Below are 55337 nucleotides of genomic sequence, written 5' to 3'. Positions count from 1 at the left end.
CGCCGGGCCGGGAAGCGTGGCCGCTCCGGACCCCGCCGGGCCGGAGCGGCCACCGGCCGTTTCACTCGGATGGCGGACGCCTGTCGAACCGGATCCTGATCGTTCCTTCAGTACCGTGCGGGTCCGTACCCCCGGCAGCTACCCGAACGAGGCCCCATGGCTCGCCCCCGGCCGTCCCGTCGCTCGCTCCTGCGCTCGGGGACGGCGCTCGCCGCACTGGCCCTCACCGACGCCTGCTCCTCCGGCGGTGGGGACGAACCGTCCGGCCCGGCGCCGTCCGGCGGCCCGTCGGGCGCCCCGGCCTTCGGTCCCGCGAGCGGTCCGGCGGCGTCGGGCGGCCGGGCGATGCCGGCCGAGTCGGGTCCGCACACCCGTACCCTCATGGCCTGGCCGGCCCTGGAGGAGGTGTGGGGCGACCAGCTCCCGGGCGTTCGCCAGGACATCGCCGGGCTGGCCCAGGCCGTCTCGGGCTTCGAACCGGTGGTGCTGATGGCCCGTCCCGACCAGGCCGACCAGGCCCGGCAGGCGTGCGGCTCCTCGGTCGAGGTGATCGAGCTGATGGTCGACGACCTGTGGGCCCGGGACACCGGTCCGACCTTCGTCACCGGCCCGCAGGGCCTGACCGGGGTCGACCTCGGCTTCAACGGCTGGGGCGACAAGCAGACGCACGCCAACGACGGCCAGGTCGCCCGCAACCTCCTCGCCCACTACGGCGTCACCCGCGTCCAGGCGCCGATCACGGGGGAGGGCGGCGCCATCGAGGTGGACGGCGAGGGCACGCTGATGGCCACCGAGAGCTCGTGGGTCAACGACAACCGCAACCCCGGCAAGACCCGCGACCAGATCGAGGCGGGTTTCAAGGACCTGCTCGGCGTGCAGAAGGTGCTGTGGTTCGAGGGCGTCGCGGGCCAGGACATCACCGACTGCCACGTCGACGCCCTCGCCCGCTTCGCCGAGCCCGGTACGGTCGTCCTCCACCGCCCGGCCGCCGACACCCCGCCGGACATCTGGAGCACGGCCTCCGACCAGGCCCTTCAGGTGCTCAAGTCCTCGACCGACGCCAGGGGCCGGAGCCTCAAGGTGGTCGAACTCCCCGAGCCCGACTTCGACCTGGTCCAGGGCGCGGGCAAGAACTTCCTCGCCTCCTACATCAACTACTACGTGTGCAACGGCGGCGTGATCGTGCCGCGCTTCGGCGACCGGACCGCCGACGACAACGCGGCCCGGATCATCGGCGACCTCCACCCGGGGCGCAAGGTCACCCAGGTCTCCGTCAACCACATCGCGGGCGGTGGCGGGGGCATCCACTGCGCCACCCAGCAGCAGCCCGCCACCGCCGGAGCCTCCCCGTCGTGAGGACCCCGGCCCGGCTGCGCGGCAACCGCTTCGCCCTCGTCCTGCTGATCCTCGCCGTCCTGTGCTCGGCCGGCATCGTCCTCTACCTCAACGAGCGCAACACCCGTCAGCAGACCCACGAACTCGCCCTGCCCACCGCGGGCGACTGGGTCGAACTCGACGTCACCTCCCAGGACATCGATCCCGCCACCGGCCAACTCACCCTCTACGTCTCGCCCGTCCCGCACGGCGGCCTCGCCCAGGGGCCGGAGTCGTCCGCCTTCACCCGCCAGGTCGACATCACCGTCCGCTCAACAACCAGGACCGACCTGCGGGCCACCCCCGGCGAGGAGGCGCCGCCCCAGCCCGTTCAGGCCAACCTGTACGACGGGACCGAGAGCGACTACCCGTTCGACCGGTACCACTTCTCCCTGGCCTTCTCGGCCTCCGACGGCACCGGCGCCGTGCCGGTCGGCGTGGTGTTCGTGGACGCCGACCCGTTCTTCTTCGTCCGCCCCACCAGCACCCCGTTCGGTGCCGGGGCGGTCGAGCTTGCGGGCCGGGTCAGCCGGGCGCGCAGCACCTTCATCCTCGCCTGGTTCATGATCGCCGCGATGTGGGCCCTCGCCCTGGCCGTCATGGCCGGGGCCGAGGTGCTCTACCGCAGCCGGCAGGGCCTGGTCTGGCCCTCGCTCGGCTGGATGGCCGCGACCCTCTTCGCCCTGATCGGCATGCGCAACGCCGCTCCCGGCTCCCCGCCGATCGGCTCGCTCATCGACTACGTCGCCTTCTTCTGGGCCGAGGGGATCATCGCGGCGAGCCTCACCGTCACCGTCGTCGCGGGCACCCGGGTCGAGCACCGCAAGCGCGCGGAGGCCGGGAGTACCGAGCCCGCCCCCGGGACGTGAGGGCGGCCTCCGGCGCTGTGCACGGCGACGGCGTCACCGGCGGGCCGCCGGCAGGGTGAGGACGAGGACCAGGCCGCCGGCGGGATCGTCCTCGCAGGTGAGCCGACCGCCGTCGGCGGCCGGCAGCCGCGCGGCCAGCCGGTGCGTCGCCTCGCCGGCCACCGTCGGCCCCCGGTCCGCCACCGTCACGCGCACCGCGTCCGAGCCGCCGCGGCCGGGGACGACGTCCGCACGCACCAGCACGCGTGCCCCCGGCGGCGTGCGGACGAGAGCCGCCCGCAGCAGCGCTGTCAGCAGCTCGTCCAGCGGGCCCCGGGCGGCGGCGACCGGTGGCAGCCGCCCGGGCAGCCGGACGGCGGGGGCGACGTCCGCGCGCGCGTGCGTGTGCGCGGCGCCGGCCCGCGGTCGGCGATCGGTCGGCGAGGTCACCGGTGGGGTCAGCCGACGGCGGGGATGTCGTGCGTGGCGCAGTGGATGCCGCCGCCGCCCGCGGCGATCGCGTCGATCTTCACGGGGACGATCTCGCGGCCGGGGAAGTACTGCTTCATGATCTGCTGGGCGCGGTCGTCGGCCCGGCCGTCGCCGAACCTGGGCAGGTAGACGCCCTTCGAGCCGACGTAGAAGTTCATGTACGAGGAGACGAAGGCATCGCCGCGCCCGGTGATCCTGTCCGGGTCGGGCTGCTGGAGCTCCACGACGGTGAGCTTACTGCCGGTCGCGTCGGTCGCCTGGGCGAGGACCGTCCGTGCCTGGTCGGCCGAGCGGGACCACACGTCCGGCGGGCCGCCGGGGAAGGCCTGGTCGAGCAGGACCACGCCCGGGGCGACGAACCGGGCCAGGCAGTCGACGTGGGCGTCGGTGATGTCCTTGCCCTTGACGCCGGCCAGCCAGATCACCTTCGTCACGCCGAGGACCTTCTTGAGCTCCGCCTCGACCTGGTCGCGGCTCATGCCCGGGTTGCGGTTGTCGTTGACGACGGAGCTCTCGGTGACGAGCAGGGTGCCCTGCCCGTCGGTCTCGAACGAGCCGCCCTCGGCCACCAGCCGGGTCTCGATCCGCTCGACGCCGTACTTGGCGAGCACGGTGCGGGCGACCTTGGAGTCGTTGCCGCGCTGCTGCTTGCCGCCCCAGCCGTTGAAGTTGAAGTCGACGCCCTTGACCTTGCCGCCCTCCTCGACGAACACCGGCAGGGTGTCGCGGGCCCACAGGTCGTCCACGGGGATCGGCACGACCTCGACCGCCGGGCCGCACGCCTTCTGAGCGGCGTCCTGCTGCTCGGGACGGGCCATCAGGACGACCGGCTCGCGGGCCGCGATCGCCTGGGCGAGGCCGGCGACGTCCCGCCGGACGTCCGGGAGCTGGTCGCCCCACACGTTCTCGGACGCGGGCCAGGACATCACCGTGCGGACGTGCTTGTCCCACTCGGCGCCGAAGCGGCGGGCGCCGGTGCCGCCGCCCGGCTGCCGGGTGGGGGAGGAGCCGTCCCCGGGGTTGGCGCCGCCGCCACCGGTGCCACCGGCGCCGTCGGGGTCGTCGAGGTCCGAACAGGCGGTGAGGCCGAGGGCGAGGACGCCCGCACCGGCGAGGGAACGCAGGAGGATGCGGCGGGACAGGTCGGTGGGCATGCGTGATCTCCGGCTGGGGGTCGGTCTCTGCGTGCGGGTGTGCGGGTGTGCGGGTTCGTGAGGCTGCAGGTGTGCAGGTGTGCGGGGGCGACCGCTACGGCAGGGGCTCCTGCATGGTCGAGCAGTGGATGCCGCCGCCGCCGGTCATCAGGCGGTCGACGTCGATCTGCACCACCTCGCGGCCGGGGAAGGCCGCGGCGAGCGCCTCCCGCGCGGCGGCGTCCTTGTGGGCGTCGCCGAACCGGGCCGTGATGACTCCGCCGTTGACGACGTGGAAGTTGAGGTAGGAGTCGACGAAGTTCGAGCTGCGCGAGCGGACGGTGTCCGGCCCGTGCACGGGGATCACCTGGAGGCGGCGGCCCCGGGCGTCGGTGGCGGAGGAGAGGATCGCGAACTGCTCGCGCGCGTCCTTGGCCCAGGCGTCGTTGCGGTCCGCGGGCGGCAGTTGCACCATGACGACGCCGGGGCGCACGAAGCGCGAGGTGACGTCCACGTGGTCGTCGGTGATGTCCTTGCCCCTGATCCCGGGCAGCCAGATCATCGTGTCCGCGCCGTAGGCGTCCAGGACGGCGTCCTCGATCTCGTCCCGGCTCATGCCGCGGTTGCGGTTCTTGTTGACCAGGCTGCTCTCGGTCGCCATCACCGTGCCGTCGCCGTCCGTCTCCACGGCGCCGCCCTCGCCGACGAAGTCCGCGTAGGAGTGCCGCAGGCCGCGGCGCATGGCGATGCGCTCGGCGGCGAGGGCGTCGTCGTCGTGGATCTGCTTGTCGCCCCAGCCGTTGAAGTTGAGCACGACGGCGTCCAGGCCGCCGTGGCCGTCCCGGCGGAACACCGGGGCGATGTCGCGCATCCACAGGTCGTCGGTGGGGACGGCGGTGGTCACCTCGACGGCGGGGCCGCACTTCGCGCGGGCCTTGCCGGCCGTGTAGTCGTCGGGGGCGCACATGACCACGGGCTCGAACTCGGCGATCGTGCGGGCGATCAGCGCGATGTCGTCCTGCACCCCGCCCAGGCGCAGGCCCCACACGCCCCGGCGGGACGGCCAGGACATCCAGGTCCGCGCGTGCGGCACGTCGTCCGCGGGCACCCAGGGGAAGTGCCCGGTGGAACGGTCATCACGGTAGTGGCTCATGAGGGTCTCCAGATCGTGCGACGGCGCCAGGGAGGGTGCGGGGCCGCCGGGTCCACTCTTCGCGCCGCGACGCACCGGCGCACCACGGGCGGGGCCCGGCGGCAGCACCCCGCCTGCGACCTCAGGCTGCGGGTTCAGGTTGGCACTGACTGAAAAATCAGTCAAATCTCTGGGCGCATCCTGACGCAAAGGGGCCCGGAGGTGCACGGAGTGCGACGCCGGGCCCGTCGATCGACCTCTCGGCTCCGTCAGGAACCGAGCCGCGCCACCTCGGCGTCGATCGCGTCGACCATGAGCGTACGGGCGTGTGCCAGCGGAAGGCTCCCGCTGAGCCAGCGCACGCTCAGGCCCTCCAGCAGTGCGGTCAGCCGCTCGGCGGCGCCGGCCAGCGCCACCGCCGACGACATCGGCCGCACGGCGCCCAGCAGTTCGGCGATCTCCTGCACCCAGATCCGGGTGGCCCGCGCCAGGTCCTCGCGGAGCGTCCCGTCGAACACCGCGCTCGCCCGCAGCTCACCCCACGCAGTGCTGTTCTCGCGCACCTCGACGGAGTCCTGGAGCTCCAGCAGCAGCGTCTGCTCCAGCTCCTCGCGCGGCGTCAGTGGCGGCGCGTCCGCGGCCCGCTCGGTCGTGTAGCGCTCGGCCCGGTCGTTGATGAACTCCAGGGTCTGACGCAGGATCCCGGTGCGGTCCTTGAAGTGGTAGTAGATCAGCGCCGTGGACACCCCCGCCTCCGCGGCGAGCTCCTCCACGCGCAGTCCGCGCACCCCGCGCCGCGCGATCACCCGCGCGGCTGCTTCCATGATCGACGTTTTACGACTGGCCACGATCCACCACCCTACCCGGGCGTGGCCGGGCGGGGTCCACCCCCTGAAAAGCGCGTCAGTCGGGGTGGCTGCCGAGCGTCCGGCCCAGGGTCCAGCAGCAGCGGCGCGCGATCCGGCACCACGTCCGGGCCAGACCCCCGGCGACGCAGTACCACCCGGTCCCGAAGGGGAGCGCGATGGCGAACCACGACGGCGGCGCCAGCTCGCCCGGCCGCTGCGCTCCCTCCCTGGCCCACGCGCGGCACCGCTCCACACCCCGGGCCGTCCAGGCGGCGCGGCGTTCGACCCGGTCGGCCCAGCGGGCGGAGGCGAGCAGGAGCCGGGCGTACAGGTCGTCGCGGCGGCCGGTCATGCGGGCGGCTCCGGGCGGAGCGCGGCCGTCGTTCCGGTGCGGGGTCGGGCTTCTGGCGGGATCCTGGTGGGCATCGCTCGGACCATGGCTCGGGTGCGGCTCGGGGGTCTTCCTCGGGGGGCTTTTTCGGGGGTCTTCTTCGTGGCCTTGTTTCGGGGCGCTCTCCGGGGCGCTGGTTCCAGCCTGCCACTGCCCCGGCCGCCGTTCCCTGCGGGTCCGGCCGCCGCGTGGGACTCTGGGGGGAGTGACGACGGACGGGCGGTGACGGCTCGGCGCGGTGGTCGGTGGTCCGTGAAGGAGGACCTGATGTCGGACGAAGCGTTGATGGGCGACCAGGTGTACCAGCCCGACGGCTCGGAGGTGCAGGACGACGTCGGCCCCCTGGAGCCGGAGGACACCCTGATCGACCGCGGCCTCGAATCGGCGCTCGACGAAGGCTACGCGCCCCCCGAGCGCCCGCTCGCCGTGGAACGCCACGGCGTCACGGCGGCGGAGCAGCGCACCCGCGAGAGCCTGGCGCAGCGCCTGGCGGAGGAGCTGCCGGACGTCACCGCGCCCGACTGGGACGGTATCGGTGACGCTCACGGCACCGACGGAGAGCCGATCGACACGGAGGCGGGCGAGGTCCGCTCCGGCCGGCTGATCGCCTCCTCCGGCTCGCGCAGTGACATGATCGCCGAGGACGTGGGCATCTCCGGCGGCGCCGCGAGCGCCGAGGAGGCGGCCATGCACACCACCGACGACCCCGAGGCGCTCATCGACTGACCGTGAGGGGTGCAGGTGGCACCAGCCCGGCGACCGCCCCTGCGATTGACTGCGGCCCCGGCCGTCGTGCGGTCGAACCGTCGGGTACCTGAGCGGTGCCGTGGTGCAGTCCGCTCCTTGGGTGCCGCACGACGGTGACAGCAGGTCCTCCCGGAGAGCTCGTCGGTGCGGGCGCCCTCCGAGCTGCCGGGAGTCCCTGCTGTCGTGGGCGGCTGTCACCACCGGAGCCCGATCGGGACTCCCGGGCGGACCGACACCGCAGTGGACAGGAACGGCATCGGTCGCCTACTTCTTCGGCGTGAAGACGAGCAGTCGGTCCAGGAGGAGGGACGAGAGGGCGGGGCGGGTGAGGGTTTCGGGTTGCATGTAGGCGCGGGCCACGACGCGGATCGTGCTCGTGTCGACCGGCCGGTCGGTGCCGTACTGGGCACAGAAGGGGGCGCCGGTGGGCGGGAGCGTGGTCACGTGCGGTCCGGAGGGGCCGTTGCCGCCGGCGCGGCTGAAGGACCAGGCGTAGAGCTTGTCGGCGTCCGGTCGGTCGGGAATGAAGTCGCTCGCGCTGCCCTGGAGATCGCGGTTGCCCTGCGCGGCCACGGCCACCGCGGCGTGGGCGTCGGCGTTGATCGTGACGCTGGAGTAGCTCGCCTGCCCGGTGGCCACGTGGTTCGTGCCGTAGGCGACCACGAACGAGCCGTCCGGCAGCGAGAAGTCGTGGCTGATCGGGTCGTCGGCGTCATTGGACAGGCCGTCCACACCCGTGGTCGGGGGATCGGTGAGCAGGTTGTCCTGCAGCCCCGGGTTCGACTCCTCGAAGCCGCGCTCGACGACCTCGTCGTGCGCGTCGAAGCCCGGGTGGGTGTCGATGATCCGCTGGCGCAGCAGTTGCAGGTCGGGGTTGAGGTCGAGCTCGGTGGCCCCGGTTCCGGAGACGCGCAGCGGGGGGACGGGCAGTGGATCGGGTGCGTACACCGGTGCGGTCTCGTCCCCGGAGCCGCTCTGGGGCCTCACCCGGAAGACCTGGAGCGGGGGCGCGGCGCGGTAGTCGTCGAGCGCCTTCTCGGAGCCGGGCTCGGCCACGATCGTGCGCGTGCCGAGCAGGAACTGGTCGGCGTCCTGGTCGAGGCCGAGCCGGTACATGGCCGGCGGGATCGTCATGTCGTTCGTCGCACCCCCGAGCCCGGAGTTGTGGAGCATCCTGTCCACCTCCGACCGGGTGCGCCCGTTGCCGGTGATCACCAGGGCGAACGGCCGGTCGTACGGCTCGGGGCCGGCCGTGCGCACGGTCTTGTTGTTGACCGGGTCGCCCACGGACGTCCACACGACCGGGCCGGTGTGCAGGGAGCCCTTCACGTTGGTGAGGTCGAAGGAGAAGTACTCCTCCGGGGGCGGCGTCGTGCCGATCATGACGATGGCCTCGTCCTGCCGCAGCCGCCACGTCACGGGCGGGTTGGTGTTGGGCACCTGACCGGGCACTTCCGGCAGGTTGGTGACGATGTAGGGCGACTGGGGGTTGGGCCACATGCCGCTGAAGAGGGCGCCTTCGCAGTACCTGCGGTTCAGGTCGAAGACGCCCGCGCTTCCCGACTGCGAGACGTAGCCGGACTTGGCCAGTTGGTGCTTGAAGCGCTCCACCTGCCGGCCGGTGTCGCCCGGTGGAGAGGGATGCCCGTGGGCGGGGTCGTGGGACACCGGGAGGGTGTCCGGAGTACGGGCCGGTGACGTGGCCGCCATCGCGTTCGGTGCGACCAGGAGCACGGTTGCGGCCAAGGCGAGCAGCGCGGGACATCGCCGCAGGGGAAATGAGGTCATGTCAGACCCCTATCCGGTCCGCCCTTCGGGCCCGTCTCACCACGCCGCGACCACAGGACCGGCCTCACTCGGGCGGAACACTCGCCGGTCCTCTCGGACTGGCCGCCTGCCGCCCCGGGTCGGGGTCCGCCCCGTCCCCCGTTCCGATGACAGCGTCGGGGTCCGTGCGCGAGCATGGGGCGATGCCCGAGACGTCGGCATTCCCCCCGTCGGATCGCCGACGACCACGTCGCGGCCTCTCCCGGCGCGGAAGCGGATCAGCCGAGCGTGCCGACGACCGCCTTCGTCGCCTGGGCGATCAGGGCGTCGTCGGAGGCGGCGCCGGGCTTGCCGCGGTCGGAGAGGACGACGATGACGATCGGGCTGCGCCCGCTGGCCGGCCACGCGACGGCGACGTCGTTGCGGGTGCCGTAGCCCGCGTTGCCGGTCTTGTCGCCGATCTTCCAGTCGGCGGGCACGCCCGCGCGGATGTACGGCGCGCCGGTCGTGTTACCGACCAGCCAGTCGGTCAGGAGCCGGCGCCGGTCCTCGGCGAGGGTGTCGCCGAGTGTGTAGCGGCGCAGGTCGGCGGCGAGGACGCGGGGCGTGCTGGTGTCGCGGGTGTCGCCGGGGGTGGCCTCGTTGAGGGTGGGCTCGGTGCGGTCGACGCTGGTGGTCGTGTCGCCGAGCTCGCGCAGGGACTGCTGGACGGCCGCGGGGCCGCCGAGTTCGGCAATGACGAGGTTCGCCGCGGTGTTGTCGCTGTACTGGATGGCGGCGGCGGCCAGGTCGCGCACCTTCATGCCGGTGGCGACGTGCTGCGAGGTGATCGGGGCCCAGGACAGCACGTCCTCCTGGCGGTACGCGACCACCTTGTCCAGTTGTTCGTCGGAGGCCCTGCGCAGCAGGGCCCCGGCAGCGAGCGACTTGATCGTGGACGCGAACGCGAACCGCTCGTCGGCGCGGTAGGAGACTTCCCGGCCGCTGCCGGTGTCCACGGCGTACACGCCGAGGCGGGCGCCGAACTGCTGCTCGAGTCCCTTGAAGGAAGCGGTGGTCGTGTCGGCCGAGGTCGTTGCGCCGGCTGCGGGTGCGGACGCGGTGGTGGCCGCGTGGCCACAGCCGCTCAGCAGGGCGACCGCGAGCAGGGCCACGGCGGGCAGGGCGGTGCGGGGGCGCCGGAGGGCAGGGGTCATGGGTGATCTCCCGGGTCGGTCGTCTGGCCGTCGCCCACAGCCAATCAGCCCGTCAGGCCTCCAGTCCAAGACCATGATGATGAACGGATCGATACGAAAATGCCTATGATGACTGGCCATGGACCTGCTGGGGCACCTCCGCCACTTCCGCGCCGTCGCCGAGGAACGGCACTTCGGCCGCGCCGCCGAGCTCCTGCGGATCGCCCAGCCCTCGCTCTCCCAGCGGATCCAGCGCCTCGAACGCGAACTCGGCGTGACGCTGTTCGACCGCGGTCCGCGCGGGGTCGAGCTCACCCCGGCGGGCCGGCTGCTCCTCGCGGAGGCGGAGGAGGTGCTGGAGAGCTCCGCCCGGCTGCTCGCCGTCGCCGCCGACCTGCGCAGCGGCCGGGCGGGCACCCTGCGCGCGGCCGTGCCGCCCGAGCTCGGGCCGGCCGCCCTGGCCGCGCTGCTGACCGGTTTCGAGAGCGCATCCCCGGGCACCCGGCTCGAACTGCGGGAACTGCCGGTCGCGGCCGTCGTGCGCGAACTCGCCCAGCACACGGTGGACGTCGCCGTCGTCCGTCACCCCTGCCCGGCCGACGGACTGGCCTTCGGGCCGGTCCTGCACCAGCCGCTCGGCGTCCTGGTCGCCGCCGGGAGCCCGTACGCCGACCGCCCCGAGCTCGCGGTGGCCGAACTGACCGGCCGACGCCTGGTGCTCTTCCCCCGTGCCACGGCCCCGGCGCTGTACGACGAGGTGCTCACCACCCTGTCCCGGCACGGCTGCACCCCGGAGGCCGTCGTCGACCCGCCGGGACCGGACGTCGCCGGCGCGCTCGTGCTCACCGGCAGCGCCGTCGCCCTGGTGCCGCGCACCGCGCCGCCGGCGGGTACAGTCTGGCGTCCGCTGACCGGTACCCCACTGGCCTGGCGCACCTCCACGGCCTGGCCGGCCGGGCGCGGCGGGCCCGCCGTCCGGCTGTTCGCCGAGGCCGCCCACGCGGCGCTGACGGGAGCCGGCGGCCTCCTGCCCCAGCCGCCCAACCGTCCGCTCTACCCCCGGCCCGCAATGGAGTTCCCGCTGTGACCAGCGACCGCGCACCCGGCGACCGCACGAGCACCGACCGCACGAGCACCGACCGCACGGCGCGCGCCCGCATCGCCGCCGCCTTCGCCGACGCCGGCGTCAGCGGCCTGCTGCACGCGCGCGACCTCGACACCGGCGCCGAGATCGCGCTGGGCGCCGACACGGCCGTCAGTACCGCGAGCGTCCACAAGCTCTGCCTCCTGGTCACGCTGTTCCGCGAGGCCGCCGAAGGCAGGATCGACCTCACCCGTCAGGTGGACGTCCCCGCCGCCGACCGGACCCCGGGGCGGACGGGCCTCGCGGCCATGCTCGACGCCGCCCGCCTCTCCCTGCGCGACCTCGCCTACCTGACCGCTGCCGTCAGCGACAACGCCGCCGCCGACGTGCTGTGGGCCGAGGTCGGCCTGGACACCGTCAACCGCACCATGGCCGACCTGGGCCTCACCCGGACGGTGGCCGTCCACACGCTCGGCGCCATGACCGCCGCCCTCGTCGAGGACACCGGCCCCGACTCCCCGGTCGACCCGGCGGTGGTCGCCCGGCTCCGGGTCCTCGACCCCGCCTTCACCAACCACAGCACCCCGCGTGACATGACCGCCCTCCTCGCCGCCCTCTGGCACGGCGAGGCCTGCCCCGGTGACCACGGCGCAGCCCTGCGTCGCCTCCTCGGCCTCCAGGTCTGGCCGCACCGCCTCGCCTCCGGCTTCCCCTTCGACGACGTCCGCGTCCACGGCAAGACCGGCACCCTCCCGACCCTGCGCCACGAGGTCGGCGTCGTCGAGTACCCCGACGGCGGCCGGTACGCCCTGGCGGTCTTCACCCGCGCCGCCGCCACCGCCATCACCCTCCCCGCCGCCGACGCCGCCATCGGCACCACGGCCCGGCTGGCCGTCGACGCGCTGCGGGCGAGGGCGGCCGAGCGGGGTTGACGCGCCCGGCCTACCGGATCGCGCGGGCCGCGGTCAGGGCTGCCGCCACGCTCCCCGCGACATCGGTGACCGGGTAGAGAACCTCGCGGATGGTGCGGGTCCGGTCGACGACCAGGGTGAGGCGCTTCAGGCGGGTGGTGCCGGCGGCGCGGAGGGTGGGGAGGCGGAGGGCGCCGGTGAGGTCGAGGGCGAGGTCGGAGAGGAGGGGGAAGGTCAGGCCTTCGGCCTCGGCGAACGCGCGCTGCTCGTCCGGGCGTTGGGTGGAGATGCCGCGCACGGTCGCGCCGGCGGCGGTGAAGTCGGCGAGGTGGTCGCGGTAGCTCCGTGACTCCAGGGTGCAGCCGGACGCCCCGGGCACCGTCGACCAGCCGGGCGGGTAGGACTCGGCGCGGACGAAGGCGCCGGGGAAGCAGTACAGGACGGTGGTGGAGTCCGGGGCGACGGGATCGAGCGCCCGGCCGTCCGCGCCCGGGAGCAGGAGGTCGGGGATCCGGGTGCCGCGCAGCGCGTGGACGCGTTCCGCCTCCCGGGAGTGCTCGGCGGCGGTGGCCGTGGGCATGCCGTCGCCCAGGACCCAGCTGTCGCCCCAGTCCTGGAGGGCGACCAGGACGGGCAGCAGGGCGCGCCCGCGCGGGGTGAGGCGGTACTCGTGCCGCGGCGGGCGGTCCTGGTACTGCTCACGGGCGAGCACGCCGGAGTCGACCAGCAGGCGCAGGCGTTCGGCGAGCACCTTGCGGGAGAGGCCGAGCTCCTGCTGGAGCTGCTCGAAGCGGTGCAGCCCGCGGGCCGTGTCACGGACGATCAGCAGGGTCCAGGTGTCCCCGACCACGTCGAGGGCCTGGGCGATCGCGCAGTTGTCGTCCGCCGGGCCGCCGCGCCGGACCATCGTGGCCTCCTTTCCGGGGGTGATCACCAGCGTTGACCTTAGCCCCGTCAGCCTGACATAGTCCGTTCCTAAAAGGAACTGACTACGGGGGTGGCCGGATGGCCGAGCGGAACGGGACCGGGGACGGCGCGGGGAGCACGGGCGCGCTGAGGGCACTGCCGAGGACCGTCTGGCTGCTGGCGGCCGGCGGCTTCGCCAACATGGTGGTGTCCTTCACGTTCGTCTACCTCTTCGTCTACCTGACCGGCCCGCGCGGGCTGAGCGCGGCCGCCGCCGGCACCATCGCCGGCGCCGGCGGCCTCGGTCTGGTGGCGGGCAACTTCACCGGCGGCTGGTTCGGGGACCGCTTCGGCCACCGCCGGACGCTGCTCACCGGGTCCGCCGTCTCCGGCGCCGGACTGCTCGCCCTGCCGGTGCTGCCGACGTCCGTGCTGCTCCTGGTGCTGCCCGTCCTCCAGTACGCCGCCGGCACCGTGCGCGCCTCCAACTCGGCGCTCGTCGCGGTGGCCGTGCCGCCCGGCGACCGGCGGCAGGGCTTCGCGGTGATGCGCTTCGCGGGCAACGCGGGCTTCACCATCGGCCCGGTGCTCGGCGCGTTCATCGCGACCCACTGGTCGTACGCGTGGCTGTTCCGCATCGACGGCCTCGGGTCGCTGCTGTTCGCCGCGTACGCCGCCAAGGTGCTGACCGCCGACGGGCCGCGCAGCAGCCGGACCGTCGCCCGCGGCGGCCTGTGGGCGGCGCTGCGGGAGCGGCCCGCGGTGCTGGTGCTGCTGCCCGCGATCGTCGTCGTGGACACCGTCTACCGGCAGCAGTACTCGGTCCTGCCGGTGTTCCTCGCCGACCACGGCATCGGCACCGGTGTGTACGGCGCGGTGCTGGCGATCAACGGCGGTCTGATCCTCGCGCTGGAAGTGGTCGTCACCATGGCGCTGCGCGACCGGGCGCCGCTGCGGATCATCGGCACCGGCCTGCTGCTGGTCGGCGCGGGCTTCGCGGCACTGGTGGCGGGCGCGTCGGTCGTCACCACCGTGGTGATGATGACCGTGGTCACCGCGGGCGAGATCCTCTACAAGACCCCGGCGACGGCCTTCGTCGCGGACAGCGCACCGCCCGAGTACCAGGGCCGCTTCCAGAGCCTCTACGCCGGGGCCTCCACCAGCGGAACCGTCCTCGCACCCCCGCTGGGCGGCGCCCTCTACCAGTCCGCCCCGGGCCTGCTCTGGCCCGTCTGCGCCTGCCTGGCGGTCCTCGCCGGACTGGCCGCCCTCGCCGCCGGCCCGCTGACCGCCCCGCGCGCGGAGAAGAGCTCACCCGTACCGGAGGCGGTCGGGGGCTGAGGGGCGGGTGGCCACGCAGGCCTCGACCGGCCCGGGCCCGGGTGTGGCGGCACGGACACGGAAACGACGATGTCCGTCATCGCGAGGGGAGGGAGGGGGGTTGTCCCCAGGCGAGGTCGGAGGCCAGCCCCAGGGTGTGGTGGACGGATCGTGGGCGATCATCAACGGCGGGAACTGGAAGCCGATTCGGGGATGGGTGATCGCGCATGGGTGGGCTGATCGGGCGGCGTTCGCTGCTGCGGGCGGCGGCAGCGGCCGGGGCGGGGGCGATGGCGATGGCGGTGCCGGCCACGGCCACGGCCGCGCGTGCGGGGGAGGAGCAGGAGCCGGTCCGGGCCGCGCTGTTACGAGCCTCCCGGCCGCTCCGCTCCACCGTGCCGGGGACGGACCCGTCCGACCTCCGGGCGTTCGGGGCGATGGTGGGGGACGCCCGGGTGGTCGGACTGGGGGAGGCGACGCACGGGTCGCACGAGTTCTTCGCGATGAAGGAGCGCGTCTTCCGGTACCTCGTCGAGGAGAAGGGCTTCACCGCCTTCGCCCTGGAGATGAGCTGGCCGGCCGGGCTGCTCATCGACGAGTTCGTCCAGGGCGGACCCGGCGACGCCCGCCAGGTCGTGCGGGCCGCGCTGGGCGGATCGCCGTGGGAGCGCGAGGAGTTCCTGCACCTCGTCGAGTGGATGCGGGACCACAACCGGCGCAACCCCCGGTGCCGCGTCCACTTCATGGGCGACGACATCGGCGCCCCGCGCGTCGGGGACGCGTTCTTCGAGCGGGTGACGGGCTACGTCCGGCGCCGGCACCCGGAGTTGCTGCCGCGCTTCACCGAGCTCTACACCGGCCTGCGCCCCCTCGACGACAGCTTCGCCTACCTGCGCGGCCCGCTCGCGGAGCGGCGGCGCCTCGCGACCAACGCGGAAGCGGCGTTCAGGCTGCTGGAGGGCCAACAGGGACAGGACGGCCAGGAGTTCGAGTGGGCCGTGCAGCACGCCCGCTCCATCGCGCAGACCGCGGTGTTCCTCGGGGTCGACCTCCAGGACGAAGGGGCGCTGCGCGCCGCGATGCTCCAGCGCGACCGGGTGATGGCCGACAACATCCTCTGGTGGCACCGGCGAACCGGTCAGCGGATGCTCGTGTCGGCGCACAACGGGCACGTGGCGTACGTGCCCGACGACCCCGGCACGCACCCGAAGTCGCAGGGCGGGTTCCTGCGCGAAGCACTCGGCGCCGGCTACCTGCCCGTCGGACTGACCTTCGGGCAGGGATCGTTCCTCTCCCAGGACGAGCAGGGCCCGTCAGGGATCCCCGACCGCGCGTGGACGAGGTTCACGGTTGGCCCGCCCGCGCCCGGTACCACCGAGGAGACGCTCGACCGGGTCCGCCACGGGGACTTCTACCTCGACGTCCGCAGCGCCCCGCCCGCGGCCCGCGCCTGGCTCGACACCGCCCGCCCACTGCGGAGCATCGGCACCGGGTACCCCGTGCCGCTCAACACCGTGCGGATCGCCGAGTCCTTCGACGTGCTCGTCCACCTCCACCGGGTGCGGGAGGCGGACGCACTGGGCTGATCGGAACCCGGTCGGCAGCCGAGGCGAGTACGGCCGCTCCAGGGCGGCCGCCTCGTCCTCCGTCAGCCGCACGCCGAGCGCCGCGACCGCGTCGTCGAGGTGGCCCGGGCGGGTCGCCCCGACGACGGGTGCGGCGACGACGGGGTTGCCCGGCACCCAGGCGAGCGCCACCCGGGCCATCGGGATGCCGCGCGCCTCCGCGACGCCCTGCACGGCGTCGACGATCGGCCGGTCGGAGTCCCCGAAGAACCGCCGGGCCACCGGATCCCCGGCCGTACGGGCAGGCGTGCACCGGCAGGCCCGCCTTGGTCGCGAGGACGACGTCGTCACGGCGGGTGTAGCGGCGCACGGCACGCCCGACGACTTCCTCGGAGGCGCCGCCGCCGTACACGTTGGCGGTGTCCCAGAGGGTGATGCCGAGTTCGACGGCCCGCCGGAAGACCGGCGCCGCGGAACGCTCGTCCAGGGCCCACGGGTTGTGCCCGCCGCCCGTGCCGCCGAAGCCCGTGCAGCCGAGGGCGATGCGGCTGACGGTCGGGCCGCTGCCTCCGAGGCTGACGTACTCCAGGTCGGCCGCCCCTTTCACGCCGGGTACGGGGCGGCGGCGCGCGCTGCCTTCAACGCGCCTGCCCACCATGCGAGTCGGTCGAGCAGGACCTTGGCGTGACCCGGGGCCTGCGGGTCGTCCGGGCGGCCGCCGGCCCAGGCGGTGAAGTCGTTCGGGAAGCGAACTCCGGCTCGTGCGCGAGACCCTGGACCTCACCGCCGACGCACAGCAGCTCCTCGTGCTGCTCCCGGCCGACGCGGAGACCGCCGCGCACGTCGACCGGTCGACGCGGCGGGCTCCGGCGCGGCTGCACGTGGTGTAGTGACGTCCGGGCCGGGCCCGGATTCCCGTGCCGCGTCGCAGAACCGGGGCGCGGGAATTCCGGAACGGAAACCCGAATTCCTTGCCGGCCGAGCGCCGCCCGCCCGTGCGTGGCCGATGCCACCGACCACCTGGAGGGCGCCTACGACCCGGTCGCGCTGGCCGACGTCCGCAACGCGCTCGACCCGGTGCATCCCGTCCCCGTGCCGTGCAAGCCGGTGCTGCCCGTCCTCGGCCCGTTGCTCTGAGGTGGCGGCCGTCCGGAACATCGCTCGTCCGGGGCGTTCGCCCGTCCGGTACACCGCCCGGCGCGCCGCCCTTGACGGCCGCGCGCCGGGCGACAGGCGCTACGTCAGCTGTGCTTCCAGGTCACCGAGAAGGCACTGCCCCCGCTGAGCCCGGAGGTGGTGGCCTTGGTGGTGCCGCCGGAAGCCATCGTGATGCTCGACGCGCCCGCGGCGCTGAGGCTCTGGCCGTTGGCGGTCGCCCCGCTGAAGCCGACGGTGCCGAAGTTCGAGAGCGGCAGGACGCCGGTGGAGCTGGACGGCGCCTCCGCGATGACCTCGGCGGAGGCGAGGGCCGCGCTGCGCAGCGTCTTGTTGACGCTGCGCTTCCAGCCCTGGGTGGTGTCGGAGAGCGTGAGCGTGAACGAACCGGAGCCGTTGGTGGTGACACTCGCGGTGAAGTGGTCGCCGGGCCGCACGGAGTTGGTGAAGTTCACCGGGTACGCCGGGTACATCTCGTACCAGGACGAGTACACCGGCGAACCGCCCGAGCAGTCCGCCTCGGTGCCGAGCTGCTCGACCGAGTTGCTGCCGTCCCCGTCGATTCCGACCCAGAAGCTGGACCAGGTGTCGGAGCCCGAGCAGGACACGGACGGCTGCACCCAACTGGCGCTGACGCTGGTGAACCTGCCGCCGGTCGCGGCGTACCCGGCCCAGTTGCTGCTCGTGCTGTGCAGCACGCCGCCGCCGTGGTGGCCGAGCGGGGCGTGGACGACGGCGGGGGTGGTGGCGGCGAGGGCCGGTGCCGCGCCGCCGAGGACGGTCAGCAGGGCGGCGGAGGCGGCGACGAGGGCGCGTCGAGGCGTGCGTCGACGGGCTATGGACATGGCTACTCCTGTGTGAGGGGGTGGAGTTGACCAAGCGTCGACAACGGTAAGGCCGGCGGTTCGCGGTGATGAGTCACCGGGCGGTAAAGAAATCCTGGGGATTCCTGGGACGTCCCTGGGGTCCGTGGTGGCGGTCGCGTGGCTCACCCGGTCGCATCGTGACCGTGAGCTGCGCCCGGTCAGGTCATCGGAGATCAAGTTCGGCTGGTTTCAAGCGGTTTCGGACATCGGAGATGCCACGGTGGGCGAAGACGGGAAGATCGCGGGCGGGTCCGGGTGTCATGGCCTGGCCACCTGCCGGTGACTGCGTGGGGGTGCCCGCTTGAGTGTGGACAACGACTTCGACGACCTTGACGGGACCGGTGACTTCGAGGAACTGGACGAGCTCGCCGACTTCGACGAGTTCCTCCGCGTCTGCGCCGGGCTGACCGGCTTCGACGAGCCGGAACTGCGGGCCACCGGGATGGCGCACGAGCACCACCGGACCGTGCTGGCGCACCGGGTGCGGGACGAGCACGCGCTCGTCCACCTCTGGTACGTCGGCGCCTGGCCGGGGGAGCCGCCCGGGTCCGCGCCGCCGGCGGCGGCCCGCCCACCTCGCCGTACTCGCCCAACCCCGACGCGCCCTCACCCGACGTCGGCGACCTCGCCGGGCCCGGCGGCCACCTCGTCCAGCACGGCCCCCTGCCCTACGCCAGCGGCTACCTGCGCGCCAACGGCGGCACCGGGCTGCTCTGCGCCGGCAGCGCCAGCTGTGTCCCGGCCTGCCCGACCGGCGCCAAGTACACGCCGCGGCGCACCCAGGCGCGCTGGTCCGCGAGCGTCGGTGGTCCGTCTCCTGCCGCCGGGCCACCGTCGTCGACGGTGGGCTCCAGCGTCACGAGGAGGAACTGTGTCGCTGGAGGCGGACTTGGCCGGCCTCGCGTCCGAGCCGGTCACCAACACGCCGATCACCGGCTACGGCACCGACGACGAGGGGCGGTTGCTCGCCGGGCCGCTCAACGTCTACCAGCCGTACCGCTTCTACGCCCTGGACGACCGCGCGGCCGACCGCATCCGCCTCGACGTGGGCAACCCGGCCGAGGAGCCCGCCCGCGACCTCGCGCACCTCATCGCCGACGCACCGGCAGCGGGCGTGTGGACCTACCAGTCCGCACCGGTGGCAGCCCACAACCGGCCGTACTACATCCGCTGACCTGCCCCTGCGAGGTCGGCGAGGTCCGGGTGGGCGACGTGCACCTCAGCCCCGTGCCGCTGACGTGGTCGACTCCGGGACGCGGGGCGCCGGTGCCTGCACCGGGGCGCGGGACCACCGGCCCGCCAGGATCGTGCCGACCACCAATTGGAGCTGGTGGTAGAGCATCAGCGGCAGCACCATCAGCCCGGCCTCGGAGCCGAACAGCACCGTGGCCATCGGGAGACCGTTGGCTAGGCTCTTCTGCGAGCCGCAGAGCATGGCCGCGACGACGGCCGGGCGGCCGAGCCCCACGGCACGGGCGCCGAGCCGGGCGGCGGCCAAGGAGGCGGCGAGCAGGGCGAGCAGCACTGCGGCCAGGCCGAGCAGGGCACCGGGCGTGGCGAGGTGCCAGATGCCCTGGGCCGTCGCCGCGCTGAAGGCCGTGTAGACGACGAGCAGGATCGAGCCGCGGTCGACCGGCGTCAGCAGGCGCTTGTGCCGCCCGAGGAACCCGCCGATCCACGGCCGCAGCACCTGCCCCAGTACGAAGGGCGCGAGCAACTGGGCCGCGATGCGCAGCAGTCCGTCGGCCGAGAGCTCGGCGTGCGAGCCCAGCAGCCAGGCGGAGAGCAGCGGCGTCAGCACCAATCCGGCCAGGCTGGAGTACGTGCCCGCGCAGATCGCCGCCGGCACGTCGCCCCCGGCCGCGCCGGTGAGCGCGACCGAGGACTGGACCGTCGACGGCACCAGGCACAGGAACAGCACGCCGGTGCGCAGTTGGTCGGTGAGCGGGACGGGCGTCAGCAGGGCCGTGACCAGTCCGAGCAGCGGGAACAGGACGAAGGTGCAGGCGAGCACCAGCCCGTGCAGCCGCACGTGGCGCAGCCCGGCCAGCGTCTCGCGGGTGGACAGCCGCGCGCCGTACAGGAAGAACAGCAGCGCCACCGCGACGTCACAGGCCGCCGCGGCCGCGCGGGCCGCGGTGCCGGTCGCCGGGAACAGGGCGGCCAGCCCGACGGTGCCGGCCAGTGCCGCCATGTAGGGATCCACACCGCGCCGCCGCAGCCACCGCAGGCTCATCGATCACCTCCCTTCGTCCCGGGCGCCAACAGCGCGCCCGCACCGCCTTCCAGTACCCCGCCGACCACCGAGCCGGCGCCGTCGTGGTCGCTGCCGGCCGAGCCGCCGCCCTGCTGGACGTTGGCCGTGCGGTCGACCTCCACCCAGGAGTCGGCGTGCGAGTTGTCGATGACCGTGATCAGCCCGCCCGCCGCCGCGGGCGGCGCACCCCCCGCGAGCAGCGCGCACGCCCCGGCAATTCCGGCGGCGCCGGCCCGCCACCGGGCGGATGCCCGACGGCGGACCGGACCGGGTGATCCGAACGTCACGCCGTGACCTCCGCGAGGCCCCGGGCGCGGGCGATGTTCCGCTCCAGCAGCTCGGTGGACTCCCGCACGCCCACCGGCTGGCTGTTCGCCGGAGCGGCCGGGAGCCGGCCGTCGTTGACCTTCAGCCCCGCGAGCGCCTCGTCCATCGCCCGGTGCGCGGCGAAGAGGCAGGGCGTGCTGTAGATCGCGACGTCCACCCCGAGGTCGCCGAGCTCCGACAGCGACAGCCGGGGCGACTTGCCGCCCGCGATCTGGTTGAACAGCAGCGGCTTGTCACCGACGACGCGCCGGATCCGCCGGATCCACTCCTCGCTGCGCACCCCGTCGACGAGGACGACGTCGGCGTCCGTCTCGGCCAGGGCACGGGCGCGGCGCAGGATGTCCTGTTCCTCCGTGGCGTCGGTGCGGGCGACGACCACGAGGTCGGTGCGGTTCTCCAGGACGAGGTTCAGCTTCTCCAGGTACTCGTCGAGCGGCAGGACGAGCTTGCCGTCCGCGTGGCCGCAGCGGCGCGGGCGCTTCTGGTCCTCCAGGATCACGCCGGAGGCGCCGGTGCGTTCGAGCCGGCGCACGACATGGCAGGCGACCTCGGGATCGACGTAGCCGTCGTCGATGTCGACCAGGAGGTGGTGCTGCGGGAAGGCACCGCGCAGCCGTTCGACGAAGGAGAGCATGTCCGGCCAGGCGATGAAGCCGATGTCGGGCAGGCCGTAGTAGGAGGCGGCGAACCCGAAACCGGAGACGAACATTCCGTCGTAGTGTTCGGCCGCGATCGACGCCGAGTACATGTCGTACACCCCGATGAGCGGCGTGGTGCCCGTCCGCGCGATGTCCTCGCGCAGGCGCTGACCGTACCCAGCCGCCGTGATTCCGTGGAACAAGGCCTTCTCCTCACTCACGATTCACTCACGATCCACCCGAGATTTTGCCTGGATTTGGTGATTGCTAGACCAAATCCAGGCGCCCTCACTATGTGCTCTTTAATGTTCCTTGGGCAAATCTTTTAAGGCGATTCACTCGTGTGGGTGATGCAGAATCAGCCAGTGCGAAAAGATGGCAAAGTAAGTGGGCGTACGCCAACGGGGCCGGACGCGGCTGCGTCCGGCCCCGTTGGGCGCTTTCCCGCCCGCCCTCAGGCGGGGCGCACCGGCTGGACGGCGCGGCGTTCGCGCAGCGTCCGGAGCACGCGCCGGGTCGCGCGGGTGGCGACCGGGGGCAGGAGGTCCAGGGCGAGCCGGCGCGGCGTGGAGCGCTGGACCGGGGCCTTGACCTGGTAGTTGAGCCGAAGGACGCGCGACCCGGCGATGGTGTCCTCGTCCACGGTGTACCCCTCGGCCCGCCAGTCGCGGCCGAGCAGGACCTCGCGCGCGGCCGCCGCGTCGCCCCACGTGCCGTAGAACTTCATCGGGGTCAGCAGCACCGGCCGGAGGCCGCCCGTGAACACCGCCTCCCAGACCGCCGCGGAGACGCCGGGGGTGTGCTCGGAGCGGTAGTCGTCGAGGGCGACGAGGCCGTCGGCGGCGAGCGCCGCGCGGGCGACGGCGATGTCCCCGGCGACGTGTTCGTACAGGTGGGAGGCGTCGACGTGGGCGAACCGGCAGCTGCCCGCCGGGATCCGGCCGTCGGCCAGCGCGGACGTGGGGGCCTGGACGATCTCTGGCAGGGCGTCGTGGAAGGCGAGGTAGTTGGCCTCGAACGCGCTGCGGGTGAGGGTCCTGCGGTAGGACATCGCCATCTCGGCGGCGTTGTCGGCGTCGCCCGCGTCGGAGTCGAACAGGTCGCAGACGGTGAGCCGTTCGCCGGGCCGGAGGTGGTCGCCGAGCAGGACGGCGCTGCGGCCGAGGTAGCTGCCGAGTTCGAGGATGTCGCCGGTGACCCCGGCCGCGCTCTGGGAGGCGAGCAGGTGGCCGAAGGCCGCCCGGTCGAGACTGAAGAACCAGCCGGGGATGTCGTCCCGCTTCATCGGGGCGGGTTGGACGGCAGCGGTCTCGCAGGTGGTCACGGCGGCCTCCAGGGGAGCGGGCGGGGCCCGGTGGCGGGTTCACGCCGCACCGGCGCCCCGCGGGCCCGTCGGACGTGAGGCGGATCATCATAGCGACGGCGGGGCCCGGTGGGACCAGGTGACGATCGGGGTAATTCCGCTTGCCCACCCTGCCGTTCGGTCCCGTTCGGTCCGGTTTCGGTGCCGTTTCTGTGCTGTTCGGCAGGGGCGCGGGGCAGCGCGGTCTACGCCCCCGAAGTTCCTGCGCCCCCCGAAGTCCCCGTGCCCCCCGAAGTCCCCGTGCCCCCCGCCTCCCCGGCGCCCGTGGCGCCCGCCCCCGTCAGCTGCTCGATCGTCTCCGCGAGCCACGCCCGCTCGGCCGCCCCGGAGGCCCGGGCGACCAGCAGCATGCCCCGGCGGAACGGGTTCGGCTCGCGCTCGGCGGTGACCGGCCGGCCCTGTCCGTCGTAGAAGAAGCTGCTCGGTGCCTCCAGGAAGTCGAGCCTGCGGCGCAGCACGGCGGCCTGGCGGGCCGGGTCGGCGAGGTGGTGGAGGAAGGCGGCCAGGGCGAAGAAGCGGATCTGGTCGGTGATCTCCGCCTGCTCCGGGTCGCCGAGCCGGCGCCGGAGTTCGGCCCGGCCGGCGGCGGTCGGCTCCAGCGTCTGGCGGGGGACGGCGCCGCTGCCCGGCTCGGTCCTGCGGCGCAGCAGGCCGGCCTTCTCCAGCCGCGTGATGGCGGGGTAGAGCGCGCCGTCGCTGACCGGCCGGACGTGTCCGGTGAGGCCGGTGATCCGGGACTTGAGCTCGTAGCCGTGCAGCGGCTGGTCGTAGAGGAACCCCAGGATCGCGAGCGTCAGCACGATGAAGCCCTTTCGTCGGAGTGCGCCCGGTGCGCGCGCCACTTTACCTCTTGTCGATGTGCCTCGATCCGATGTATCTCTATTCGAGGCAGGCGGGGGTGGCTCAGAGGGAGCGGCCGTGGGGCTGCCGGGAGAGGGAACATGCGCACACACCTGGCACGACTGGCCGCACTGGCCGGACCGGTCTACGCCGAACTCCTGTCCGGCGTCGTGGCCTCCGTCATCGGCGCCTACTGGGTGGCCGGGCTCGGCGGCGCGGCCGTCGCCGCGGTGACCCTCGCCGGCACCGTCGAGAACCTGCTGCTCGGTCTCGTCCTCGTGGTCGCCTCCGGTACGAGCCTGCGCCTCTCGCGCGCCCTCGGGGCCGGGGACGCCGCCGGGGCCGCCCGCACCACGCGCGCGGCGTGGCGGCTCTGCGCGCTCGTGACCGCCGCCCTCGCCGTGCCCGGCTTCCTGCTGCGCGAGCGCCTCGCGGCAGGGTTCCTCGACGGCCCCGCGGCCGGGCTCGCCGCGGGCTACTTCGCCGTCGCGTTCCCGGCGTTCGGGCTGTTCTCCGGCCAGCGCGTCGCCGACGAACTGTTCAAGGGAACCGGCGACACCCGCACGCCGATGCGGATCGCGCTGCTGTCCAACGCGCTGCTCCTCGCGCTCGACCCGCTGCTCGTCCTCGGCGCCGGACCCGTCCCGGGCCTCGGCGTGACGGGCGCCGCGCTCGCGCTCACCGCCTCCCGGGCGGTCGCGCTGGCCGTCACGCTGCGGCTGCTGGCCGAGCGCCGGACGGGCGGGCCTTCCGGAGGAGTCGGCCCGGAGCTGAGGCGGATCGTCCGCGCCGGGGCACCGTTCGGCCTCGACTTCACGGCCCGGATGGCCGTCGGGACGGCCCAACTCGCGCTCGTCGCGGGTTTCGGCGTCGCCGCCGTGGCCGGGTACGGCGTCGGCTACCGCGTGCTGCTCGTCGTCACCATGGCGTTCTACGCTTTGCGCCAGGCCGCCGCGATCGGGGCCGCCCGTCTCGCCGGGGCGGGGGAGGACGCCGAGCTCCGTCGATTCGCCCGCGCCACCGGCTGGTTCGCCGCCCTCCTGGGAGCGGTCGCGGCCGTGCTGTGCGCGGCGCTCGGCGGACCGGTGAGCGGGCTGTTCACCGACGACCCGGCCGTGGCCGGGCAGTCCGCCGGCTTCCTGCACCTGGCGGCGCCCTACCTGCTGCCGTACGCGTTCGTCGTCGCGGTCGGCGGCGTGCACCAGGCCGTGGGCGCGGGGCGGGCGCTGGTCGTCTCCGTCACGGTCGGCCTCGGCGCCCAACTCGGTTCCGCCGCCGCGCTGTCGGGCCCGCTCGGCGTGAACGGCGTGTGGGCCGGACTCACCGTGGGAGCGGTCGTCCAGCTCGCGCTCCTGGTCGCGCTCACCCGGCCCAAGCCGTCGGGGCCGCCCGTCGAGCCGCCCGTCGAGCAGGCCGTCGAGCAGGCCGTCGAGCAGGCCGTCGAGCCGCCCGTCGAGCAGGCCGATGATGCTCTGCGGCCGTCCCGTCCCGTCGCCACCGGCCACTGAACGGGGCCGCCCACGGTCCGGGCGGGCGCGGCTACCGCCCGTCCTCCTCGGGGGGCAGCCAGTGGCCGGTGTCCGCCCTGCCCGGGGCCAGCCGGTTCACCACCTCGGCGAGTTCGACGCAGGCCTGCTCGAGGCGGCGGTAGGTGTTGCGCTGCTCGGCGATGATCGCGGACAAGAGCAGGCCCGTCAGTGCCGCGCAGCCGTTGAGGGCCTGGAGCACCACCATGTCGGCGACGATTCCGTGGCGGGCGAACGGGCCGCTGCGGTCGGTGGCCGCGACGATCGCGAGCACCGAGATCAGGAGGACGCAGGGCGCCGCGCCGATCAGCCGGAAGCGCAGGGCCGCCCAGATCAGGAAGGGGAAGACCAGGAAGAGCAGGTTCACCGTGGTCGAGGTGGCGATCAGGGTGACGGCGGCGGTCCCGGCCAGCAGCAGGACCGGCTCCACCCAGTCGAACGGGCCCGGATCGGCGGGCGGCCGGGCGGTGCGCAGCGCCAGCAGCAGCGGGGTGACCACCAGGACGCCCATCGCGTCGCCGGTCCACCAGGCCGACCAGGTGGACCAGAATCCGTCCGCCGGCAGCGAGCCGTTCAGGAGCAGCACCGTGGTGCCGATGGTGGAACTGACCAGCATGCCGGCGAAGGCGCCGAGGAAGACCAGTGCCACCCCGTCGCGGAGCCGGTCCAGTTCGATCCGGAAGCCGACCCGGCGCAGCATGAGGCACGCGGCGACCGGCGCGAGCGTGTTGCCGGCGACGATGCCGAGCGAGCTCCAGTGCGCCGGCCCGATCGTGATGACCACCAGGTAGGCGCCCAGTGCGACGGCCGGCCAGATGCCGAGCCCGAGGAGCAGCAGGCAGGTCAGCGCGATCCCGGTCGGCGGCCACAGCGGGGTGACCTTGGCCCCGGCGATCACCACCTGGCGCAGCAGGCCGAGCCGGCCGGCGGCGAGGTAGACGGCGGTGACCGCGAGCAGTCGTATGGCGGTCACCGCCAGGTCACGGGGGCTACGGGGGCGCAACGGCGTAGTCAGCGGCACGGCAGCATCTCACTACGCCCGGTCGGCGATGGGGGTGTGACACGCGTGGACCGCTCCGGCCACGGCGCTAGCGGTCGTGGCGCAGGACCAGGACGGCGGCGTCGTCGGTGTGTCCGGTGAGGTCGGCCACCCGGAGCACGGCGGCGGCCAGTTCGTCCGGGTCGGACCCGACCTGCCCGCGCAGGACGGCCGCGACCGCGTCCAGCCCGGCCTCGATGGGGAACGCGGGGCCCTCGATCACGCCGTCGGTGACCAGCGCCATGACCCCGCTCCCGGTGAGCCTGTGGTGCGTCACGGGGTACGTCGCGCCGGGCAGGACGCCCAGCGGGGGGCCGCCCTCGTCGGCGCAGTGGCCCCAGCGGCCGTCGCGGTTGGCCCAGACGGGCGGGACGTGGCCGGCGCGGGCGTGCGACAGGTCCCCGGTGACCGGGTCGTAGCGCAGGAAGCTGCAGGTGGCGAAGCGGCGGCTGTCCAGGGATATCAGCAGGTCGTTGGCCTGGGCGAGGACCTCGCCGGGGTCGGCGGCGGTGGCCGCCACCGCGCGCAGGCCGACCCGGACCTGGCCCATGAGCGCCGCCGCCTCGACGTCGTGGCCCTGGACGTCGCCGAGCGAGAAGGCCAGCGAGCCGTCCGGCAGGGGGAAGCCGTCGTACCAGTCGCCGCCGACGCTCAGGCCGTGCCGGGCCGGGGCGTACCGGGCCGCGGCCCGCAGCTCCGGCCGCTGCGGCAGGGCGGCCGGCAGCAGCTCCCGCTGGAGCGCCTCGGCCAGCTCCACCTGGGCCCGCTGGAGCTCGGCGTGCGCCAGGGCGCGCGCCGTGAGTCCTTCGAGCTGGGTCAGCAGGTCGTCGGCGCTCGGATGGCTGGCGGGGCGGCGTCGGCTCATCGGCCCTCCGGCCGTCGGGGCAGTGGTGGTCAGGGCCAGCCTATGTCGGCCGAACGGGTGAGGGCCGGTCGAGCGGGGTGCCCGCGGGAGCCCTCGGCGGGGCCCAAGTGGACGCGCGGGCGGTTCGACGGGGCTCGTGGCCGCTCAGCGGCCCTCCGGCACGACCGCGCCCCGTTCTGCGCCGGGGACACGGGTGGCCAGCAGTGCGCCGCCCGCGGCGACGGCGGCCAGCGTGAGGCCCGCGGGGCCGATCACCGTGCCGACGGCGGAGGGGCCGGCGACCGTGGCGGCCAGCGCCACCCCGAGGGCGGGGCCGACGTTCATGGCGGTCTGCTGGAGGCCGCCCGCGACCCCGGCCCGGGAGGCGACCGCTCCGCGCACGACGATGGCCGTGGCGGTGGCCATCACCGCGCCGAAACCGGCGCCGAGCAGGAGGAAACCGACCCCCATCTCGACCGGCCCCGACGACCGGTCGAACCGGGAGATCAGCAGCACGCCCGAGGTCACCAGCAGCATGCCCGACACGACTGTCTCCCTGGCGCCGTGACGCTTCGCCAGCCAGGCGGAGGCGGGCGCCGCGAGCACTATCGTCACGGCGAGCGGCAGCGCCCGCAGCGCGCTCTGCAACGGGTCGAGGGCGACGACGTCCTGGAGGAAGTAGGTGGCGAGGAAGAGCGCCCCGGAGAGCGCCGCCGACGCCGCGAGCAGGGCGCCCAGCACGGGCGCCACCCCGGCGGAGCGCAGCACGGCCGGGGGCAGCAGCGGACGGGCGGTGCTCCGCTCGTGCCGGGCGAACGCGAGGCCGAGGACAATGGCGGCGGTCAGGCCGAGCGTGCTGCTCCGGGAGGGCAGGCCGACCAGGGACTGGACGAGGCAGCCGAGGGTGAGCGCGAGCAGTGCCGCGCCCGGCAGGTCGAGCCCGCCGGTGTCCTCGCCGGGGGCGGGCCCCGGCATCGGCACGGCGAGGGCGAGCAGTAGGGCGGCAGCGGCGGGCAGGAGGGTCAGGAAGAACACCGCCCGCCAGCCGAGGTGTGCGGTGAGCGCGCCGCCCAGGAGCGGTCCGACCGCGGCCGCGAGCCCGATCGCGCTGGTGCGCAGGGCGATCGGCCCGGCGAGCCGCTCGGCGGGGAACACCGCGCGCAGCATGCCGAGCGTCGCGGGTTGCAGCAGGGCTCCCGCGACGCCCTGCGCGACCCTGAGGGCGATCACCCATCCGATGCCCGGCGCCAGGCCGATCCCGGCCGAGGCGGCGGCGAAGCCCGTCACTCCGGCACCGAACACGCGCCGGTGCCCGTATCGGTCGCCGAGGCGGCCCGCGAAGACCAGCAGGGCGGCGACGGCGACCAGATAGCCGGTGCTGGTCCACTGGACGGCCGCGGCGGTGGTGTGGAGGTCGCGCTGGAGGCTGGGCTGGACGACGGACAGCACGGTGCCGTCCAGCGCCACGACGACGGCGCCGGTGATGCTCGCGGCGAGTGTGAGCCGCTCCCGCCGGGCGGTGCTCACCGCTGCGCCGGGGCGCCGAGGTGGGCGTCGACGATCGCCGTCAGGAGCGGCTCCACGTCGTCGTCCCCGGTGAGCAGCCGTAGGCTGCCCCAGGCGCGCAGCTGGGCGAGGCCGTGCAGGTTCGCTAGCAGGGCGACGGCCGTGGTGCCGGTGTCGCGCTCGGGGCAGGCCTCGCCGACCAGGCGGGCGAAGGTGCGGAAGAGCGGCAGGGAGGTCGAGCGGAGGTCGGCTCCGCTGCCCTCCAGCAGGTCGTGGCGGAACATCAGCTCGAACATGCCGGGGTTGGCGGCGGCGAAGCGGAGGTGGGCGCGGGCGAGGCCGGTGAGCCGGTCGCGGGGCGGGAGGCCGTCGGTGGCGGCGAGGGTGTCGGCCGCGGCCAGGGTGTCGGTGAGTTTGCCGAAGCCGTGCCGGGCGATGGCGGCGAGCAGTTCGCGGTGGGTGGGGAAGTAGCGGCGCGGCGCGCCGTGCGAGACGCCGGCCTGGCGGGCGATCTCGCGCAGGCCGAGCGCCTGGACGCCGTCCCGGGCCAGCAGTTCCACCCCGGCGGTCACCAGGCGGGTGCGGAGGTCCTTCTCCTCTTCGGTCATAGACACTGTCTACCAGGGTGGCGTAGACAGTGTCTACTCGCCGCGGCGCAGCGCCGAGCGGCACAATCGGCGGCATGGACGAAGGTGGAGAGGCGGCCTGCTGGCTGGACCGGGTCTGCCCGGAGTGCGGACGGCTGCGCGAGCGACCCGGACCCGGGCCGTGCGAGAACTGCGGCGCCGAGCCGGAGCCCGACCGGGCCGGCAGCGGCGCCGACGGGGACGTGGCCGACGGGAACGGCACCGGCGGGCACGACTGAACCCCGGCGCGGCACGGCGGCCGGACCGGGGCGTCAGGTTTCGGAACGGCGGCGGGCCTACTGCGGCGGCTGGTCGCGGAACTGTTCCTTGAGCTTGTCCTGGCCGGTGTCCACGTGGCTGCTGTACTTGCCCTCGGTGCGTTCGTCGAAGGCGTCGCCCGCCTTGTCGACGCCCTTCTCGGCCTGGTCCTCGTGGCCCTTCAGTAGGCTCTTGAGCTTATCCATCATGGACATGGTCACACTCCTGGAAGAGAGTCCCCCGCCTCTCCAGCATCACCGAGCGGTGACCGGTCCGCATCCCGTCACGGCGCGGCGCCCTCCCCCCGTACGGACGCGGCGGTCTTGGCAGGCCTCGTGACGGTCATGTCAAATCGGAGTTCACGGACCGTCGGAAGGACTCGCCTTGACGCTGCGCACCCGCCGCCCGCGCACCCGCCGTACGAGAACCCCGCTCGCCCACCCCGCCGGAGCCGCGGTGACGGCGACCGCCTTGGCCCTCCCGCTGCTGCTCGCCGGGGCCGGAACCGCGGGCGCCGACCCGGACCCGGCCCGCCGGGGCGCGCAGCTCGCCGCCCGACTGGTCGACCGGAGCAGTGCCGACGACGCCCTCGCCACGCTCCAGGCGCTCCAGCGGATCGCCGACCGCAACGGCGGCACCAGGGCGGCCGGTTCGCGGGGCCACGAGGAGTCCGCCCGCTACGTCTACGAGCAGGCCCGCCGGGCCGGGCTCAAGGTCTCGCGGCAGGAGTTCGCCTACACGTTCTTCGAGGCGCGGACCCAGCGCCTCGACGTCGTGTCGCCGCAGGCCGAGCAGGTGCCGGTGATCGCCATGACGTACTCGCCGAGCGGCCCGGAGGCGGGTGTGAAGGGCGAGCTGGCGGTCGTGCCGGTCGGCGCGGCCACCGGCTGCGCGGCCGCCGACTACCCGGAGGGGGAGTTCACCGGCCGGATCGCGCTGATCCGGCGCGGCGGCTGTGGTTTCGCCGTCAAGCAGGCCGCGGCGGCAGCGGCGGGCGCGGCCGGCGCGATCGTCTACAACAGCGTGGACGGCGACCTGAACGGGACGCTCGGCGAGCCGAACGCGGTGCGGATCCCCGTCGGCGGCGTCTCGAAGGCGGCGGGGGAGGCCCTGGCGGCGAAGGCGGCGGCCGGCCCGGTCGAAGTGAGCCTCGACATCCGCACGTTCATGGAGCCGCGCACCACGTGGAACGTCCTCGCCGAGACGCGCGGCGGCGACGAGAACAACACCGTCTTCGTCGGCGCCCACCTCGACTCCGTCCCGGCCGGTCCGGGTGTCAACGACAACGGCTCCGGCTCTGCGGGCATCCTGGAGGTCGCCCGCAACCTCGGCGTCCGGCAGGTGCGGAACAAGGTCAAGTTCGCCTGGTGGTCCGCCGAGGAGTTCGGGCTCAAGGGCTCGGAGGCGTACGTCACGTCGCTGTCGGAGGCGGACCGGAAGAAGATCCGGCTCTACCTCAACTTCGACATGATCGCCTCCCCGAACTACGCCCAGTTCGTCTACGACGGCTCCGGCAGCACCGGCGGCGGCGCCGGTCCCGCCGGCTCGGCGCAGATCCAGCGGCACATCTCCGACTTCCTCGACCGCCGCGGCGTGCCGCACGAGCCGGTCGCCTTCAACGGGCGCTCCGACTACGGCCCGTTCATCGACGCGGGCATCCCGGCGGGCGGCACCGACACCGGCGCCGAGGCCATCAAGTCGTCGGCACAGCAGGCCCGTTACGGGGGCAGTGCGGGCGTCGCCCTCGACCCCTGCTACCACAAGGCCTGCGACGACCTGGACAACCTCGACCGGGACGCGTTCGACACGAACATCGCCGTGATCGCCCACGCCGTCGGCACGTTCGCGTGGGACCTCGGCGAACTCGACCGGCCCGCAACGGTGTCGCCCCGGGCGAGCGGCGGTGGCGCCGGGGGCGGCCTCGGTGAGGACCGCGCCCACGAGGTGGCGGCCTGACGACCGGGTGGGCCCGCTGCCGTCCTCGGGCGGCGGGCCCACCCGGCCGTCAGCCCGGCTCCCGGCCACCGTACTTGAAGCTGACACCGGTGTGAGCTTCTACGGTTCCGGCATGACGACGAAGACGACGAAGACGACGAACGCGGCGAGCACGGCGAACACCCGGACCCCCGGCCTCTTCCAGCCCGCCGACCTCGGCCCGCTGCACCTCCCCAACCGCCTCGTGATGGCCCCGATGACCCGCACCCGGGCCGGTGCCGACGGCGTCCCGCAGCCGGTCATGGCCACCTACTACGCCCAGCGCGCCACCGCCGGCCTGATCATCGCCGAGGCCGCCACCCCGAACCGGGTCGGCCGCACCTACGCCAACATCCCGGCGATCCACGCCGACGAGCACGTCACCGGCTGGCGCACGGTGACCGACGCCGTGGCCGCGGAGGGCGGACGGATGTTCCTCCAGCTCCAGCACGGGGGCCGGATCGGCCACCCCGACAACAGCGGACTGCACCCCGTCGCCCCCTCACCCGTCGCGCTGCCCGAGACGATCCACACCCCGAGCGGCCACCGCGGGTCAGTCGTCCCGCGCCGGCTGACCGTCGACGAGATCGGCCGGACGGTCGCCGACTTCGCAGCCGCCGCCCGCAAGGCCGTCGAGGCAGGGTTCGCCGGCGTCGAGGTGCACGGCGCCAACGGCTACCTGCTGCACCAGTTCCTCGCCCGGAACACCAACCGCCGCACCGACGGCTACGGCGGCCCGGTGGCGAACCGGATCCGCTTCGTCGTCGAGGTGGTCCGCGCCGTCGCCGCCGAGATCGGCCCGGAGCGCGTCGGCCTGCGGGTGTCGCCCGGCTTCACCGGCCAGGGAATGGCGGAGGGCGACACCGCGGAGATCTACCGCGCCCTGACCGGCGAACTCGCCGGCGACGGCCTCGCCTACCTGCACGTCGTCTTCGCCGACCCCGAGGACGCCGTCTTCCAGGAGATCCGCAAGGCCTGGTCCGGCACCCTCATCGCCAACCCCGTGCTCGGCTGGGGGCAGCCGCTGCCCGAGGACGGCGGCCTGGCCGCGGCCGAGCGCCTGCTCGCGGCCGGCGCCGACCTGATCTCCTTCGGCCGCGGCTTCCTCGCCAACCCCGACCTGGTCGAGCGCCTGCGCACCGGAGCGCCGCTCAACCCCCTGCGCGACGGCCTGATGTACACGGGCGGCGCCGAGGGGTACACCGACTACCCGGCGCTCGCCGGGTGACCCGCCCGCGACGGGTCCGCCTTCGAACGCGTGCGCCCGTCCTCCGGCCCACCCGCGGTGACCTGCGACATCGATCACGGAGGCGGACGCCACTGACAATTCCGCCCCCGGACGGGTACGGTGCCGCGCGGAGCGTGCCCGCCGAGACCCGGTGGGTGCGCCGGGCCCGGTCCTGCCACCATGGGACCGAGATCAGGACCACCGTGACACCCTCGGAGGAGTCAGCACCATGAGCACGCACTACGACGTCGTCGTCCTCGGCGCGGGCCCCGGCGGCTACACCGCCGCCGTCCGCTCCGCCCAGCTGGGCCTGAAGACCGCGATCATCGAGGCCAAGTACTGGGGCGGCGTCTGCCTCAACGTCGGCTGCATCCCCTCCAAGGCCCTGCTGCGCAACGCCGAGCTGGCGCACATCTTCACCAAGGAGGCCAAGACCTTCGGCATCAAGGTCGAGGGCCAGGTGAGCTTCGACTTCGGCGAGGCCTTCCGCCGCAGCCGAGCCGTCGCCGACGGCCGGGTCAAGGGCGTCCACTACCTGATGAAGAAGAACGGCATCACCGAGTACGACGGCTGGGGCACGTTCGTCGACGACCACACCCTCCAGGTCGCGCTCAGCGGCGGCGGCTTCGACGTCGTCACGTTCGACCACTGCATCATCGCGGCCGGCGCCACCACCCGCCTCCTGCCCGGCACCAGCCTGAGCGAGCGCGTGGTCACCTACGAGGAGCAGATCCTCACCGAGCAGCTGCCCGAGAGCATCATCATCGCGGGCGCCGGCGCGATCGGCGTCGAGTTCGCCTACGTGCTGCACAACTACGGCGTGAAGGTCACCATCGTCGAGTTCCTGGACCGCGTGGTGCCGCTGGAGGACGTCGAGGTCTCCACCGAACTCGCCAAGCAGTACCGCAAGCTGGGGATCGAGGTGCTGACCTCGACCCGCGTCGAGTCGATCGACGACAGCGACCCCCATGCGAAGGTGCGGGTCACCGTCACCAAGGACGGGCAGCAGCAGGTGCTGGAGGCCGACAAGGTGCTCCAGGCGATCGGCTTCGCGCCGCGGGTCAACGGCTACGGCCTGGAGAACGCCGGCGTCAAGCTCACCGACCGCGGCGCCATCGCGGTCGACGGCCGCGGCCGCACCAGCGCCGGGCACATCTTCGCGATCGGCGACGTGACCGCCAAGCTGATGCTGGCCCACGCCGCCGAGACGATGGCCGTGATCGCCGCCGAGACCATCGGCGGGGCGGAGACCATGGAGGTCGACTTCGCCATGATCCCGCGCGCCACCTACTGCCAGCCGCAGATCGCCTCCTTCGGCTACACCGAGGCCCAGGCCCGCGAGCTCGGGTACGACGTCAAGGTCGCCAAGTTCCCCTTCACCGCCAACGGCAAGGCGCACGGCCTCGGCCACCCGATCGGCTTCGTCAAGGTGATCTGCGACAACACCCACGGCGAGCTGCTCGGCGCGCACCTGATCGGCCCCGAGGTCACCGAGCTGCTCCCCGAGCTGACGCTCGCCCAGCAGTGGGACCTCACCGTCCACGAGGTCGCCCGCAACGTCCACGCCCACCCGACCCTCGGCGAGGCCGTCAAGGAGGCCATCCACGGCCTGGCCGGCCACATGATCAACATGTGACGTCCGCCGCAGCGCGAGGACGGCTCCCGGGGCCCGAGGGCGGCCCCGGGAGCCGTCCTGCGGGTGAGCGGGGTGCGCACGGACGGAAAAACGGTTGGGACGTGCTGTGTCCGGGGCGCTAACCTCGGTGGCATGGACGTCATGGACCGAAGCACCACCGCAGCCGCGCGAGCGACCAGCTCGCCGGTTGCCGCCGCCTGACGTACCCCTCCCCCCGGCGACCGGAAACGGTCCGCCGGTGGTGGCTTCGAGGTGTTCCCTCCTCGGTTCCGATGATCGCGTGGACTCGTCGTCCGGTGCTCCGCCCGGCCCGCACGCGAAGGAGTCACCCCGTGAACACCGACCAGCTCGTCCGCACCTTCACCGAGTACTACGAGGACCTCGGCCACCGCCGCATCACCGGCTCGACCCTGCTGCCCCCGCCCGGCGACCCGGTGCTGTTCACCACCTCCGGCATGCACCCCCTCACACCCCACCTGGAAGGCCGCCCGCACCCGCTCGGCCGACGCCTGGTCAACGTGCAGCGCTGCCTGCGCACCACGGACCTCGACGAGGTCGGCGACCGCACCCACCTGACCGTCTTCGAGATGCTCGGCACCTGGTCCCTCGGCGACTACGAGGGCCCGCAGAGCCTCGACTGGGGCTACGGGCTGCTCACCGACGGCCTCGGCGTCGATCCCGGCCTGCTCCACGTCACCGTCTTCGGCGGCGACGACCGGGTCGGCCCCGACACCGGCTCGCTGGAGCTCTGGCAGGACCGCGGCGTCCCGGTCGAGCTCACCGTCCAGGACAACTGGTGGTCCAACGGGCCGACCGGACCCTGCGGCCCCGACTCCGAGATCTTCCTGTGGACCGGCGACACCCCGCCGGAGTCGACGCCCACCCGGGACGACCGCTGGGTGGAGGTGTGGAACCACGTCATGATGCGCCACCGCCGCCTCGACGACGGCTCGATCGTCCCGCTCCCGCAACGCAACGTCGACACCGGCCTCGGCCTGGAACGGCTCTCCACGCTGCTCCAGGGCCGCGGGTCGGTCTTCGAGTGCGACGTCTTCGACCCCTGGCGCCGCCTCCTCCCGACCCTCTGGCACCTCGACGAACCGTCCCTGCGCCTCGTCTCCGACCACCTGCGCTCGGGCATCGTCGTCATCGGCGACGGCGTCCGCCCGTCCAACACCGGCCGCGGCCACGTCCTGCGCCGCCTGGTGCGCCGGGTGCTCACCGTGCTGCGCCGCGACGACCCGCAGCGCGGACTCGGCGACCTGCCGGACGAGTTGATCCGCCACACCCTGGACCGCTTCCGCCAGGACGTGGACCCGGACGTCGTCCGCCGGATCCTCCTCGACGAGGAGCGCAGCTTCGGCCGGCTCCTGGACCGCGGCCGCCAGGTGCTCTCCCGCCCCCGCTTCCGCGGCCCGCTCACCGAGGACGACCTCCACTACCTCCACGACACCCACGGCCTGCCCCGCGACCTCGTCCTGAACCTCCGGCCGCGGTGACCCCGCCGGTACGGTGGATCTCCGTGCCGGGCGGCGGGGGGTCCACCGCCCGGCTCCCGGCAGGCGAGCACGGACGCGGGGTGGAACGTTTCGGCATCCTCGGGAGATGCTCGTCACTGACATGTCCCGAGCACCGCGACGGCCAGGAGGCACGAGTGACGACCAGGACCACCAGCGAGGCGCCCGGTACGGACGTCGACGTGCTGATCATCGGTGCCGGCATCTCGGGCATCGGCGCCGCCTGCCACCTCAAGGCACGCCGCCCCGGGACGTCCTTCGCCGTCCTGGAGGCGCACGACTCGATCGGCGGCACGTGGCGCCAGTTCCGCTACCCCGGGATCCGCTCCGACTCGGACATGCCGACCTTCGGGTTCGGTTTCCGGCCGTGGACGAGCCGGAAGTTCCTCGCGGACGGCGACAGCGTCCTGGACTACCTGCGGGAGACCGTCACGCGGTTCGGGATCGCCGGGCGGATCCGCTTCGGACACCGGGTGACCGGCGCGGAGTTCTCGTCGGAGACGGGACGGTGGACCGTCACCGCCGAGACGGCCGGGAGTGCGGAGCCGGTGACGTACACCGCACGCTTCCTCTTCCTCGGCACCGGCTACTTCGACCACGAGGCGGGCTACACGCCGGAGTTCACCGGCCTCGACGACTTCGAGGGCCGGGTCGTCCACCCGCAGCACTGGCCGCAGGACCTCGACCACGAGGGCAAGCGCGTCGTCGTGATCGGCAGCGGTGCCACCGCCGTCACGCTCGTCCCGGCGCTGGCCGTCCGCGCCGGGCACGTCACGATGCTCCAGCGCTCGCCCGGCTACGTGCTCTCGGCGCGGGCCGAGGACGGCATCGCCGCCGTTCTGATGCGGCTGCTCGGCCCGCGGCTCGCCCACCGGATCGTGCGCCGCAAGAACATCCTGCTCGGCCGAGGCCTCTACCGGGCCTGCATGCGCGCGCCGAAACTGATGCGCCGCGTGCTGATCGCCGACGTCCGCCGCCGGTTGCCCGAGGACTTCGACGTCGACACGCACTTCACGCCGCGCTACTCCCCGTGGGAGCAGCGGCTGTGCATCGTGCCCGACGGCGACCTGTTCAAGGCTATCTCGGCCCGGCGTGCCTCGGTGGTCACCGACCGGATCGAGCGGTTCACCAGGACGGGCGTCCTGCTCGCCTCCGGCCGGGAGCTCACCGCCGACCTCGTCGTGACGGCCACCGGGCTCGTCCTGTCGCCGTTCGGCAAGGTGCGGCTGAGCGTCGACGGCCGGCCGGTCGACCCGGCGGACACGACGGTCTACAAGGCGATGATGCTCTCCGGCGTGCCCAACCTCGCGTTCGCCTTCGGCTACACCAACCTCTCCTGGACGCTCAAGGTCGACCTCGTCTGCCGGCACTTCTGCCGCCTGCTCGACCACATGGACGCCCACGGGCACGGCATCGTCGAACCCGTCCTGGACGATCCGCTCGTGGACCGCGTGCCGTTCCTGGACCTGAGCTCGGGCTACGTCCAGCGCGGTATCGCGGCCTTCCCGCGGGCGGGCACGCGCGGGCCGTGGACGGTGGAGATGGCGTACGAGAAGGACGTCGAGCGGCTGATCGAGGGACCGGTGACGGACCGGGCGCTGCGGTTCACGGCCGTCAAGTCGCGCTCGGCGGAGGCGCGCTGAGCCCGGCGGACCAGCCGGGCGCGTCCGCCGCGGCGAGCGCGTCCCACGCGGACGCGCCGCCGGGGAGGGGCCAGGCGACGGTGGGCGCGCTCTCCAGCTCGGCCCGGGCGGCGGCCTCACCGAGCGCGTGCAGCGCGGCCCGGCGGGCGCGGTCGGGGTGGCGGTCGAGCCGCGGGACGCGCTCCGCGGCCTCGTCCGCCCGGCGGGTCCGCCGCGCCGCGTCCAGGCCGCGCGTCAGCACCACGTACGGCGGGCGGACGCCCTCGGCGCGCGCGGCCAGCAGCCGGTCGTGGCCGTCGAGGAGGACGTAGCCGTCCAGGGCGCTGACCCGCCAGAGCAGGACGGGGGCGAGGGTCCCGTCGCGGACGTGCTTGCGGTGCGCCCGGACCCGGGCGTCGGCCGGGTCGCCCGGCGGGCGCAGCGGGACGACGCCGTTCCAGCCGGGACAGTCCCAACCGACGTGGGCGGCGGGCCAGTCGGCGACGAGTTCCGCAGGGCGGACGTCCGGCGGCAGGTCCCCGCTCCGCAGGAGCCACCGGCCGGCGTGCAGGGGGCCGTGCGCCGCCCGTTCGAGGTGGTCGGCGAACTGGTGCAGCCAGTCGGGCCGCCGGCGCATGCAGGCCGCGCTGATGGGCGGGACCGGCGACCGGTACCGGCTGGTGCGGTGCACCGCGACGCCCCGGTGGCCGGACTCGACCCGGCCGAGGAGCAGTGTCGTGACGCCCTGCCGGAGCACCAGCCGCCCACCGTCGGCGCACTCGACCCGCAACCCGGGTTCACGCGGCCCGGCGGCGTCGAGCGCGAGCGCGGGGCGGTGGGTGTCGTACGAGAGGTCGTTTCGTCGCGCACGCATGGCGGCGCTCACCCTACTACCGGCGACGGGTTGTCCGTTGGAACGGCGGGAAGCGAAACTGGGGCCCGTGGACATGGGGATCTCAGGTTTCAGCCCGACCTTTCTCGTCGGGATCGACGCGGTTCGGCAGCAGCACGCCGCTCGTCTGGCGGGGCTCGTCGGGCGGCGGCTGACGGGGTTCGCCGTGGTGCGCTTCGCCGAGGACGGGGACTGGTTCGCCGACTGTCCGGTGGTGCTGGACTTCGACGGCGTCCGGGTGGAGGTCTGCCACTCGAAGCTCCACGACCTCTCGATCGGCTGGGACACGATCGACACGGCCGCGGCCATCTCCGGGTGGGAGTGGTTCGAGCTCACGCCGGAGTGGTCCCAGCGGGACGAGCGCCTCGAACCTTTCGTCGGCCGGGAACTGCGCGGGGTCGCGCTCGTCGAACGGCGACCGCAATCGGGACGGTGCTACCTGGACGTCGGCACGGTCGGGGTGGAGTTCGACTTCGGCGACGGTCACCGGCCGCGCCGCCTGCGGATCGTCAACGGCCTCGACGAGAACGGGATCGAGCTCGGGGAGCCACAGCCGGACTCCGTGCGGCACGAACTGGGCGGGTGAGCCGGCCGGGCGGTGTCAGGGCGCGCTGCCGGACGGCCCGGTGACCGTCGTGATCCTGTCGGACTCCACCGGCGCGACTGGGGCGGCGGCCGGCGCGGCGGCCGGTGTCAGGCCGTCGGCGTCGCGCCGGAGCCCTTCGCACGCGGCGCGCTCCGGGGCGGCGCCCGGCTGTACGATGCGCGCCGAGCGAGTGGAGGAGCCGAGGTGTACTGGGCCGGGCTGTTGTTGTGCGTCCTGCTGGGCGGGGAGATCGGCGCGATCGTGGCGGGCATCGCCGCCGACGACGTCGGGACGACCGTCACGCTGACGGTGGTCGGCGCGAACCTGGTGCCGTGGACGGCGATGGGGGCCGTCGCGCTGCTCGTCGCCGGCTCCCGGCGGCGCGCGGCGGCGGGCGGGGAGCCGCCCCGGCTGGAGCCGGCGATGGCGCGGATCGAGGCGTCACGGGCGACCGGCGAGGGCCCGGACATCCCGCTGCGCCTGGACCTGACGGTCGCGCCGACGGGCGGCCGCGCGTACCGGGCCGACGCGACGGTGGTCGTGAACCTGATGGACCTGGACGACTTCCGGGTCGGGCGCACCGTCGTGGTGGACCACGATCCCGCGCGGCCGTGGGACGTCCGGGTGCGCCGGCGACCGGGGGCGGAGTTCGCCGGGCGGGTCGCGCTCACCAAGATCGACACCGCTCCGCCGGAGACCAGGCGGAGCGCACCGCGGGCGTCGGCCGCCGCGGGGGGCCGGGGCGCGCAGGCGACGCGCTTCGGGCTGGTGGCGACCGGGGTTGGGGCACTGCTCTCGCTGGTGCCGTTCCACGGCCTCTACTGATCCACCGCCGGGAGCGGGGCCGGCCGTTCGCGGCAGGCCGGTCGCCTACCGGCGCAGGAGCAGGCCGGTGGCGGCGAGGAGCCGGCCGTCCTCGATCCGGATCCAGGCGACCTTGTCGATGACCGTGCTCGTGCGCGGGCCGAAGTCCATGACGGGTTCCTCGGGAAGAAGGGGGCGGGCCCGGCAGGGCCCGCCCCGTCAGGGTCAGAAGGGCTTGGTCGGCAGGTACTTGCCGTCCAGGGTGATGACGGCGCGCTCGCCGCCCTCGGGGTCGGCGACCTTCTTCACGTCGAGCTTGAAGTTGATCGCGGAGATGATGCCGTCGCCGAACTCCTCGTGGACCAGGGCCTTCAGAGTGGTGCCGTAGACCTGGAGCATCTCGTGGAAGCGGTAGATCGTCGGGTCGGTGGGGACGGCGCCGGGGATCGAGCCGCGGGTCGGGACGGTCCGGAGGAGCATCACCGCGTCCTCGTCCAGGCCCAGCAGCTCGGCGACGGCCTTCGCCGAGGCCTCCGGCAGGGCGTGCTGGCCGAGGACGGCGGCGGTGGTGAAGGCGACCGAGAGGCCGGAGACGTCGGCGATCTGCTGCCAGGAGAGGTCCTTGCGGGTCTTGGCGGCGACGGCGGCGACGGCGAGGGCCTGGCGGGCGGTCGGGTCGAACTGGGCGTGCACCATGGGTGGTTCCTTTTCGGTGGGCGCCGCTCGCGCGCTTCGTGTGCGCGGGGCGGACGGGATCATGGGGACCGGGAGGCGCCGAACGGGCCCTCCCGGAAGCGGAGTCGGCGTCAGGCGGCGAGCGGGGCGGTGGCCCGGAGTTCCTCGACGCGGCCGCTGCCGATGTCGAAGACCCACCCCCGCAGTGTGATCCGGCCTCCGGCCAGGGCGCGGGCCACCGACGGGTGGGTGGCGAGGTTCGCCAGCTGGGCGAGCACGTTCTGTCGGACCAGGGCCGGCACGTCCTCGCTGGTGGCGGTGCGGGCCACCGAGGCGTCGGCGAGCCGCAGCCAGTCGGCGACGGCCGGCGCGCCGCTCAGGTCGTGGCCGAGGGCGAGCGCCGTCATCGCGCCGCACGCGGAGTGGCCGCAGACGACGACGTCCCGTACGCCCAGCGCGGCGACGGCGTACTCGATGCTCGCCGCGACGCCGTCGGCGCCGGGGGCGTAGGCGGGGACGAGGTTGCCGGCGGTGCGGATGACGAACAGCTCGCCGGGCTCGCACCCGGTGATCAGCTCGGGGACGACGCGGGCGTCGGAGCAGCCGATGAACAGCGTGTGGGGCGAGTGGTGGGCGGCCAGGTGGGCGAAGAGCTCCTTCTTGGCCGGGAAGACGTCCCGCTGGAACTGCGCGACGCCCTCGGCGAGGTCAGGCATGAGGTCACTCCCTTACATGGCGGCCGGGCTTTCGAGCGGCCGGGCTTCCGTGCGGCCCGGCCGGTCGGGCCTTGGTGAGAGCAACCCTGCATGACCTGTTTCTATAGTGTCCAAGACGTATGGACCATGATTTCCATCGATGGCATCTATAGTTGCCTCATGGCCCTGGAACTGCGCCACCTGCGCTACCTGCTCGCCGTGGCCGAACACGGCAACTTCACCCGCGCCGCCGAGGAGCTGCACATCTCCCAGCCGACGCTGTCCCAGCAGGTCAAACAGCTCGAACGGACCCTCGGCACACAACTGCTGGACCGCACCGGCCGCACCGTGCGCCTCACCGACGCCGGCGAGGCGTACGCCCACCACGCGCGCGGCGCGCTGCGGGACCTCGCCGCCGCAGAGCGGGCCGTCCACGACGTGCAGGACCTCTCGCGAGGACAGTTGCGGCTCGCCGTCACCCCGACGTTCACCGCGTACCTCGTCGGCCCGCTCGTCGCCGAGCTCCACACCCGCCACCCCGGCATCGCCCTGACCGTGCGGGAGGCGACCCAGGACCGCATCGAAACCGGCCTGCTGGCCGACGAGTTCGACCTCGGCATCGCCTTCGAGGGCCCCCATCCGGCGGGCCTCACCGCCACCGCGCTGTTCACCGAGACGCTCACCCTGGTCACCGGCCCGTACCACCCCGCCGTCGACCCGGCCGGCCGGCCGCTGCCCGTCCGGGAGCTCGCCGACCGGCAACTCGCGCTGCTCAGCCAGGACTTCGCCACCCGCGTCCACATCGACGGCTACTTCGCGCGGCACCGCGTCAGTCCGCACATCGCCGTCGAGGCCGACTCCATCCAGGCGCTCACCGAGGTCGTGCAGCGCACGCCGCTCGTGACCGTCCTGCCCGACGCCGTCACCCACGACCACCCCCGCCTCACCCCCGTCCCGCTCGACCCGGCCCTCCCGACCCGCGCCGTCGACCTCCTGCGGCGCGCCGACGCCTACGAGAGCGCCGCCGCCCGGGCCTTCACCCGCCTCATCCACGACCTCGTCCGCACACGCGGCTACCCGCCCGTCGCCTGAGCGCCGGCGGCATCGGTGTACGTGCGGTCCTCGTGGCGTCGCCCGAGGGGCTCCTCGCCGGCCGGAGCGCGGCGGCGCCCCAGGCCGCCCCGCCGGTCTGGCACGACACCTCGGCCCGGCCGACGGCAACCGCGCCGCCGGACGGGTGGATTGCGGGGGCGGCGGCACACTGCGGCGGTCGCGCCGGGTATGGGCCGTCGACTACTCGGCGCCGTGCGGCGGACGGCGGCGCCGCCGGATTCCGGGCCGTGTCGCCCGGACGAGGGAGGACCTTCATGCATCGTCACGCCGCAGCCCGGCGGACCGTCCCCGGGGCAGGCCGGACCGCCGCCCGGCCGGGGCTGCGCACCGCCGCCCCGCTGCTGGCCACGGCGCTGCTCGCCGGGTGCACGTCCGCTGCCGCCACCGATCCCGAGGCCGCCCCCACCCCGGGCGCCTCGTCCGCCCCGGCCACCGCGCCGCCCGCGCAGCAGGCGCCGCAGCTGACCGAGCAGCAGGTGTCCTCCGCCGTGGACAAGATCGACGGCTACGTGCAGGACGCCATGGCGAAGACGGGCGTCCCGGGTGTGTCGCTGGCCGTCGTCTACAAGGACACGGTCATCCACGCGAAGGGCTTCGGAGTCCGCCAGCTCGGCCGGCCGGAGCCGGTCGACCCGGACACGGTGTTCCAGCTCGCCTCGGTCTCCAAGCCGATCTCCTCGACCGTGGTCGCCGGCGTGGTCGGCCAGAAGGCGGTGCAGTGGGACGACCCGGTCACGAAGTACGACCCGGGCTTCGCGCTCGCCGACCCGTGGGTGAGCAGCCACGTGACGATCGCCGACCTCTTCTCGCACCGCAGCGGCCTGCCGGACCACGCCGGAGACCTGCTGGAGGACCTCGGCTACCCGCGCGACTACATCCTCCAGCACCTGCGCGACCAGCCGCTCTCGCCATTCCGCGCGAGCTACGCCTACACCAACTACGGCCTGACCGAGGCGGCCGTGGCCGTGGCCAAGGCCAAGGGAGTGGCCTGGGAGGACCTGGCGGCGGACGTCCTCTACAAGCCGCTGGGCATGAACTCCACCAGCTCCCTGCGCTCCGCCTACGACAGCGCGGCGAACAAGGCCACGCCGCACGTCAAGACCGCCGGCGGCTGGCAGGTCAGCACCACCGAGAACCCGGACCCGCAGTCGCCGGCCGGCGGCGTGAGCTCCACCGCCCAGGACCTCACCCGGTGGATGCGGATGCAGCTCGCGGACGGCGCCTTCGAGGGCAAGCAGGTCGTCGACCCGGCGGGTCTGAACGAGACCCGGGTGCCGCAGATCGTCAGCGCCCCGCCGAGGTCCCCGGCGGGCAACGCCGGCTTCTACGGCCTCGGCTGGAACGTCACCTACGACACCCTGGGCCGGCTCCGGCTGAACCACTCCGGCGGCTTCGACCTGGGCGCGGCCACCGTGGTGACCCTGCTGCCGACCGAACAGCTCGGGATCGTCGTCCTGACCAACGGCCAGCCGATCGGCGTCCCCGAGGCGGTGGCCGAGGAGTTCTTCGACCTCGCCCAGAACGGCCGGGAGACCGTCGACTGGCTCGGCCTGTTCGGCAAGCTCCTGCCCGGCATCGCGGCGCCCGCCTCCTCGCCGACCGACTACGCCAAGCCGCCGGCCGGCGCCACCCCGGCGAGGCCGAACGCGGCCTACACGGGGACGTACGCCAACGGCTACTACGGGCCGATGACGGTGAGCGAGCAGGGCGGCGGGCTGGTGATGACCCTCGGTCCGGACAACCAGCAGTTCCCGCTCCAGCACTACAACGGGGACGTCTTCAGCTACCAGAGCAAGGGCGAGAACGCCGTCGGCCTCACCGGCCTGACCTTCACCATCGGCGCCGACGGGCGGGCCTCGACCGCGGTGGTCGAGCAGTTCAGCCACGAGGGCCTCGGGACCTTCACCCGCAGCGGCTGACCTCGGGACGAGGGGCAGAGGGGGCGCCGTGCCTCCCGCTCCGCTGCTACCGTCGCCGAGTCGCAGTCCCAGTCGAGGAGACGAGCCGCAGCGTGTCGAACGCACCCGTGATCCGCAGCGACGTCCCGGGGTCCTTCTCCCGGGGCGTCTTCCACGAGCGCCATCCCGAACTCGTCCGGCGCCTGCTCGCGGCCCTGCCCTACGGGCCGGTCGAGCGGGCGGCGGTCGAGCGGCTGCTCGTGGAGAGCACGACCGGGGTGCTGGAGCCGCTGGGGGACGGCGCGCCGGACGCCGCCCTGTGGGACGAGTGGGGCGCGGGGCTGTGGGGCACGCCGTGGGAGAAGGCGCCGTTCCTCTGGGCGGAGAGCTACTTCTACCGGCGGCTGCTCGACGCCACCGGGTACTTCCGGCCCGGGGCGTGGCAGGCCGTCGATCCGTTCGCGCCGTTCAAGGGCGCCGAGCTGGCGGGGCCGGCGGTGGACGAGGAACTCGCCGCCCTGAGCGGGCTCGACGGCCTGCCCGAGGCCCGCCGCTCGGAGGCTCTGCTGTCGTCCGCGCTGTGGGGCAACCGGGCGGACCTGAGCTTCGGGCTCACCGCGGGGACCGGCGGGCCGGGCGCGCGCGACCTCGTCGCCGACGACAGCGCGGAGCTGTGGGCCGAACTGGAGCGCACGCCGGGCGGACGGGTCTGCGTCGTCGCGGACAACGCCGGCCGGGAACTGCTGCCGGACCTCGCGCTGATCGACCACCTCCTGGCCGCCGGGCGGGCCGCGCAGGTCGTCCTGCACGTGAAGCCGCAGCCGTACTTCGTCTCGGACGCCACGATGGCCGACGTCCTCGCCGCGCTGCAACGCCTGTGTGCGGCACCGGAGCCGGCCGCCGCGGCGGTGGGCGAGCGGTTGTGGGCGGCGATGGCCGGCGGCACGCTCGTGGTCCGTGCGCACCCGTTCTCCTGCGCGCCGCTGCCGTACGCCGACATGCCCGACGACCTCCGGGCGGAGTTCGCCGGGGCGGCCCTGACGATCCTCAAGGGCGACCTCAACTACCGCCGCCTGGTGGGCGACCGCTGCTGGCCGCCGACCACCGGCTTCGCCGGGACGGCCGGGTACTTCCCGTCCCCCGTCGCAGCCCTGCGGACGCTGAAGTCGGACGTGATCGTGGGCCTCGACGCCCCCACCGTCGCGCGGCTCGACGGCACGGGGACGGCCTGGCGGACGAGCGGGCGCCACGCGGTCGTCCAGGTGCACCGGAAGGGTTAGGCGCGCCCCCTGACCTGGCATCCGCGGTCAGGGGGCGCGGTGGGCGGGGCGGTCAGGAGGAGACGGCCGTCTGCCAGCCGGTGAACGGGCTGTCCGCCTTGGCGTCGGTCTGGCGCCGCAGGTGGAGCCGGGCGTCGGTGCCGAGGGCGAGCACGACCACGCGGCCGGTGGCGTCGGTGGCCAGCGACGGCGCGCCGACGATCACCGAGCCGAGGTCCTGCCAGCTGGTGGTGAAGGCGCCGTCGCCCTCGGTCTGCGTGGCGAGGCTGACGCCGCCCCCGCCGTTGCGCGTCGCGACGACGATGCGACCGTTGGCGGTGACGGTGCTCGGCCCGTCCACGCTGACCGGGCCGCCGGTGGACGAGGAGACGGGGGTCCAGGTGCTGTCGGCCTGCACCCACTGGTTGACGGTCTTCCCGGTGTCGGGGTGCGAGAAGAGGATCTCCTTGCGGCCGCCGGCGGTCTGCGCGATGCCGATCGGGCCGGCCGGGGTGGGCCCGCTGAAGGCGGTGTCGCGGACGAAGGGGCCGTTCTTCGTGCTCTGGTGCCAGTGCAGAAGGTCGTGGCCGGACACCGTGGGGGCGAAGACGTCGATCAGGCCGTCGGTACCCAGGTTCGCCGCGAGGCCGTCCTGGACCCACGCGCCGCGCAGGTCCGCCCAGGTGCCCGGCCAACTGCCGTCCTCCCGCTGGGTGACGGCGCTGACGCCGCCTCCGGCGTTGGGCACGAAGACGGTGAGCGCCCCGTTGGCGTTGGGCGTCACGACGGGCGATCCGATCGTCTCGCCGACATCGTCGGAGTTGGGGTTGCCCAGCGAGGTCCAGGCTCCCCAGCCGCCGCCGACCGAGGTCTGCGCGAGCGTGACGATCTCGTCGTGGTTGTGGTTGCCCTTGTCGTCCGCGAGGCGGAGGCCGAAGACGTGGAGCAGGCCATTGCCGTCCTTGACCACGGTCAGGTAGGGCGCGAACTGCCCGCCGCCGCCCAGGCCCGCCGGGCCGGTCCACGCCCCGCCGCTCGCGGTCTCCTTCCACTGCGAGGGCTGTCCGTCGACCACCGCGAAGGCGTTGAGCAGGCCGTTGCCGTCCTGGGCCGACCAGGTCGTGCCGTTGAACCAGCGCGGGTACGAGCGGAACTCGTACATCGCGTAGTGGTTCTGCCAGCTGGCCGCGTCGCTCTCGTGGAGCTCCGAGTCGTGCGGCAGGTAACCGTCCCTGAAGACGCTCCACTTGGCCGAGGCCTCGCGCGGGTCCACGTTCGCCGGGCGCAGCCGGACGTTGTAGTCGCGGTAGTACCGCAGCAGGACGTTGCCCTGCGCGGGGTGGTAGCCGGCCGCCGCCTCGCCCGCGAAGCGCGCGGCGCCGCGGTGGTCGGAGTTGTCGCCGTAGTTGAGCGGGTCCGTGCGGTAGTCGTAACCGGATTCGTCGTGTCCCCTGCCCAGCGGGTAGACCTTCGGATCCTGCGCGAGCAGGATGCTCGGGTTGTACTGCCCCATCAGGTCGGTGAGGGCGGCGACCAGTTCTCCGTGGGTGTAGGTCTGGTTGTCGTAGGGACGGTAGTCCGGCGTCGTGCCGGAGTCGGCCGGCGCGGTCCGGCACTCCTTGCCGTCCGTGTCCTGGCTGCCCACCGTCCGCTTGGGATTCGGCGTGACGAGGTGCCCGTCCTTGTCGGGGACCGGGCCGATGTAGAGGTCGTCCAGCGAGGTCTCGCCGTCGGCGCCCGGGTCGCCGCTCTGGTAGAGCCGGAAGAAGACGAGGCGCACCGGGTTGGCGGTGCCGCGCAGGGTGTCGACCTCGACGGCCTTGCCGTTGCCGAGCGTGAGCGTGTCGATGGCCCAGTCGTTCGCGACCCCGGCCAGTTCGGCGTGCGCCTCGCGCGCGCCCTCCTCGCGGTGCTGCGCGTAGAGGCACGCGCTCTCCGTCGTGGTGGCCTGCTCGCCCGAGGTCAGGTAGACCGTCGTGGACGGAGCGTCGTACTGGCGGGCGAGGTCGGGGTTCATGAACAGGATGTCGTCGTCCTCGTGGGCGACGATCTGCAGGTAGCCGTTCGTGGGCGGCGCGGTGTCGGCCGATGCCGAGCCGACGAGCGGTGTGATCGTCGCGGCGACCAGCGCCGTGGCGGCGCAGACGGCGGCCCGCCGGAATCCGGAACGCATTGGTGAAGTCCTCCCCGTCGGCGGACCTGGTGGTGTGGAAGATCGTCCGCCGCGGGGGAACTTTTCTGCAGGGTGCGAACAACTGTCAAATTCGGGGTGCGCTCCGCGATTTGCCGAATTGAACCGAAATGGCAGGCTCTCGGCGGTCTTGCGGAAGGGCGGGTCAGAGCGCGAAGTCGAGGCGGACGAACGGGTCGTGGTGGATGCGGTCGAGCGGTACCCCGGCGCGGTACAGGGCCTCGGCCGCGCTCACGATCATCGGGCCGGGGCCGCTGACGTAGGCGTCGCGTCCCCGCCAGGGCCCGGCCGCCGTCAGGGCCGCGGGCAGGCCGGGGGCGGCGCCGGGGGTGTCGTCGTCGTGGACGACCGGCCGCACCGTGAGCCAGGAGTGCTGGTCGGCGAGCCGGTGGAGGGTGTCCAGGCCCAGCGGTCCGTCCGTGCCGCGCGTGCCCACGAAGACGTCGGTCCGCCGCCGGACCCCGTCCAGGACGGCCTGTTCGAGGAGGGCGAGGACCGGTGCGAGGCCGGTGCCGCCCGCGACGCAGACGACGTCCCGGCTCACGGCCGGGTCGAGGACCATGTCGCCGAGCGGCCGGCCGAGCCGGAGGACGTCGTCGACCCTCGCGCGCTGCACCAGGGCGGTGCTGACCGGACCGCCGGGGACGGCGCGGACGTGGAAGGTGAGGGTCCCGTCCGGGCGCCGGGCGTTGGCGGGGGAGAAGTAGCGCCAGCTCTTCGGCCACCACGGCGTCGACAGGCTCACGAACTGCCCGCCGGTGTACGGGTACGGCAGGTCGGTCCGCACGGTGATCTCCGCGAGGTCGCGGCCATGTCGCCGATGGTCCACGACGCGGGCGTCCCAGGCGGCCGGATGCTCGGCGGCGTCGGCCGTGGCGGCCCCGTCCATGACTCCGGCGGCCGCGGTGTAGGCGCGGGTCCAGGCCGCCGCGACGGCCGGGGTCCAGGCGGAGCCGGCGAAGTGCTCCAGCGTGGCGAGCAGGCACTCGCCGACCGCCGCGTAGTGTGCGCTGACAGCGCCGAACTTGCGGTGGTCGCGGCCCAGTTCGGAGCAGAACCGGACGAGGGTCGCGGGCTCGTCCACCAGGTCGACGACGAGCATCAGCGCGCGCACCAGCTTGTCGTGCTGGACCTCCATGTGTTCCGGGAAGAGCTCGCGGACCTGGGGGTAGCGCTGGAACAGGGTCGCGTAGAAGTGGCCGGGGAGGTCGGCGGCGTACGGCTCGACGGCGGCCCGGCTCGCCCGCAGCAGCGAGATCTCGTACGGGGAGACGATCGCCTCTGAGGCGTGGTCAGGAGAATTCATCGGTTCGGCTGGGTTTCTGATCGGGTATTGGGCGCGAAGGGTCACGCGTATCTCTTCGGTTGAATTCTTTGCGTTCTTCGCGGGGGTGGGCGAGGTGGTGGGTAAAAAAATCGGCCTATCTTGTCCATGGGCCCGATCGGATGTGCAAGTCGATGGGGTGAATGATGTGTGAAGCGAGATACTGGCTCGTAGTGGCCTGGGGTGGTAGGGTCCGCCCGCGCGAGCGGCAATTGCGGAACCTGCCTGAACAATCCCGGCGTCCGGTTGCCGTACGGGGCGGTAGCTTCGCCGGGGCGGCCGGAAATAACAATTCGCTCTCGGGGGCCGTCCGGGGCTGTCCGAAATTCCCCTGCAGGTCCTACGCTGCGGCGCGTGTCGATATTCCGAAGGCTCCGCGCTTCCGGTCCGCGGGTGCGGCCGGAACTCGATGACGTGCAACTCGGCCGCGTCCGGCGGCAAATGAATTCCGCCGGGCGGCTGGGGCCGGACGACATCCAGATCGACCAGGTCGACCGGCTGCTCCAGGAGTCCGCACGGGACCCGGACCGCCGGGCGCACCGCTTCGCCGTGCTCGCCGAGACCGCCGCGCCCACGGCGTTCGCGCGGTCCTGGCGGCTGCGCCGGCGCGGCTCGGACCCGATGGTGTTCGAGGGCTGGGTGGAGCTGGTCCGCGGCCGGGCCGCCGGGCGGATGGACGACGCCAGGGCGGCCGCCGACCACTGCTACCGCGCCGCCGAGCTCTCGCCGGCCGATCCCCTCCCCTGGGTGGTGCTGCTCGGGATCCTGCGCCTCATGCGGGCGGAGCCGCACCAGCTGTACGCCGTCTGGCGGGAGGTGACCGCGCGCGACCCCTGGAACCGCGAGGCCCACCTGCAGATGCTGCGCTACCTCTCGCCGGAGGAGTGCGGCTCGCGCAGCGGCCAGCTCGACTTCGTGGAGACCCTCCGGGCCTCGGCGCCGCCGGTCTCGCCGTCCGTGGGCGTGGAACTCGCGGCCCTCGTCGACGAGCACGACCGCACCGCCGCCAGGGGCGGCGTCGAGGCGCTGCTGGCCCGCCGTCTCTGGACGAACAGCCGGGCCGCCGGCGCCCTGGACACGGCCCTCGCCACCTGGCCGCGCGAGGGCTACCTGCGGCACGCCGCGGCCCTGGCCGACCTGAACCTGCTGGCCTACGCGCTCGTCCAGGCCGGCCGCGTCCGCGAGGGCGGCGCCGTGTTCGGGGCGATCGGCGACACCGTCACCGCGTGGCCGTGGTCGCTCGACGGCGACCCGGTCGAGCGGTTCACGTACTGGCAGGCGAAGGCGCTCTGAGGCCCGCGGCTCAGGCCTGCCGGGCCAGGGCGTCGCAGATCCGGTCCAGGTAGGACTCGCTGTTCGCGGACATGGTCCTGCCGCCGGACGTCGGGACCAGCGTCAGCGGGTCGTCGGTGCGCGGCGTGTCCAGGGTGAGGACGTCGCCGAAGCCCGGGGCCGCCTTGTCGCGGTTGGTCAGCGGGGGGAGGTTCCAGCGCTGCTCGATCGTCTTGAGCACCGAGGTGTGGTCCAGCGGGGTGTCGCCGGCGGGGCGGTGGACCGTCCCGGCGGGGATCAGGGGCGAGATCAGCACCGCGGGCACGCGGACGCCGAAGCGGGTGAAGTCGAAGCCGAACTCGCCCTGGGCGCCGTCGGGCGGGACCGCGCCGGAGGGCGGGGGCACGTGGTCGTAGCAGCCGCCGTGCTCGTCGTAGGTGATGAGGAGCAGGGTCCTGTTCCAGTCCGGCCCGGTGCGCAGCGCCGTGTAGACGTCGAGCATCAGCTGTTCGCCGTGCGACACGTCGTGCACCGGGTGCTGGTCGTTGCCGGCCAGGCCCCAGTCGGGTTCGAGGAAGATGAAGCCCTTGGGGAGGGTGCCGGTCCTGGCGGCGTTGCGGAACTGGGAGAAGCCGCCGAAGTGGCTCGGGTCGGCCTGGGTCGTGTCCGGGAAGTCGAAGCGGGTCAGCTGCTTGCCGTCGCTGTAGATCGCCCAGTCCGTGCCGTTCTTGCCGAGCAGGCCGAAGATGCTCGGGAAGTCGAACGGGGGCGTGCCGGCCTGCTGGTGGTCGTCCATCCGGCCCTGGCTGGTGCCGGCCAGGGCGAACGCCCGGTTGGGCAGGGTCTCGGTGGGCACGGAGCTGAACCAGTGGTCGCAGACCGCGTAGCCGCGCGCCAGGCCGGACAGGACGGGCAGGGCGTCGGGGGTGTAGCAGCCCATGATGTTCCCGGGCCCGGTGCCGGGGCGGACCGTCCGGCCGTGCAGCGGGTCGAACTGCAGGGCGTCGACGAAGCTCCGCACGAAGCCCGTCATGGTCGCGGCGGGGGCCGGGGTGCCGGGGTCGGCCGTCCCGAACAGCTGCGTGTTGGTCGGCGCGTAGCCCTCGCGGGGGTCTGCGCCGGGCATGAAGTACGCGTCGGGGGTGGTGCGGAGGATCCCGAAGACGGTGTGCTCGCCGTCGGGCCCGGCGTTGCTCTCGTCGCCCTTCAGACCCTCGAAGTGCACCCCGGACGGGGTCTTCCGGTCGGGGTAGAGGAAGCCCAGCATGTGGTCGAAGGAGCGGTTCTCCTGCATCAGGACCACGAGGTGGTCGATCTGGTCCAACCGGCCGTTGTTCGACATGGACGGTCTCCTGCCACGCGCGGGTGAAGCGGCGGACGGACTCACGTCGAGGCGCACGGCGGACGACTTGGGCCTCCCCGCTCGGAATGTCGTCCCGGTGTCCGGGTACGGGCGGCCACGTCTCCCACTATAGGCCGGGCGGGTGAAGGCCACGAGCCGTGCGCGGCCCCCACCCGCGCAGGTCGGCGGCGGACTCGATGGGGCATCAGGACCCGGACCGGCCCGCGATCGGGTCCGTGGCGCCCGTGATCAGGTCCGCCGCCTTCTCCGCCGCCATGATCGTGGGCGCGTTGGTGTTCCCGCGCGGCACCGCCGGGAACACGGACGCGTCGACCACCCGCAGGGCCGCCACGCCGTACACCCGCAGCTGCGGGTCGACGACGGCGCCGATCGCGCAGCTCGACGTCGGGTGGTACAGCGTCTGGCCGGCGCGCCGCGCCCACGCGAGGAGATCGGCGTCCGAGCCCGACCGGGGCGGCGCGTCCCCGTACGTCCCGGTGGCGACATCGGTCACCGCCCGCTGCGCCGCGATCTCCAGGGCGATCCTCGTCCCGGCGACGATCGCCGCCCGGTCCTCCTCCGTCGTCAGGTAGTTGTGGACGATCCGCGGCGCGGCGTCCGGCCGCGGCGAGCGCAGTGTCACCGCGCCGCGGCTGGTCGGGGCGAGGACGCACGGGCCGAAGGCGAACCCGTGCTCGGTGGCGGCCCCCAGCCCCTCCTGGTGGAACAGTCCCGGGGCGGCGTGGAACTGGATGTCCGGGGCGTCCAGGTCGTCGCGGCTGCGGAAGAAGCCGCCGGCCTCGGCGACGTTGGAGGTGAGCGGGCCGCGCCCCGCCGTCTCCAGCAGGGCGGTGTTCTCCGGGCTCGCCGCGCTGACCAGCGAGTCCACGCAGGTGCGGAAGTTGAGCATCGCCATGTAGTGGTCCTGCAGCCCCCGGCCGACGGGCAGGTCGCGCACGACCTCGATCCCGAGGGCGGACAGGGCGGCGCCCGGCCCGATCCCCGACAGCATCAGCAGTTTCGGCGAGCCGTACGCCCCGGCCGACAGGACGACCTCCCGCTCGGCGCGCACGACCCCGACGACCCCACCTCGCTCGACCGCCACGCCCACCGCCCGGCCGCCCTCGACCACCACGCGGTGCGCGCGGGCGCCGGCGAGCACCGTGAGGTTCAGCCGCCCGAGGACCGGGTGCAGGTAGGCGACGGCCGCGCTGCACCGCAGGCCGCCACGCTGCGTCACCTGGTAGCGCCCGACGCCGAACTGCGTCGCGCCGTTGAAGTCGTCGTTCGCCTTGTACCCGGCCTGCCCGGCGGCCTGGAGGAAGGCCGAGGCGAGCGGGTGTCCGGAGCGTCCGTCGCTCACGGTCAGCGGTCCGCCGACGCCGTGGAACTCGTCCTCGCCGCGTTCGTTGTCCTCCGCGTGCCGGAAGTACGGCAGCACCTCGTCGTACGACCAGCCGGTGGCCCCGGCCGCCGCCCAGCCGTCGTAGTCGGCGCGGGCGCCCCGGACGTAGATCATCGCGTTGAGCGAGCTGCAGCCGCCGAACGTCCGGCCCCGGGGCAGGTAGACCCGCCGCCCGCCGAGACCCGGCTCGGGTTCGGAGTCGAAGTCCCAGTCGACATCCGACTTGAACAACTGCGGGAACGCGACCGGCACGTGGATCTCCTGCGCGGTGTCCGGGCCGCCCGCCTCGACCACCGCCACCCGGACGTCCGGGTCCTCGGACAGCCGTGCCGCCAGCACGCAGCCCGCGGAACCGGCGCCGACGATGACGTAGTCGTAGGTGCTGCTGCTCATGCCAACCCCTTTGAGAGAAGGACGTGTTGGGTCCGGGGAGTCCGTGCCGGAACCGAGCCGGTCGGCCAGTATCCGCTCTCGCCGCGTCCCGTCATAGACGGTGAACCGGTCAACCGCGGCCGGGGCGGCGTGTTCATGCCGCGAGGCTTCCGCGAACCGTCGGCCGCGTGTAACTTCTCCGCCACCCGGCTACCGGCCGGTAGCCATCTGGCTGCCCGACAGTCTCCGCTGCCGGATCGTCCGCCGGAGTTGTCCATACTTCTCGGAGGCCTCACGTGTCACCAGTCACCCGCCGCACCTTCCTCGGCTCGGCCGCCGCCCTCGGCGCGGCCATCGGCCTGGACGCCGCCCTGCCCGGCGCGGTGCCGAGCGCCTCCGCCGCCCCGACCGGCACGATCCGCGACGTCAAGCACGTCGTGGTGCTCATGCAGGAGAACCGCAGCTTCGACCACTACTTCGGCGCGCTCAAGGGCGTGCGCGGCTTCGGCGACCGCACCGCGATCCAGATCGCGGGCGGCACCAGCGTCTTCAACCAGCCCAACGGCAGCGGCCGGCAGTACCCGTGGCAGCTCAGCAGGACCAGCACGTGGTGGTGGGGCGTCAGCGGCGAGCAGCTCGCGCAGTGCGACGGCTCGCTCGACCACTCGTGGTCCACCCAGCACCAGGCGTGGAACAACGGGAGGATGGACTCCTGGATCGCCGCCAAGGGCTCGGACAGGACCATGGGCTTCATGGCCCGCGAGGACATACCGTTCCACTACGCGCTCGCCGACGCCTACACCGTGTGCGACGCGTACCACTGCTCGATCCTCTCGGCCACCGGCCCCAACCGCACCTACCTGTGGTCCGGCCAGATCGACCCGGCCGGCACCGCCGGCGGCCCCGCCTACGACGGCGGCGACGAGAAGGGCCTGCGCTGGCAGACCTACGCCGAGGCGCTGCAGAACGCGGGCGTCAGCTGGAGGGTCTACCAGAACGCGAGCGACAACTACGGCGACAACGCCCTGGCGTACTTCAACCAGTTCACCAGCGCCCCGAGTTCGAGCCCGCTCGCCCAGCGCGGCATGGCCTCGGTGCCAAGCACCGGCTCCACGCCGGACGACATCGCCGCCGCGATCCGGGCCGACTCGGTCGCCGGCACGCTGCCCCAGGTGTCCTGGGTGGTGCCCAACCAGCTGTTCTCCGAGCACCCGGACGGCCCGCCGGAGAACGGCGCGCACTTCGTCAATCTCGTGGTGCAGGCCCTCGCGGCGAACCCGGACGTCTTCAACTCGACCGTCCTGTTCCTCAACTACGACGAGAACGACGGCTTCTTCGACCACGTGCCCCCGCCCGTCGCCCCGGCCGGCACCGCCGGCGAGTTCTACAACGGCACCAACATCGGCCTCGGCTTCCGCGTCCCGATGGTCGTGGTCTCGCCGTGGAGCCGCGGCGGCTTCGTCGACTCCCGCGTCTACGACCACACGTCCGTGCTGCGCTTCCTGGAGACCTGGACCGCCGCCATCGGCACCCCCGCCGTCTGCCCGAACATCAGCACCTGGCGCCGCCAGGTCTGCGGAGACCTCACCGGCGCCTTCGACTTCACCAGCCCCGTCTACGGCGTGCCCGCGCTGCCCGACACCAGTGCCACCATCAGCCAGGCCACCGCCAACCTGCAGATCAACCCGGCCCCGGGCACCAACTCCATGCCCGTCCAGGAGTCCGGCACCAAGCCCGCCCGCGCGCTGCCCTACCAGCCGAACGCGTGGGTCGACCGGATCGAGTACGACGCGAACAACCAGATCCTGCTCTGGATCGACATGGCCAACCAGGGCCCGCAGGCCACGGCCTGGGCGCACTACTCGATCCACGCCAACGCCTACCGCAGCGGCGGCCCGTGGCAGTACACCGTCGCCCCCTACGACGCCGCCTCCGGCACCGACGGGCGCGCGAGCGACTACTTCAACATCGGTGCCACCTACGGCAACGGCCAGTACGACCTCACCGTGCTGGGCCCCAACCGCTTCCTGCGCCGCTTCACCGGCAACGCCACCGGCGCCGGCAGGACCGCGGAGGCCACCACCTCCTACGCGCCGGCGCCGGACACCGGCAAGCCGGCCGTGTGGTTCACGATGACCAACACCGGCACCGGCACCGTCACGTTCACCATCACCGCCACCAACTACCGCACCGGCACCTGGACCTACCAGGTCGCCCCGGGTGCCACCGTCAGCGACTACTTCAACGCGGTCACGATCGCCCGGGGCTGGTACGACTTCACCGTCACCGTGAGCAGCGACCAGTCCTGGACCCGCCGCGCGACCGGCCACATCGAGACGGGCGCCGCCAGCGTCAGCGGCTGACCCGCACGCGACGGGCGACGGGCCCCGCCGGGGGTCCCGTCGCCCGGCACTAACAGCCGGTGACCCTCCGGCCCGTGGCCACGACGACGCTCGCGCAGGCCCCGCCCAGGAGAGCGCCGGCGACGACGTCGCCCGGGTAGTGGACGCCGGTGTGGACGCGGGAGTAGCCGACGGCGCAGGCGAGGAGCCCCAGGGGGGTGGCGGTGGCGGGCAGGACCGTGCCCACGGCCG

General features: G+C 73.7%; 53 protein-coding genes and 2 pseudogenes (1 of these 55 cut by a window edge). 24 read left to right on the top strand and 31 right to left on the bottom strand.

Annotation, left to right across the window (positions count from 1 at the left end):
* The first annotated feature begins 156 nt into the window (after window positions 1-156).
* On the top strand, window positions 157-1356 hold the full coding sequence (locus AB0C76_RS20665; RefSeq protein WP_359967171.1) for an agmatine deiminase family protein: 1200 nt from the start codon (window positions 157-159) through the stop codon (window positions 1354-1356).
* Entirely contained in the window at window positions 1353-2243 is an 891-nt protein-coding gene (locus AB0C76_RS20660) for a DUF4436 family protein (RefSeq protein WP_359967169.1), read from the top strand. The genes AB0C76_RS20665 and AB0C76_RS20660 overlap by 4 nt, the downstream gene beginning before the upstream one ends.
* A gap of 33 nt (window positions 2244-2276) precedes the next feature.
* Here the strand turns inward: AB0C76_RS20660 and AB0C76_RS20655 are convergent, their stop codons facing one another.
* From AB0C76_RS20655 to AB0C76_RS20635, 5 genes are all read right to left on the bottom strand, one after another.
* A complete protein-coding gene (locus AB0C76_RS20655) occupies window positions 2277-2672 on the bottom strand; it encodes a hypothetical protein (protein ID WP_359967166.1) in 396 nt (131 codons plus the stop codon).
* A gap of 8 nt (window positions 2673-2680) precedes the next feature.
* On the bottom strand, window positions 2681-3868 hold the full coding sequence (locus tag AB0C76_RS20650; protein ID WP_359967163.1) for an agmatine deiminase family protein: 1188 nt from the start codon (window positions 3866-3868) through the stop codon (window positions 2681-2683).
* Between the two features lie 94 nt (window positions 3869-3962).
* Window positions 3963-5000: an agmatine deiminase family protein gene (locus AB0C76_RS20645; protein WP_359967160.1), complete on the bottom strand. Its 1038-nt coding sequence runs from the start codon at window positions 4998-5000 to the stop codon at window positions 3963-3965.
* A gap of 248 nt (window positions 5001-5248) precedes the next feature.
* Window positions 5249-5827: a TetR/AcrR family transcriptional regulator gene (locus tag AB0C76_RS20640; protein ID WP_359967157.1), complete on the bottom strand. Its 579-nt coding sequence runs from the start codon at window positions 5825-5827 to the stop codon at window positions 5249-5251.
* Window positions 5828-5882: 55 nt separating this feature from the next.
* The gene (locus AB0C76_RS20635; RefSeq protein ID WP_359967155.1) at window positions 5883-6179 is read right to left on the bottom strand and encodes a hypothetical protein; all 297 of its coding nucleotides are present in this window, start codon (window positions 6177-6179) and stop codon (window positions 5883-5885) included.
* Between the two features lie 306 nt (window positions 6180-6485).
* On the opposite strand from AB0C76_RS20635, the gene AB0C76_RS20630 reads away from it, so the two are divergent.
* Window positions 6486-6944, top strand: coding sequence for a DUF5709 domain-containing protein (locus AB0C76_RS20630; protein WP_359967153.1), 459 nt, complete (start codon window positions 6486-6488; stop codon window positions 6942-6944).
* Window positions 6945-7229: 285 nt separating this feature from the next.
* Here AB0C76_RS20630 and AB0C76_RS20625 read toward each other — a convergent pair whose 3' ends face one another.
* Entirely contained in the window at window positions 7230-8753 is a 1524-nt protein-coding gene (locus tag AB0C76_RS20625; protein WP_359967150.1) for a hypothetical protein, read from the bottom strand.
* 257 nt (window positions 8754-9010) lie between these two features.
* Window positions 9011-9928, bottom strand: coding sequence for a class A beta-lactamase (gene bla / locus AB0C76_RS20620; RefSeq protein WP_359967147.1), 918 nt, complete (start codon window positions 9926-9928; stop codon window positions 9011-9013).
* Window positions 9929-10046: 118 nt separating this feature from the next.
* Here bla and AB0C76_RS20615 point away from each other — a divergent pair, with 118 nt between their 5' ends.
* Window positions 10047-10994: a LysR family transcriptional regulator gene (locus AB0C76_RS20615; protein ID WP_359967144.1), complete on the top strand. Its 948-nt coding sequence runs from the start codon at window positions 10047-10049 to the stop codon at window positions 10992-10994.
* 71 nt (window positions 10995-11065) lie between these two features.
* Window positions 11066-11923 (top strand): serine hydrolase, encoded by an 858-nt coding sequence (locus AB0C76_RS20610; RefSeq protein ID WP_359967200.1) that lies wholly within the window; start codon window positions 11066-11068, stop codon window positions 11921-11923.
* Between the two features lie 10 nt (window positions 11924-11933).
* Here the strand turns inward: AB0C76_RS20610 and AB0C76_RS20605 are convergent, their stop codons facing one another.
* Window positions 11934-12809, bottom strand: coding sequence for a winged helix-turn-helix transcriptional regulator (locus AB0C76_RS20605; RefSeq protein ID WP_359967197.1), 876 nt, complete (start codon window positions 12807-12809; stop codon window positions 11934-11936).
* A gap of 98 nt (window positions 12810-12907) precedes the next feature.
* Between AB0C76_RS20605 and AB0C76_RS20600 the strand changes: the two genes are divergently transcribed.
* Both AB0C76_RS20600 and AB0C76_RS20595 read left to right on the top strand, forming a co-directional pair.
* Window positions 12908-14149, top strand: coding sequence for an MFS transporter (locus tag AB0C76_RS20600; RefSeq protein WP_359967142.1), 1242 nt, complete (start codon window positions 12908-12910; stop codon window positions 14147-14149).
* Between the two features lie 206 nt (window positions 14150-14355).
* Window positions 14356-15714, top strand: coding sequence for an erythromycin esterase family protein (locus AB0C76_RS20595; RefSeq protein ID WP_359967139.1), 1359 nt, complete (start codon window positions 14356-14358; stop codon window positions 15712-15714).
* 96 nt (window positions 15715-15810) lie between these two features.
* Here the strand turns inward: AB0C76_RS20595 and AB0C76_RS20590 are convergent.
* Both AB0C76_RS20590 and AB0C76_RS20585 read right to left on the bottom strand, forming a co-directional pair.
* A pseudogene (locus AB0C76_RS20590) lies at window positions 15811-15927 on the bottom strand (aldo/keto reductase); the annotation flags it as partial.
* Between the two features lie 145 nt (window positions 15928-16072).
* Window positions 16073-16351: pseudogene (locus tag AB0C76_RS20585) on the bottom strand (aldo/keto reductase); the annotation flags it as partial.
* Window positions 16352-16454: 103 nt separating this feature from the next.
* Here AB0C76_RS20585 and AB0C76_RS20580 point away from each other — a divergent pair.
* Window positions 16455-16583, top strand: coding sequence for a hypothetical protein (locus AB0C76_RS20580; protein ID WP_359967136.1), 129 nt, complete (start codon window positions 16455-16457; stop codon window positions 16581-16583).
* Window positions 16584-16692: 109 nt separating this feature from the next.
* Window positions 16693-16830, top strand: a complete 138-nt coding sequence (locus AB0C76_RS20575; RefSeq protein WP_359967133.1) for a hypothetical protein — start codon at window positions 16693-16695, stop codon at window positions 16828-16830.
* 104 nt (window positions 16831-16934) lie between these two features.
* Here AB0C76_RS20575 and AB0C76_RS20570 read toward each other — a convergent pair whose 3' ends face one another.
* From AB0C76_RS20570 to AB0C76_RS20560, 3 genes are all read right to left on the bottom strand, one after another.
* Window positions 16935-17693, bottom strand: coding sequence for a G1 family glutamic endopeptidase (locus AB0C76_RS20570; protein ID WP_359967130.1), 759 nt, complete (start codon window positions 17691-17693; stop codon window positions 16935-16937).
* A gap of 184 nt (window positions 17694-17877) precedes the next feature.
* Window positions 17878-18222: a hypothetical protein gene (locus AB0C76_RS20565; protein WP_359967127.1), complete on the bottom strand. Its 345-nt coding sequence runs from the start codon at window positions 18220-18222 to the stop codon at window positions 17878-17880.
* Window positions 18223-18394: 172 nt separating this feature from the next.
* Window positions 18395-18574 carry a hypothetical protein gene (locus AB0C76_RS20560; protein ID WP_359967124.1) on the bottom strand — a complete coding sequence of 60 codons (180 nt, stop codon included), beginning with the start codon at window positions 18572-18574 and terminating at the stop codon, window positions 18395-18397.
* Between the two features lie 11 nt (window positions 18575-18585).
* On the opposite strand from AB0C76_RS20560, the gene AB0C76_RS20555 reads away from it, so the two are divergent.
* Window positions 18586-18888: a hypothetical protein gene (locus tag AB0C76_RS20555; protein ID WP_359967122.1), complete on the top strand. Its 303-nt coding sequence runs from the start codon at window positions 18586-18588 to the stop codon at window positions 18886-18888.
* A gap of 45 nt (window positions 18889-18933) precedes the next feature.
* On the opposite strand, the gene AB0C76_RS20550 is transcribed toward AB0C76_RS20555, so the two are convergent.
* The 5 genes from AB0C76_RS20550 to AB0C76_RS20530 form a co-directional block, all read right to left on the bottom strand.
* Window positions 18934-19950 carry a bile acid:sodium symporter family protein gene (locus AB0C76_RS20550; protein WP_359967119.1) on the bottom strand — a complete coding sequence of 339 codons (1017 nt, stop codon included), beginning with the start codon at window positions 19948-19950 and terminating at the stop codon, window positions 18934-18936.
* Window positions 19947-20258: a hypothetical protein gene (locus AB0C76_RS20545; RefSeq protein WP_359967116.1), complete on the bottom strand. Its 312-nt coding sequence runs from the start codon at window positions 20256-20258 to the stop codon at window positions 19947-19949. Before AB0C76_RS20545 ends, AB0C76_RS20550 begins: the two co-directional genes overlap by 4 nt.
* Window positions 20255-21127 carry an isocitrate lyase/PEP mutase family protein gene (locus AB0C76_RS20540; RefSeq protein WP_359967194.1) on the bottom strand — a complete coding sequence of 291 codons (873 nt, stop codon included), beginning with the start codon at window positions 21125-21127 and terminating at the stop codon, window positions 20255-20257. The genes AB0C76_RS20545 and AB0C76_RS20540 overlap by 4 nt, the downstream gene beginning before the upstream one ends.
* 263 nt (window positions 21128-21390) lie before the next feature.
* Window positions 21391-22260 (bottom strand): class I SAM-dependent methyltransferase, encoded by an 870-nt coding sequence (locus tag AB0C76_RS20535; protein WP_359967113.1) that lies wholly within the window; start codon window positions 22258-22260, stop codon window positions 21391-21393.
* A gap of 224 nt (window positions 22261-22484) precedes the next feature.
* On the bottom strand, window positions 22485-23141 hold the full coding sequence (locus tag AB0C76_RS20530; RefSeq protein WP_359967110.1) for a PadR family transcriptional regulator: 657 nt from the start codon (window positions 23139-23141) through the stop codon (window positions 22485-22487).
* A gap of 99 nt (window positions 23142-23240) precedes the next feature.
* Between AB0C76_RS20530 and AB0C76_RS20525 the strand changes: the two genes are divergently transcribed.
* On the top strand, window positions 23241-24647 hold the full coding sequence (locus tag AB0C76_RS20525; protein WP_359967107.1) for an MATE family efflux transporter: 1407 nt from the start codon (window positions 23241-23243) through the stop codon (window positions 24645-24647).
* Between the two features lie 31 nt (window positions 24648-24678).
* On the opposite strand, the gene AB0C76_RS20520 is transcribed toward AB0C76_RS20525, so the two are convergent.
* The 4 genes from AB0C76_RS20520 to AB0C76_RS20505 form a co-directional block, all read right to left on the bottom strand.
* The gene (locus AB0C76_RS20520) at window positions 24679-25638 is read right to left on the bottom strand and encodes an MASE1 domain-containing protein (protein WP_359967104.1); all 960 of its coding nucleotides are present in this window, start codon (window positions 25636-25638) and stop codon (window positions 24679-24681) included.
* 115 nt (window positions 25639-25753) lie between these two features.
* Entirely contained in the window at window positions 25754-26569 is an 816-nt protein-coding gene (locus AB0C76_RS20515) for a PP2C family protein-serine/threonine phosphatase (protein WP_359967101.1), read from the bottom strand.
* A gap of 144 nt (window positions 26570-26713) precedes the next feature.
* Entirely contained in the window at window positions 26714-28075 is a 1362-nt protein-coding gene (locus AB0C76_RS20510; RefSeq protein WP_359967098.1) for an MFS transporter, read from the bottom strand.
* The gene (locus AB0C76_RS20505) at window positions 28072-28662 is read right to left on the bottom strand and encodes a TetR/AcrR family transcriptional regulator (protein ID WP_359967095.1); all 591 of its coding nucleotides are present in this window, start codon (window positions 28660-28662) and stop codon (window positions 28072-28074) included. Before AB0C76_RS20505 ends, AB0C76_RS20510 begins: the two co-directional genes overlap by 4 nt.
* Before the next feature lie 74 nt (window positions 28663-28736).
* Here AB0C76_RS20505 and AB0C76_RS20500 point away from each other — a divergent pair, with 74 nt between their 5' ends.
* Complete coding sequence (locus tag AB0C76_RS20500) at window positions 28737-28919, top strand: hypothetical protein (protein ID WP_359967093.1); 183 nt, start codon at window positions 28737-28739, stop codon at window positions 28917-28919.
* Between the two features lie 57 nt (window positions 28920-28976).
* On the opposite strand, the gene AB0C76_RS20495 is transcribed toward AB0C76_RS20500, so the two are convergent.
* Window positions 28977-29153, bottom strand: a complete 177-nt coding sequence (locus AB0C76_RS20495) for an antitoxin (protein ID WP_359967090.1) — start codon at window positions 29151-29153, stop codon at window positions 28977-28979.
* Window positions 29154-29322: 169 nt separating this feature from the next.
* On the opposite strand from AB0C76_RS20495, the gene AB0C76_RS20490 reads away from it, so the two are divergent.
* The 5 genes from AB0C76_RS20490 to AB0C76_RS20470 all read left to right on the top strand — a co-directional run bounded on the left by AB0C76_RS20490 (window position 29323) and on the right by AB0C76_RS20470 (window position 36936).
* A complete protein-coding gene (locus AB0C76_RS20490) occupies window positions 29323-30894 on the top strand; it encodes a M28 family peptidase (protein WP_359967087.1) in 1572 nt (523 codons plus the stop codon).
* A gap of 112 nt (window positions 30895-31006) precedes the next feature.
* Complete coding sequence (locus AB0C76_RS20485; RefSeq protein WP_359967084.1) at window positions 31007-32140, top strand: alkene reductase; 1134 nt, start codon at window positions 31007-31009, stop codon at window positions 32138-32140.
* Between the two features lie 229 nt (window positions 32141-32369).
* Window positions 32370-33776 (top strand): dihydrolipoyl dehydrogenase, encoded by a 1407-nt coding sequence (gene lpdA / locus AB0C76_RS20480; protein WP_359967081.1) that lies wholly within the window; start codon window positions 32370-32372, stop codon window positions 33774-33776.
* A 332-nt stretch (window positions 33777-34108) separates the two neighbouring features.
* On the top strand, window positions 34109-35275 hold the full coding sequence (locus AB0C76_RS20475) for an alanine--tRNA ligase-related protein (protein WP_359967078.1): 1167 nt from the start codon (window positions 34109-34111) through the stop codon (window positions 35273-35275).
* Between the two features lie 155 nt (window positions 35276-35430).
* Window positions 35431-36936 carry an NAD(P)/FAD-dependent oxidoreductase gene (locus AB0C76_RS20470; protein ID WP_359967075.1) on the top strand — a complete coding sequence of 502 codons (1506 nt, stop codon included), beginning with the start codon at window positions 35431-35433 and terminating at the stop codon, window positions 36934-36936.
* On the opposite strand, the gene AB0C76_RS20465 is transcribed toward AB0C76_RS20470, so the two are convergent.
* Window positions 36908-37789 (bottom strand): hypothetical protein, encoded by an 882-nt coding sequence (locus tag AB0C76_RS20465; protein WP_359967072.1) that lies wholly within the window; start codon window positions 37787-37789, stop codon window positions 36908-36910. The two genes, AB0C76_RS20470 and AB0C76_RS20465, sit on opposite strands and share 29 nt — an antisense overlap.
* A gap of 73 nt (window positions 37790-37862) precedes the next feature.
* Between AB0C76_RS20465 and AB0C76_RS20460 the strand changes: the two genes are divergently transcribed.
* Both AB0C76_RS20460 and AB0C76_RS20455 read left to right on the top strand, forming a co-directional pair.
* Window positions 37863-38393: a hypothetical protein gene (locus AB0C76_RS20460; protein ID WP_359967069.1), complete on the top strand. Its 531-nt coding sequence runs from the start codon at window positions 37863-37865 to the stop codon at window positions 38391-38393.
* A 204-nt stretch (window positions 38394-38597) separates the two neighbouring features.
* Window positions 38598-39218 (top strand): hypothetical protein, encoded by a 621-nt coding sequence (locus tag AB0C76_RS20455; protein WP_359967066.1) that lies wholly within the window; start codon window positions 38598-38600, stop codon window positions 39216-39218.
* Window positions 39219-39422: 204 nt separating this feature from the next.
* On the opposite strand, the gene cynS is transcribed toward AB0C76_RS20455, so the two are convergent.
* Together cynS and AB0C76_RS20445 are read right to left on the bottom strand one after the other, a co-directional pair.
* Window positions 39423-39893 carry a cyanase gene (gene cynS / locus AB0C76_RS20450; protein ID WP_359967063.1) on the bottom strand — a complete coding sequence of 157 codons (471 nt, stop codon included), beginning with the start codon at window positions 39891-39893 and terminating at the stop codon, window positions 39423-39425.
* Window positions 39894-40003: 110 nt separating this feature from the next.
* Window positions 40004-40588 (bottom strand): carbonic anhydrase, encoded by a 585-nt coding sequence (locus AB0C76_RS20445; protein WP_359967060.1) that lies wholly within the window; start codon window positions 40586-40588, stop codon window positions 40004-40006.
* A 159-nt stretch (window positions 40589-40747) separates the two neighbouring features.
* Between AB0C76_RS20445 and cynR the strand changes: the two genes are divergently transcribed.
* The 3 genes from cynR (at window position 40748) to AB0C76_RS20430 (ending at window position 44858) form a co-directional block, all read left to right on the top strand.
* Window positions 40748-41659 carry a transcriptional regulator CynR gene (cynR, locus tag AB0C76_RS20440; protein WP_359967057.1) on the top strand — a complete coding sequence of 304 codons (912 nt, stop codon included), beginning with the start codon at window positions 40748-40750 and terminating at the stop codon, window positions 41657-41659.
* A gap of 275 nt (window positions 41660-41934) precedes the next feature.
* Window positions 41935-43599: a serine hydrolase gene (locus tag AB0C76_RS20435; protein WP_359967055.1), complete on the top strand. Its 1665-nt coding sequence runs from the start codon at window positions 41935-41937 to the stop codon at window positions 43597-43599.
* 92 nt (window positions 43600-43691) lie between these two features.
* Window positions 43692-44858 carry a damage-control phosphatase ARMT1 family protein gene (locus tag AB0C76_RS20430; protein ID WP_359967052.1) on the top strand — a complete coding sequence of 389 codons (1167 nt, stop codon included), beginning with the start codon at window positions 43692-43694 and terminating at the stop codon, window positions 44856-44858.
* 52 nt (window positions 44859-44910) lie between these two features.
* Here the strand turns inward: AB0C76_RS20430 and AB0C76_RS20425 are convergent, their stop codons facing one another.
* Entirely contained in the window at window positions 44911-47010 is a 2100-nt protein-coding gene (locus AB0C76_RS20425; RefSeq protein WP_359967049.1) for a PIG-L family deacetylase, read from the bottom strand.
* Between the two features lie 163 nt (window positions 47011-47173).
* Window positions 47174-48334, bottom strand: a complete 1161-nt coding sequence (locus tag AB0C76_RS20420; RefSeq protein WP_359967046.1) for a globin domain-containing protein — start codon at window positions 48332-48334, stop codon at window positions 47174-47176.
* A 459-nt stretch (window positions 48335-48793) separates the two neighbouring features.
* Here AB0C76_RS20420 and AB0C76_RS20415 point away from each other — a divergent pair, with 459 nt between their 5' ends.
* Window positions 48794-49645, top strand: coding sequence for a hypothetical protein (locus tag AB0C76_RS20415; RefSeq protein WP_359967043.1), 852 nt, complete (start codon window positions 48794-48796; stop codon window positions 49643-49645).
* Between the two features lie 10 nt (window positions 49646-49655).
* Here AB0C76_RS20415 and AB0C76_RS20410 read toward each other — a convergent pair whose 3' ends face one another.
* A complete protein-coding gene (locus AB0C76_RS20410; RefSeq protein WP_359967040.1) occupies window positions 49656-50966 on the bottom strand; it encodes an alkaline phosphatase family protein in 1311 nt (436 codons plus the stop codon).
* 205 nt (window positions 50967-51171) lie between these two features.
* Window positions 51172-52764, bottom strand: a complete 1593-nt coding sequence (locus tag AB0C76_RS20405; protein WP_359967037.1) for a GMC family oxidoreductase N-terminal domain-containing protein — start codon at window positions 52762-52764, stop codon at window positions 51172-51174.
* 275 nt (window positions 52765-53039) lie between these two features.
* On the opposite strand from AB0C76_RS20405, the gene AB0C76_RS20400 reads away from it, so the two are divergent.
* Window positions 53040-55106: a phosphocholine-specific phospholipase C gene (locus tag AB0C76_RS20400; protein ID WP_359967034.1), complete on the top strand. Its 2067-nt coding sequence runs from the start codon at window positions 53040-53042 to the stop codon at window positions 55104-55106.
* A gap of 49 nt (window positions 55107-55155) precedes the next feature.
* On the opposite strand, the gene AB0C76_RS20395 is transcribed toward AB0C76_RS20400, so the two are convergent.
* Window positions 55156-55337, bottom strand: the end of a protein-coding gene (locus AB0C76_RS20395; protein ID WP_359967031.1) for a phosphatase PAP2 family protein. Its footprint extends 382 nt past the window's final position; 182 of the gene's 564 nt are visible here — the last part of the coding sequence; its start codon lies off the right edge, out of view; it ends in the stop codon at window positions 55156-55158.

Origin of the sequence: Kitasatospora sp. NPDC048722 (assembly GCF_040650235.1) — a bacterium.
Taxonomy (GTDB): Bacteria; Actinomycetota; Actinomycetes; order Streptomycetales; family Streptomycetaceae; genus Kitasatospora.
Note: the sequence above shows the minus strand (reverse complement) of the source record. Positions and strands in the feature narration are given on the sequence as shown.

What these genes read in the sequence shown, in the direction of transcription:
- AB0C76_RS20595 (WP_359967139.1), top strand. Translation starts at nt 14,356, where the DNA reads ATGGGTGGGCTGATCGGGCGGCGTTCGCTGCTGCGGGCGGCGGCAGCG.
- cynS (WP_359967063.1), bottom strand. Translation starts at nt 39,893, where the DNA reads ATGGTGCACGCCCAGTTCGACCCGACCGCCCGCCAGGCCCTCGCCGTC.
- AB0C76_RS20525 (WP_359967107.1), top strand. Translation starts at nt 23,241, where the DNA reads ATGCGCACACACCTGGCACGACTGGCCGCACTGGCCGGACCGGTCTAC.
- AB0C76_RS20485 (WP_359967084.1), top strand. Translation starts at nt 31,007, where the DNA reads ATGACGACGAAGACGACGAAGACGACGAACGCGGCGAGCACGGCGAAC.
- AB0C76_RS20615 (WP_359967144.1), top strand. Translation starts at nt 10,047, where the DNA reads ATGGACCTGCTGGGGCACCTCCGCCACTTCCGCGCCGTCGCCGAGGAA.
- bla (WP_359967147.1), bottom strand. Translation starts at nt 9,928, where the DNA reads ATGACCCCTGCCCTCCGGCGCCCCCGCACCGCCCTGCCCGCCGTGGCC.
- AB0C76_RS20605 (WP_359967197.1), bottom strand. Translation starts at nt 12,809, where the DNA reads ATGGTCCGGCGCGGCGGCCCGGCGGACGACAACTGCGCGATCGCCCAG.
- AB0C76_RS20405 (WP_359967037.1), bottom strand. Translation starts at nt 52,764, where the DNA reads ATGAGCAGCAGCACCTACGACTACGTCATCGTCGGCGCCGGTTCCGCG.
- AB0C76_RS20460 (WP_359967069.1), top strand. Translation starts at nt 37,863, where the DNA reads ATGGGGATCTCAGGTTTCAGCCCGACCTTTCTCGTCGGGATCGACGCG.
- AB0C76_RS20410 (WP_359967040.1), bottom strand. Translation starts at nt 50,966, where the DNA reads ATGTCGAACAACGGCCGGTTGGACCAGATCGACCACCTCGTGGTCCTG.
- AB0C76_RS20550 (WP_359967119.1), bottom strand. Translation starts at nt 19,950, where the DNA reads ATGAGCCTGCGGTGGCTGCGGCGGCGCGGTGTGGATCCCTACATGGCG.
- AB0C76_RS20665 (WP_359967171.1), top strand. Translation starts at nt 157, where the DNA reads ATGGCTCGCCCCCGGCCGTCCCGTCGCTCGCTCCTGCGCTCGGGGACG.
- AB0C76_RS20465 (WP_359967072.1), bottom strand. Translation starts at nt 37,789, where the DNA reads ATGCGTGCGCGACGAAACGACCTCTCGTACGACACCCACCGCCCCGCG.
- AB0C76_RS20635 (WP_359967155.1), bottom strand. Translation starts at nt 6,179, where the DNA reads ATGACCGGCCGCCGCGACGACCTGTACGCCCGGCTCCTGCTCGCCTCC.
- AB0C76_RS20570 (WP_359967130.1), bottom strand. Translation starts at nt 17,693, where the DNA reads ATGTCCATAGCCCGTCGACGCACGCCTCGACGCGCCCTCGTCGCCGCC.
- AB0C76_RS20625 (WP_359967150.1), bottom strand. Translation starts at nt 8,753, where the DNA reads ATGACCTCATTTCCCCTGCGGCGATGTCCCGCGCTGCTCGCCTTGGCC.
- AB0C76_RS20515 (WP_359967101.1), bottom strand. Translation starts at nt 26,569, where the DNA reads ATGAGCCGACGCCGCCCCGCCAGCCATCCGAGCGCCGACGACCTGCTG.
- AB0C76_RS20500 (WP_359967093.1), top strand. Translation starts at nt 28,737, where the DNA reads ATGGACGAAGGTGGAGAGGCGGCCTGCTGGCTGGACCGGGTCTGCCCG.
- AB0C76_RS20495 (WP_359967090.1), bottom strand. Translation starts at nt 29,153, where the DNA reads ATGTCCATGATGGATAAGCTCAAGAGCCTACTGAAGGGCCACGAGGAC.
- AB0C76_RS20415 (WP_359967043.1), top strand. Translation starts at nt 48,794, where the DNA reads ATGAATTCCGCCGGGCGGCTGGGGCCGGACGACATCCAGATCGACCAG.
- AB0C76_RS20650 (WP_359967163.1), bottom strand. Translation starts at nt 3,868, where the DNA reads ATGCCCACCGACCTGTCCCGCCGCATCCTCCTGCGTTCCCTCGCCGGT.
- AB0C76_RS20645 (WP_359967160.1), bottom strand. Translation starts at nt 5,000, where the DNA reads ATGAGCCACTACCGTGATGACCGTTCCACCGGGCACTTCCCCTGGGTG.
- AB0C76_RS20630 (WP_359967153.1), top strand. Translation starts at nt 6,486, where the DNA reads ATGTCGGACGAAGCGTTGATGGGCGACCAGGTGTACCAGCCCGACGGC.
- AB0C76_RS20435 (WP_359967055.1), top strand. Translation starts at nt 41,935, where the DNA reads ATGCATCGTCACGCCGCAGCCCGGCGGACCGTCCCCGGGGCAGGCCGG.
- AB0C76_RS20600 (WP_359967142.1), top strand. Translation starts at nt 12,908, where the DNA reads ATGGCCGAGCGGAACGGGACCGGGGACGGCGCGGGGAGCACGGGCGCG.
- AB0C76_RS20505 (WP_359967095.1), bottom strand. Translation starts at nt 28,662, where the DNA reads ATGACCGAAGAGGAGAAGGACCTCCGCACCCGCCTGGTGACCGCCGGG.
- cynR (WP_359967057.1), top strand. Translation starts at nt 40,748, where the DNA reads ATGGCCCTGGAACTGCGCCACCTGCGCTACCTGCTCGCCGTGGCCGAA.
- AB0C76_RS20420 (WP_359967046.1), bottom strand. Translation starts at nt 48,334, where the DNA reads ATGAATTCTCCTGACCACGCCTCAGAGGCGATCGTCTCCCCGTACGAG.
- lpdA (WP_359967081.1), top strand. Translation starts at nt 32,370, where the DNA reads ATGAGCACGCACTACGACGTCGTCGTCCTCGGCGCGGGCCCCGGCGGC.
- AB0C76_RS20445 (WP_359967060.1), bottom strand. Translation starts at nt 40,588, where the DNA reads ATGCCTGACCTCGCCGAGGGCGTCGCGCAGTTCCAGCGGGACGTCTTC.
- AB0C76_RS20425 (WP_359967049.1), bottom strand. Translation starts at nt 47,010, where the DNA reads ATGCGTTCCGGATTCCGGCGGGCCGCCGTCTGCGCCGCCACGGCGCTG.